Annotated in this window: 56 protein-coding genes, 1 tRNA gene and 3 pseudogenes; 24 read left to right on the top strand and 36 right to left on the bottom strand. The window is 62.6% G+C overall.

Annotated features, from left to right (window positions below; all coding sequences use genetic code 11):
- Positions 1 to 1,006 precede the first annotated feature (1,006 nt).
- From NMG46_RS26945 to NMG46_RS26935, 3 genes are all read left to right on the top strand, one after another.
- Positions 1,007 to 1,258 carry an AlpA family transcriptional regulator gene (locus tag NMG46_RS26945; RefSeq protein WP_091595315.1) on the top strand — a complete coding sequence of 84 codons (252 nt, stop codon included), beginning with the start codon at positions 1,007 to 1,009 and terminating at the stop codon, positions 1,256 to 1,258.
- Positions 1,259 to 1,323: 65 nt separating this feature from the next.
- On the top strand, positions 1,324 to 1,569 hold the full coding sequence (locus tag NMG46_RS26940; protein WP_236387255.1) for a DNA-binding transcriptional regulator: 246 nt from the start codon (positions 1,324 to 1,326) through the stop codon (positions 1,567 to 1,569).
- Positions 1,553 to 2,743: a site-specific integrase gene (locus tag NMG46_RS26935; RefSeq protein WP_091595079.1), complete on the top strand. Its 1,191-nt coding sequence runs from the start codon at positions 1,553 to 1,555 to the stop codon at positions 2,741 to 2,743. Before NMG46_RS26940 ends, NMG46_RS26935 begins: the two co-directional genes overlap by 17 nt.
- 106 nt (positions 2,744 to 2,849) lie before the next feature.
- On the opposite strand, the gene NMG46_RS26930 is transcribed toward NMG46_RS26935, so the two are convergent.
- A tRNA-Ile gene (locus NMG46_RS26930) sits at positions 2,850 to 2,925 on the bottom strand.
- 180 nt (positions 2,926 to 3,105) lie between these two features.
- Between NMG46_RS26930 and NMG46_RS26925 the strand changes: the two genes are divergently transcribed.
- Entirely contained in the window at positions 3,106 to 3,816 is a 711-nt protein-coding gene (locus tag NMG46_RS26925; protein ID WP_254820368.1) for an SIMPL domain-containing protein, read from the top strand.
- A 130-nt stretch (positions 3,817 to 3,946) separates the two neighbouring features.
- On the opposite strand, the gene NMG46_RS26920 is transcribed toward NMG46_RS26925, so the two are convergent.
- From NMG46_RS26920 to NMG46_RS30070, 3 genes are all read right to left on the bottom strand, one after another.
- The gene (locus NMG46_RS26920; RefSeq protein ID WP_254820367.1) at positions 3,947 to 4,306 is read right to left on the bottom strand and encodes a hypothetical protein; all 360 of its coding nucleotides are present in this window, start codon (positions 4,304 to 4,306) and stop codon (positions 3,947 to 3,949) included.
- A gap of 244 nt (positions 4,307 to 4,550) precedes the next feature.
- A complete protein-coding gene (locus NMG46_RS26915; RefSeq protein WP_254820372.1) occupies positions 4,551 to 4,997 on the bottom strand; it encodes a YcgN family cysteine cluster protein in 447 nt (148 codons plus the stop codon).
- 273 nt (positions 4,998 to 5,270) lie between these two features.
- The gene (locus NMG46_RS30070) at positions 5,271 to 5,999 is read right to left on the bottom strand and encodes a hypothetical protein (protein WP_368389324.1); all 729 of its coding nucleotides are present in this window, start codon (positions 5,997 to 5,999) and stop codon (positions 5,271 to 5,273) included.
- 75 nt (positions 6,000 to 6,074) lie between these two features.
- Here NMG46_RS30070 and NMG46_RS30065 point away from each other — a divergent pair, with 75 nt between their 5' ends.
- Positions 6,075 to 7,340, top strand: coding sequence for an OmpA family protein (locus NMG46_RS30065; protein ID WP_352477771.1), 1,266 nt, complete (start codon positions 6,075 to 6,077; stop codon positions 7,338 to 7,340).
- A 237-nt stretch (positions 7,341 to 7,577) separates the two neighbouring features.
- Positions 7,578 to 8,093 carry a TIGR00645 family protein gene (locus NMG46_RS26905; protein ID WP_254820365.1) on the top strand — a complete coding sequence of 172 codons (516 nt, stop codon included), beginning with the start codon at positions 7,578 to 7,580 and terminating at the stop codon, positions 8,091 to 8,093.
- 52 nt (positions 8,094 to 8,145) lie between these two features.
- Here the strand turns inward: NMG46_RS26905 and NMG46_RS26900 are convergent, their stop codons facing one another.
- From NMG46_RS26900 to NMG46_RS26890, 3 genes are all read right to left on the bottom strand, one after another.
- Positions 8,146 to 9,012 (bottom strand): NAD(P)-dependent oxidoreductase, encoded by an 867-nt coding sequence (locus NMG46_RS26900; protein WP_254820364.1) that lies wholly within the window; start codon positions 9,010 to 9,012, stop codon positions 8,146 to 8,148.
- Between the two features lie 114 nt (positions 9,013 to 9,126).
- Positions 9,127 to 9,759, bottom strand: coding sequence for a helix-turn-helix transcriptional regulator (locus NMG46_RS26895; protein WP_254820363.1), 633 nt, complete (start codon positions 9,757 to 9,759; stop codon positions 9,127 to 9,129).
- 7 nt (positions 9,760 to 9,766) lie between these two features.
- Positions 9,767 to 10,636, bottom strand: coding sequence for a S1C family serine protease (locus NMG46_RS26890; RefSeq protein ID WP_254820362.1), 870 nt, complete (start codon positions 10,634 to 10,636; stop codon positions 9,767 to 9,769).
- A 169-nt stretch (positions 10,637 to 10,805) separates the two neighbouring features.
- Between NMG46_RS26890 and NMG46_RS26885 the strand changes: the two genes are divergently transcribed.
- Positions 10,806 to 11,753 (top strand): trypsin-like peptidase domain-containing protein, encoded by a 948-nt coding sequence (locus NMG46_RS26885; protein WP_254820361.1) that lies wholly within the window; start codon positions 10,806 to 10,808, stop codon positions 11,751 to 11,753.
- Between the two features lie 120 nt (positions 11,754 to 11,873).
- Here NMG46_RS26885 and NMG46_RS26880 read toward each other — a convergent pair whose 3' ends face one another.
- From NMG46_RS26880 to NMG46_RS26870, 3 genes are all read right to left on the bottom strand, one after another.
- The gene (locus NMG46_RS26880) at positions 11,874 to 12,101 is read right to left on the bottom strand and encodes an arginase family protein (protein ID WP_254820360.1); all 228 of its coding nucleotides are present in this window, start codon (positions 12,099 to 12,101) and stop codon (positions 11,874 to 11,876) included.
- Positions 12,091 to 12,786: an arginase family protein gene (locus NMG46_RS26875; protein ID WP_254820359.1), complete on the bottom strand. Its 696-nt coding sequence runs from the start codon at positions 12,784 to 12,786 to the stop codon at positions 12,091 to 12,093. The genes NMG46_RS26880 and NMG46_RS26875 overlap by 11 nt, the downstream gene beginning before the upstream one ends.
- 118 nt (positions 12,787 to 12,904) lie before the next feature.
- Positions 12,905 to 13,327, bottom strand: coding sequence for a VOC family protein (locus tag NMG46_RS26870; protein WP_254820358.1), 423 nt, complete (start codon positions 13,325 to 13,327; stop codon positions 12,905 to 12,907).
- 67 nt (positions 13,328 to 13,394) lie between these two features.
- Between NMG46_RS26870 and NMG46_RS26865 the strand changes: the two genes are divergently transcribed.
- Positions 13,395 to 14,021: a TetR/AcrR family transcriptional regulator gene (locus tag NMG46_RS26865; protein ID WP_254820357.1), complete on the top strand. Its 627-nt coding sequence runs from the start codon at positions 13,395 to 13,397 to the stop codon at positions 14,019 to 14,021.
- On the opposite strand, the gene NMG46_RS26860 is transcribed toward NMG46_RS26865, so the two are convergent.
- Positions 13,954 to 14,910 carry a LysR family transcriptional regulator gene (locus NMG46_RS26860; protein WP_254820356.1) on the bottom strand — a complete coding sequence of 319 codons (957 nt, stop codon included), beginning with the start codon at positions 14,908 to 14,910 and terminating at the stop codon, positions 13,954 to 13,956. The two genes, NMG46_RS26865 and NMG46_RS26860, sit on opposite strands and share 68 nt — an antisense overlap.
- A gap of 110 nt (positions 14,911 to 15,020) precedes the next feature.
- Between NMG46_RS26860 and NMG46_RS26855 the strand changes: the two genes are divergently transcribed.
- From NMG46_RS26855 to NMG46_RS26845, 3 genes and pseudogenes are all read left to right on the top strand, one after another.
- Positions 15,021 to 15,665: an FMN-dependent NADH-azoreductase gene (locus NMG46_RS26855; protein ID WP_254820355.1), complete on the top strand. Its 645-nt coding sequence runs from the start codon at positions 15,021 to 15,023 to the stop codon at positions 15,663 to 15,665.
- A gap of 149 nt (positions 15,666 to 15,814) precedes the next feature.
- Positions 15,815 to 15,868: pseudogene (locus NMG46_RS30060) on the top strand (hypothetical protein); the annotation flags it as partial.
- Positions 15,846 to 16,055, top strand: coding sequence for a hypothetical protein (locus tag NMG46_RS26845; protein ID WP_368389323.1), 210 nt, complete (start codon positions 15,846 to 15,848; stop codon positions 16,053 to 16,055). The pseudogene NMG46_RS30060 and the gene NMG46_RS26845, both read left to right, overlap by 23 nt.
- A 5-nt stretch (positions 16,056 to 16,060) precedes the next feature.
- Here NMG46_RS26845 and NMG46_RS26840 read toward each other — a convergent pair whose 3' ends face one another.
- The 7 genes from NMG46_RS26840 to NMG46_RS26810 form a co-directional block, all read right to left on the bottom strand.
- Entirely contained in the window at positions 16,061 to 16,351 is a 291-nt protein-coding gene (locus NMG46_RS26840; RefSeq protein ID WP_023678291.1) for an HlyU family transcriptional regulator, read from the bottom strand.
- Between the two features lie 113 nt (positions 16,352 to 16,464).
- On the bottom strand, positions 16,465 to 17,145 hold the full coding sequence (locus tag NMG46_RS26835) for a PadR family transcriptional regulator (protein ID WP_254820353.1): 681 nt from the start codon (positions 17,143 to 17,145) through the stop codon (positions 16,465 to 16,467).
- A gap of 429 nt (positions 17,146 to 17,574) precedes the next feature.
- Positions 17,575 to 17,955: a thiol-disulfide oxidoreductase DCC family protein gene (locus NMG46_RS26830; protein WP_254820352.1), complete on the bottom strand. Its 381-nt coding sequence runs from the start codon at positions 17,953 to 17,955 to the stop codon at positions 17,575 to 17,577.
- Between the two features lie 105 nt (positions 17,956 to 18,060).
- Entirely contained in the window at positions 18,061 to 18,354 is a 294-nt protein-coding gene (locus NMG46_RS26825) for a GYD domain-containing protein (protein WP_254820351.1), read from the bottom strand.
- A 207-nt stretch (positions 18,355 to 18,561) separates the two neighbouring features.
- The gene (rpoD, locus tag NMG46_RS26820) at positions 18,562 to 20,583 is read right to left on the bottom strand and encodes an RNA polymerase sigma factor RpoD (protein WP_023678297.1); all 2,022 of its coding nucleotides are present in this window, start codon (positions 20,581 to 20,583) and stop codon (positions 18,562 to 18,564) included.
- Between the two features lie 375 nt (positions 20,584 to 20,958).
- Positions 20,959 to 22,920 carry a DNA primase gene (gene dnaG / locus NMG46_RS26815; protein ID WP_254820350.1) on the bottom strand — a complete coding sequence of 654 codons (1,962 nt, stop codon included), beginning with the start codon at positions 22,918 to 22,920 and terminating at the stop codon, positions 20,959 to 20,961.
- A 154-nt stretch (positions 22,921 to 23,074) separates the two neighbouring features.
- Complete coding sequence (locus NMG46_RS26810) at positions 23,075 to 23,461, bottom strand: RcnB family protein (protein WP_254820349.1); 387 nt, start codon at positions 23,459 to 23,461, stop codon at positions 23,075 to 23,077.
- A gap of 377 nt (positions 23,462 to 23,838) precedes the next feature.
- Here NMG46_RS26810 and NMG46_RS26805 point away from each other — a divergent pair, with 377 nt between their 5' ends.
- The 3 genes from NMG46_RS26805 (at position 23,839) to NMG46_RS26795 (ending at position 27,158) form a co-directional block, all read left to right on the top strand.
- On the top strand, positions 23,839 to 25,503 hold the full coding sequence (locus tag NMG46_RS26805; protein ID WP_254820348.1) for a Na/Pi cotransporter family protein: 1,665 nt from the start codon (positions 23,839 to 23,841) through the stop codon (positions 25,501 to 25,503).
- A gap of 135 nt (positions 25,504 to 25,638) precedes the next feature.
- Entirely contained in the window at positions 25,639 to 25,848 is a 210-nt protein-coding gene (locus NMG46_RS26800) for a DUF2061 domain-containing protein (RefSeq protein ID WP_023678301.1), read from the top strand.
- Between the two features lie 128 nt (positions 25,849 to 25,976).
- Positions 25,977 to 27,158 carry an MFS transporter gene (locus tag NMG46_RS26795; protein ID WP_254820371.1) on the top strand — a complete coding sequence of 394 codons (1,182 nt, stop codon included), beginning with the start codon at positions 25,977 to 25,979 and terminating at the stop codon, positions 27,156 to 27,158.
- A 2-nt stretch (positions 27,159 to 27,160) separates the two neighbouring features.
- Here NMG46_RS26795 and NMG46_RS26790 read toward each other — a convergent pair.
- Together NMG46_RS26790 and NMG46_RS26785 are read right to left on the bottom strand one after the other, a co-directional pair.
- A pseudogene (locus tag NMG46_RS26790) lies at positions 27,161 to 27,717 on the bottom strand (GNAT family N-acetyltransferase).
- A gap of 56 nt (positions 27,718 to 27,773) precedes the next feature.
- Positions 27,774 to 28,223: a GatB/YqeY domain-containing protein gene (locus tag NMG46_RS26785; protein WP_254820347.1), complete on the bottom strand. Its 450-nt coding sequence runs from the start codon at positions 28,221 to 28,223 to the stop codon at positions 27,774 to 27,776.
- 326 nt (positions 28,224 to 28,549) lie between these two features.
- On the opposite strand from NMG46_RS26785, the gene carA reads away from it, so the two are divergent.
- Positions 28,550 to 29,758, top strand: a complete 1,209-nt coding sequence (gene carA, locus NMG46_RS26780) for a glutamine-hydrolyzing carbamoyl-phosphate synthase small subunit (protein WP_254820370.1) — start codon at positions 28,550 to 28,552, stop codon at positions 29,756 to 29,758.
- 55 nt (positions 29,759 to 29,813) lie between these two features.
- Here the strand turns inward: carA and NMG46_RS26775 are convergent, their stop codons facing one another.
- From NMG46_RS26775 to mntR, 3 genes are all read right to left on the bottom strand, one after another.
- On the bottom strand, positions 29,814 to 31,082 hold the full coding sequence (locus NMG46_RS26775; protein ID WP_254820346.1) for a TCR/Tet family MFS transporter: 1,269 nt from the start codon (positions 31,080 to 31,082) through the stop codon (positions 29,814 to 29,816).
- Between the two features lie 151 nt (positions 31,083 to 31,233).
- A complete protein-coding gene (locus NMG46_RS26770) occupies positions 31,234 to 32,154 on the bottom strand; it encodes a neutral zinc metallopeptidase (protein WP_254820345.1) in 921 nt (306 codons plus the stop codon).
- Between the two features lie 208 nt (positions 32,155 to 32,362).
- Positions 32,363 to 32,818 carry a manganese-binding transcriptional regulator MntR gene (mntR, locus tag NMG46_RS26765; RefSeq protein ID WP_254820344.1) on the bottom strand — a complete coding sequence of 152 codons (456 nt, stop codon included), beginning with the start codon at positions 32,816 to 32,818 and terminating at the stop codon, positions 32,363 to 32,365.
- Positions 32,819 to 33,053: 235 nt separating this feature from the next.
- On the opposite strand from mntR, the gene NMG46_RS26760 reads away from it, so the two are divergent.
- Both NMG46_RS26760 and NMG46_RS26755 read left to right on the top strand, forming a co-directional pair.
- The gene (locus NMG46_RS26760; protein ID WP_254820343.1) at positions 33,054 to 34,421 is read left to right on the top strand and encodes an Nramp family divalent metal transporter; all 1,368 of its coding nucleotides are present in this window, start codon (positions 33,054 to 33,056) and stop codon (positions 34,419 to 34,421) included.
- 150 nt (positions 34,422 to 34,571) lie between these two features.
- Positions 34,572 to 35,224: pseudogene (locus NMG46_RS26755) on the top strand (dihydrofolate reductase family protein).
- A 52-nt stretch (positions 35,225 to 35,276) separates the two neighbouring features.
- Here NMG46_RS26755 and NMG46_RS26750 read toward each other — a convergent pair.
- On the bottom strand, positions 35,277 to 36,146 hold the full coding sequence (locus NMG46_RS26750; protein ID WP_254820369.1) for a LysR substrate-binding domain-containing protein: 870 nt from the start codon (positions 36,144 to 36,146) through the stop codon (positions 35,277 to 35,279).
- A 92-nt stretch (positions 36,147 to 36,238) separates the two neighbouring features.
- Between NMG46_RS26750 and NMG46_RS26745 the strand changes: the two genes are divergently transcribed.
- Positions 36,239 to 36,838, top strand: coding sequence for a LysE family translocator (locus NMG46_RS26745; protein ID WP_254820342.1), 600 nt, complete (start codon positions 36,239 to 36,241; stop codon positions 36,836 to 36,838).
- A gap of 18 nt (positions 36,839 to 36,856) precedes the next feature.
- On the opposite strand, the gene NMG46_RS26740 is transcribed toward NMG46_RS26745, so the two are convergent.
- On the bottom strand, positions 36,857 to 37,648 hold the full coding sequence (locus NMG46_RS26740; protein ID WP_254820341.1) for an SDR family oxidoreductase: 792 nt from the start codon (positions 37,646 to 37,648) through the stop codon (positions 36,857 to 36,859).
- A gap of 193 nt (positions 37,649 to 37,841) precedes the next feature.
- Here NMG46_RS26740 and NMG46_RS26735 point away from each other — a divergent pair, with 193 nt between their 5' ends.
- The gene (locus tag NMG46_RS26735; protein ID WP_254820340.1) at positions 37,842 to 38,300 is read left to right on the top strand and encodes a MarR family winged helix-turn-helix transcriptional regulator; all 459 of its coding nucleotides are present in this window, start codon (positions 37,842 to 37,844) and stop codon (positions 38,298 to 38,300) included.
- A 37-nt stretch (positions 38,301 to 38,337) separates the two neighbouring features.
- On the opposite strand, the gene NMG46_RS26730 is transcribed toward NMG46_RS26735, so the two are convergent.
- Positions 38,338 to 39,516, bottom strand: coding sequence for an MFS transporter (locus tag NMG46_RS26730; protein ID WP_254820339.1), 1,179 nt, complete (start codon positions 39,514 to 39,516; stop codon positions 38,338 to 38,340).
- Between the two features lie 193 nt (positions 39,517 to 39,709).
- Here NMG46_RS26730 and NMG46_RS26725 point away from each other — a divergent pair, with 193 nt between their 5' ends.
- A complete protein-coding gene (locus tag NMG46_RS26725; protein ID WP_254820338.1) occupies positions 39,710 to 40,066 on the top strand; it encodes a helix-turn-helix transcriptional regulator in 357 nt (118 codons plus the stop codon).
- A gap of 94 nt (positions 40,067 to 40,160) precedes the next feature.
- Positions 40,161 to 40,907 (top strand): metallophosphoesterase, encoded by a 747-nt coding sequence (locus NMG46_RS26720; protein WP_254820337.1) that lies wholly within the window; start codon positions 40,161 to 40,163, stop codon positions 40,905 to 40,907.
- A gap of 57 nt (positions 40,908 to 40,964) precedes the next feature.
- On the opposite strand, the gene NMG46_RS26715 is transcribed toward NMG46_RS26720, so the two are convergent.
- Both NMG46_RS26715 and NMG46_RS26710 read right to left on the bottom strand, forming a co-directional pair.
- Positions 40,965 to 42,977 (bottom strand): DNA/RNA non-specific endonuclease, encoded by a 2,013-nt coding sequence (locus NMG46_RS26715; protein ID WP_254820336.1) that lies wholly within the window; start codon positions 42,975 to 42,977, stop codon positions 40,965 to 40,967.
- Positions 42,925 to 43,392 (bottom strand): hypothetical protein, encoded by a 468-nt coding sequence (locus tag NMG46_RS26710; RefSeq protein WP_254820335.1) that lies wholly within the window; start codon positions 43,390 to 43,392, stop codon positions 42,925 to 42,927. Before NMG46_RS26710 ends, NMG46_RS26715 begins: the two co-directional genes overlap by 53 nt.
- A gap of 262 nt (positions 43,393 to 43,654) precedes the next feature.
- Between NMG46_RS26710 and NMG46_RS26705 the strand changes: the two genes are divergently transcribed.
- Entirely contained in the window at positions 43,655 to 44,536 is an 882-nt protein-coding gene (locus tag NMG46_RS26705; RefSeq protein ID WP_254820334.1) for an SH3 domain-containing protein, read from the top strand.
- Between the two features lie 186 nt (positions 44,537 to 44,722).
- Positions 44,723 to 48,226: a carbamoyl-phosphate synthase large subunit gene (gene carB, locus NMG46_RS26700; protein WP_254820333.1), complete on the top strand. Its 3,504-nt coding sequence runs from the start codon at positions 44,723 to 44,725 to the stop codon at positions 48,224 to 48,226.
- 1 nt (position 48,227) lies between these two features.
- On the opposite strand, the gene NMG46_RS26695 is transcribed toward carB, so the two are convergent.
- The 7 genes from NMG46_RS26695 to NMG46_RS26670 form a co-directional block, all read right to left on the bottom strand.
- Positions 48,228 to 49,391: a branched-chain amino acid ABC transporter substrate-binding protein gene (locus NMG46_RS26695; RefSeq protein ID WP_254820332.1), complete on the bottom strand. Its 1,164-nt coding sequence runs from the start codon at positions 49,389 to 49,391 to the stop codon at positions 48,228 to 48,230.
- Positions 49,378 to 49,509, bottom strand: a complete 132-nt coding sequence (locus tag NMG46_RS29790; RefSeq protein ID WP_302897169.1) for a hypothetical protein — start codon at positions 49,507 to 49,509, stop codon at positions 49,378 to 49,380. Before NMG46_RS29790 ends, NMG46_RS26695 begins: the two co-directional genes overlap by 14 nt.
- 424 nt (positions 49,510 to 49,933) lie before the next feature.
- Positions 49,934 to 50,398: a DUF6644 family protein gene (locus NMG46_RS26690; RefSeq protein WP_254820331.1), complete on the bottom strand. Its 465-nt coding sequence runs from the start codon at positions 50,396 to 50,398 to the stop codon at positions 49,934 to 49,936.
- Positions 50,399 to 50,782 (bottom strand): DUF6152 family protein, encoded by a 384-nt coding sequence (locus tag NMG46_RS26685; protein ID WP_254820330.1) that lies wholly within the window; start codon positions 50,780 to 50,782, stop codon positions 50,399 to 50,401.
- Positions 50,783 to 51,040: 258 nt separating this feature from the next.
- Positions 51,041 to 51,787 carry a DUF899 family protein gene (locus NMG46_RS26680; RefSeq protein ID WP_254820329.1) on the bottom strand — a complete coding sequence of 249 codons (747 nt, stop codon included), beginning with the start codon at positions 51,785 to 51,787 and terminating at the stop codon, positions 51,041 to 51,043.
- Between the two features lie 158 nt (positions 51,788 to 51,945).
- Positions 51,946 to 52,434, bottom strand: a complete 489-nt coding sequence (locus tag NMG46_RS26675; protein ID WP_254820328.1) for an N-acetyltransferase — start codon at positions 52,432 to 52,434, stop codon at positions 51,946 to 51,948.
- Positions 52,427 to 53,203 (bottom strand): transglycosylase SLT domain-containing protein, encoded by a 777-nt coding sequence (locus NMG46_RS26670; protein ID WP_254820327.1) that lies wholly within the window; start codon positions 53,201 to 53,203, stop codon positions 52,427 to 52,429. The genes NMG46_RS26675 and NMG46_RS26670 overlap by 8 nt, the downstream gene beginning before the upstream one ends.
- Before the next feature lie 207 nt (positions 53,204 to 53,410).
- Between NMG46_RS26670 and NMG46_RS26665 the strand changes: the two genes are divergently transcribed.
- Positions 53,411 to 53,983, top strand: a complete 573-nt coding sequence (locus tag NMG46_RS26665) for a methylated-DNA--[protein]-cysteine S-methyltransferase (RefSeq protein WP_254820326.1) — start codon at positions 53,411 to 53,413, stop codon at positions 53,981 to 53,983.
- Positions 53,984 to 54,034: 51 nt separating this feature from the next.
- Here NMG46_RS26665 and NMG46_RS26660 read toward each other — a convergent pair whose 3' ends face one another.
- On the bottom strand, positions 54,035 to 54,361 hold the full coding sequence (locus NMG46_RS26660; protein WP_023719370.1) for a hypothetical protein: 327 nt from the start codon (positions 54,359 to 54,361) through the stop codon (positions 54,035 to 54,037).
- Positions 54,362 to 54,620 lie beyond the last annotated feature (259 nt).

Here is a 54,620-nt window from a genome sequence, read left to right as displayed (position 1 = left end):
TCAGGCTTCTACACGCCGACGCGCAGCCATATAGACTTCCCGCCTCATGTTCGCGGACCGCCACCTTGATCCACCTGGACGTACGGAACACCGATGCGACCGAAGCCATATGCGCCCGGTACAGCATCTCCGTCCAATAGATGTGCCCCATGTACGCCCGCCCGATCGATTCGTCGCGAGCCCTGTATTCGAAATCCGACAAGTCCTTGAAAGTGTACCTGTCTCTCATCAGATCAGGCGCAATGTCGTTGACGATGCGGCCGTAGAGTTCGGAATTCTTCCGAACACTGCGGACTTTTCTTAATGTCCAGATCGAGAGCTGGTGTCGAGGGCGAAACTTGGACCATGCAGCGATCGTCTTTCAAACACATCCTAACAGAGAAGCCGGACGCCATGCGAAGCACGTCGGTGACCGGCTGCTTTCGTATCTTCATTCGCCAAGACCCGACCGCCTACTGTCGGCCCAAACGGGACGTCTGAGTAGTGGCTCGCTGATCGCCACTCCTGGCGCAAAGCTGCCAATCGTTGTGCGGCGCCCTCGTCGACTTCGATCGACGAGCCGAAATTGCCTTGCTCCATCTAAAGTTTGAGCGATGAGTTAAAACCGATATGATTAGAAATATCGGTTTCAGCACCAAAGAGTGGCAACTCTGCGACGGCGGTTTTTCGACGGTCCTCGGGATAACGGCTCCGATTTCGACACTGAGGGAGGGTGCGCAAGAGGGCCAGCGGGATGTCGCAGGTGGTTAGCCCCGGTCGTGCACAATGCAATGTAGCCGTCCACCGACTTGCCCCACGAGTCCGCTTAGAAACGCTCTCCTCCCGTGATCCACAGTCCACACGTTGCTACCAGTTTACGCCGCACGAGCTAGTCAGGCCGCTTCCGCTTAACGAGGCTCTTCTTATTTTAGCCCAACACGATCTGCTCGCAGCGAAATGGCAACTAGGATGCGGCTTTGTGCTTCGACACCAACCCGCCCGGAGTATCAGGACCGAGGCAGCGTCCATGAAGAGTGACGCAATCTCGTATCCCCCACGAGGGCTATCTCGTGAGGAAGCAGCTCGTTACATCGGTGTCGGATCGACGCTTTTTGACGAGATGGTTGCCGATGGGCGTATGCCAAAGCCCAAGCGCATCAATAGCCGCGCTGTCTGGGATCGTGTAGCCTTGGATATCGCTTTCACCTCGTTGCCGGACAAAGACAGCGGCCTTCAAGAGCTGTTGGAACGAAGCAAACGGGGCGTGGAAAAAAGATAGCAACTACGCTCGTTGCGTATACGCTGCAGGCGTAGTACGATGATAGCCCGTGCGGAAGGCATGATGTGAACGAGAATGAGAAACTTGCGCAAGACGTGAAAGCATGGCGGGCAAAGGAAGGGTTTACTGCCGAAGCCGCGGCCAAGGTACTGGGAATACCGAGGCGCACCTTTGAAGGCATAGAGCAAGGAAGAGGGTTTCGTTACCCGGTGCTCCTGCGCGTTGCCATCAAAAGCAAAACCCTTTCGCTACGGGCGAGTCTGAAAGGGTCCCCCGGACTGAAAGGAGCATTTGATGGCTCGGCCATTTAAGGATGCCCGTTACCCTGGGGTATCTTCGCGCCTCAAGAACGGCAAGCTAATCTATCGCTACCGCGCAAAGGGCATGCCTGAAATCCGCCTTCCCGGTAAGCCCGGCGATCCCGAGTTCGAGGCGGCTTACGAGAAGGCCACGCAGGGTCAAGGCAAGAAGGCAGTTATCGTCGATTTGCCCGGTCGGGCACTGCCAAAAACCTTTGGTCATGCCGCGCGCCGGCTTGAAACGACAATGGAGTGGTTGGGCTTTGATGAAGCCACGCAGCAGAAGAATGCGCGACTGATTGAGCGTTTTCTCAACCTGCCGGTCGATCCCAACTACCCACTCACCTGGCGCAATACTCCTGTTGAACATCTCGACGCGGATCGGCTTCGCGCCATCATTGAAGGCATCTTCAGGACGAACCGCACAGTCGCCAAACACACGTTGGTCGCCATCAAGAAGCTTCTATGGGTCGCGACCGATGTCGAAAAATGGATCAAGCCGCAGGATGATCCGTCGCTATCTATCCGCGTGCGGGTGCCCAAATCGACCAAGAACCCAGCTTGGCCAATTGCGATGCGCGAAAAGTTCGAGGAGCGACACCCCATCGGTACAGCCGCGCGCACCTGCTATGCACTGGGGTTCTGGCTTGGAAATCGGCGCGGCGATATCGCTGCTCTTGAGTGGGACGATCTTTTAACCGAAGAGATCGAACTGTTCGACGGCTCGCTGGTGCTAATCGAGGCCTTTGATTTCCGCCAGAAGAAGAACCGCAACCGCCATGGCGGGCGGGAGATGTTCATTCCAGTCGTAGACAAACTAGCAACGGCCTTGGACCTGCTCGATCGCTCGAGAGGCGGCACGGTCTTAAAGAACGCCTATGGCAGGTCATTCTCGGAAAAGAGCCTGACCGGCATGATGCAGCACTGGACGCGGCAGGCGGGAATTCCAAGCGGCTACACGCTTCATGGCCTGCGCCGCACCTTCGGCACCTACCTCGCTGAATGCAACATCCAGGCGCGCGCCATCATGGAGGCGATGGGTCATTCCTCCATGACGGTAACAGATGAGTATGTGCGTGAGGCCAATAAGAAGCGGATCGCGGTTGATATTGCTCGTGCCATCAACGAGCGCGAGGCCAAACGCGACGCCATGAAGCGGCGGGCAAACCTCCGCATCGTCAGATAATCAAATCGAGTCGGAACAAACCGGGACCACGGTCCTGCTTTGGGCCCATAATGGGCCCAAAACGTTTTGGGCCGAGGGCACTTTTTGTGAATAAAAACAATGGTTATGGTGGGCCCGGAGGGACTCGAACCCCCAACCAAGCGGTTATGAGCCGCCGGCTCTAACCATTGAGCTACAGGCCCCACGGCGCTGGATTAGTGTTTTTCCCTGAACCGCACAAGGCTTTCCGAGGGCTTTCCGAGCAGGCGTTCCAAGGGGCTGGCAGAGATCGCCCAAATCAGCCCATATTGATAACCTATTGCACGTCACCCATTGGACACCGCCTACTCGGCTGTCTTGGGATCGCAGATCGAGGAGATTTTATGACCAGACGTATTTTGCCCCTGGCGATTGCCGCCGCAGTCGCATTTCCGGTGATCGCGGCCGCCGCCGATTCACCACCGCCGCCGCGTATCGTCGTCACCGGTGAAGGCGAGGCGGCGATAGCACCCGATCTGGCTCTGCTGACGCTCAGCGTCATGCGCGAAGCCAAGACGGCACGTGCAGCGCTCGATGCCAATAACGACGCCATGGCCGCGGTGATCGCTGCAATGAAATCATCCGGTATCAAGGAGCGCGACCTGCAGACCGCGGGCATCCAGATCAACCCGCGCTATAACTACACCAACAAGCCCGACGGCAGCCAGGAGGCCGAGCTTGTCGCCTACCAGGTGACCAACACGCTGTCGGTGCGCATCCGCGACATCGACAAGACCGGCGACATTCTCGACAAGGCGGTGTCGCTCGGCGTCAACCAGGGCGGCGGCATCTCCTTCTCCAACGACGATCCGGCGGCAGCCGTCACCGAGGCACGCAAGAAGGCCGTCGCCAATGCCATGGCCAAGGCCAAGACGCTGGCCGAAGCAGCCGGCGTCGGCATCGGCCGGGTCCTGGAAATCACCGACCAGAATTTCGCACCACCGCCGATGCCGATCAACGCCAAGGCATTCGATGCCGCCGGCGCGTCGGTCCCGGTGCAAGCCGGCGAGAATTCCTATACCGCACAGGTGACGGTGACTTTCGAATTGAAATGATCATCGCTTGCAGCATGCAAAACCCCGGAGGATCGATCCTCCGGGGTTTTTGAGCCGCGCTTTCCGTCCTGGCGGAAAGGGCTCCGCTACTCTACCGGCTGCAAGTCAACCGGCCGCAGGCCCGAAGACCTTAGCGATAGATGATCGGACAGCCGCGCTCGTTGGCGAATACGATCACGACACGGTCGCCATACTGGCGGCCGGCGACCTTGACCGTGCGGCGGTTGATGTCGATGATGCGGGCGCGGTGCAGGCCCATGCGTTCGGCCTTGTCGATGGCACGCTCCGGCGAACAGGACCGGCGCCAGCCGCCATGACGGCGGTGTTCGCGATAGTAGCCATCATCTTCGTCGCCGGCATAGACGCCGACGCGCGGGTCTTGGTTGTTGCCGAAGCCGAGATAGATGCTGTCAGCATGAGCGGGGATGGCAGCAAGCGTGCCAAGGCCGACAAGAGCCGAAAGAGCCGCCGTCTTGATGGTGTTGAACATTGTCTTCTCTCCTTGTTGAGGGTTTCCACCCGTTTCGTCGAACCGATGGGAGGAGAATGCACCCGCCTGTCTGAATTTTTTGCGAACCGGCCATTCATCTCCAGTTCATGAGGCAGAACCGGAATAGTCTCTCGCTTCTGAAGGCGGTGCTATGGACGGCGGTGCTACATAGGGTGGATAGCATGGTGGATGGACAACGTCCGTTTTGCCGTCGATTCCGGATTCTCGATTTTGCGATAAAATCCTAAGGCTCGTCCGCGAGAATATGGTCGAAATAGTCGTCCGGCTCGGCAAGGTCGGTCTCGCTCGCGCTGACTCGGCCGCGCATCGAGATGCCTGCCTCGTGCACGGTCTCGTCGCTTCCAGACACCAGCCTGTGCCACCAATAGAGATCGCGGCCCTCGGCGACCAGCCGGTAAGCGCAAGTCTTGGGCAGCCAGCTGATGGTGCGCACATTCTGCGGCGTCAGCCCGACACAATCCGGAACACGCGCCAGCCGGTTGGCATAGTCGGAACAGCGGCAGCTTCCAGCGTCGAACAGCCGGCAGCCGACGCTGGTCCAGTAGATTTCTCCGGTGTCCTCGTCTTCGAGTTTGGACAGGCAGCATTTGCCGCAGCCGTCGCAGAGTGATTCCCACTCGGCCGGGGTCATCGCCTCGAGCGTCTTGGTCTTCCAGAACGGCTTGTCCATTGTCGGCATGTGGCCCTCGGACGCCTCAAGGTCAAGCACGGCAACCCTTGCGCCTCGTCCGAACGATACGCCAGGAACATACGAATGACACGAAGTCGCCTTCAAAACGCCGGTCAATCGCCCTGTACCACCGCTAAGACCTACAAACAGGAACCAAACATGATTGCTGAAAGTTTGGGCACGGATGGGACGCCACAAGGAGTGTTTATGATGAAACGCCAACCACGGATTCTGGCAGGCACGGCGCTTGGCCTGTTGATGGCGTCCGCGCCGTTAGGCGCGTTCCCGCTGCAAGGCAATGCTGCATTCGGCCCCGCCCGGAACAGCGCAATGTTTATCCCGGCGCAGTCGAATTGTGCCGAGGGCGAATCGGCCGAAGCTTGCGCTCAAGGCGGAAAGTCGGAGCCGGAACAGAAGCCCGGCAAGAGGCGCGACCGGCAAAAACAATCCGAAGCGGCGCCCGCCGAACAATCGAGCGAGCCCGAGCAGAAGCCGCGCAGGAACAAGCGCGAGCAGCAAAAACAGAGTGAATCCGCGCCTGCCGAACAGCTCGCGCCTTCCGGCGAAGAGCAGCAAGGAAATCAACGAAGGAAGAAGAGGCAGCAGCAGATCGAAGCCGCTCCGGCTGACCAGCAGGCCGCGCCTGCGAACGACGATCAGCAGCAACTCAAACCGCGCAGGAAGAAGCGCGACCAGCAGCAGGAAGCTGCACCTGCTGAACAACCCGCCAGGCAGGTTGCGCCCGCGAACGACGATCAGCAGCAGCTCAAGCCGCGGGGAAAGAAGCGCGACCAGCAACAGCAGGAGGCCGCGCCTGCCGAACAGCCGGCCGAGCAGGCTGCACCCGCGAACGACAACAACGAGCAAGTCAATCCGCGCAAGAGGAAGAACAAGCAAGACCAGCAGATCGAGGCGGCACCGGCCGAACAGGCGCCGCGCAAGAAGGAACGCCCCGCCGGTGAGCCTCTCCCACAGGCCGAGCCACTTCCAACCGAGAAGCAAGCGGCTCCTGCTCAAGGCGAACAGCCCGAGAACCAGGCGAAAAAGCGTGGCAAGAAGCCCGTTGTGGAAGAGCCGGTGACCGGCGAACAGCAGCCCGCAACCGGTGAGCAGCCCACGACGACGGGCGAACAGGCAGCACCCGCCGAGGGTGGGCTCCCTGCTCAGGGCGAAGCCGCCGCCAACCCGAACGAGGCGCCCATACTGGACAGCCAGAAGGATGTCTTGCGCAAGCGCAAGGCCGGCAAGGAGCGCGGCCAAAATGCCGGTAAGCAGCAGGGCAACCAGCCAGCCCAGCAGGGCGAGAACCAGGTGGAAGCCCCGAAGCCTGCTCCGATCGAGGAGGGACCGCCACCTACCGACGACAAGGCAGCCCAGCAGGAGATCAAGCCTGAAAAGATCGTTCCGGTGACCGAGGAAAAAGGCAAGCGCGTCGAGCGTGCGCCCGACATCGAGGATGTTCGCCGCCGTCCGCGCCCGCAGGGCGCCAACGTCGTCAGGGAATTCGGCGACCGCGTCATCCTGCAGTTCAACAACCAGACCTTCGTGGAAAGCAGCGATGCCCCGCGCATGCACCGCGGCGCCAGGAATGTCTATTATGAGGACCTGTCGGGCGATCGCACCCGGGAAATCGTCGAGCGTGACAATGGTGTCCGGATCGTCACTATCCGCAACCGCTACGGCGACGTCATCCAGCGTTCACGCATCGCGCCTGACGGGCGCGAATATGTGCTGAGCTATGTCGACGAGCGCTACTATGACGATGATGCAGACTGGCGCGACCCGGGCGACGACCTGCCGCCGATGCGCCTTGCCATTCCGCAAGAGGAGTACATTCTGGATTCCGAAGAGGTCGAGGATCCGGACGACTATTACACCTTCCTCGAACGGCCGCCGGTGGAGAGGGTCCAGCGCCTCTATTCGGTCGACGAGGTCAAGCGCTCGGCCCGCGTGCGTGACATCGCCCGCCGGATCGACCTCGATACGCTCAACTTCGAGTTCGGTTCGGCTTCGATTTCCGACACCGAGGTCCAGAAGCTGGAGGGTGTTGCCAACGCCATGGAGAAGCTGCTGAAGAAAAACCCGGCCGAGACCTTCCTGATCGAAGGCCATACCGATGCAGTCGGCACGCCGGAAGCGAACCTCGCTCTGTCCGACCGCCGCGCCGAGGCGGTCGCCGAAGCCTTGACCAACGCCTTTGGCATCCCGCCGGAGAACCTGACGACGCAGGGTTATGGCGAGGAGTATCTCAAGGTAAACACGTCGGGACCCAATCGCGAGAACCGGCGCGTCGCCATCCGCCGGATTACCCCCCTAGTGGCGCCGGTGGCCAGCGCCCAATAAACCGCAATGTGAACCGCGCGATTTGATCAACCATTGAGTCGCGCGGTCATCAATCTTGAAACGCGCGGCTACCAATCCCAAATTCTGGACAGGGCGTTCCCTGCCCTGTCCCGACTCCAGCGGGACACGCGAGCCCCGCCGGTCCCCTCCCGGCGGGGTTTCGTTTTTTTAGGACCTTGCAAACCGCCGCAGCCTGCCCGAAATACGGCGCTCCGCAAAGAAGCCCGGAACCGTCACATGAAGCGCATCGAACTTGCCATCGAATCGATCATTCTCGCCTCGCGCTGGCTGCTGGTCGCCTTCTATCTCGGACTGGGCGCGGCACTTGCCATCTATGCCGTGTCCTTCGGCAAGAAGCTGTTCGAGTTCGTTCCCGTCGCCTTCACGCTCGATGACACCGACACCATCCTGAAAATGCTCGGCCTCATCGATGCCGCGCTGGTCGCCTCACTGGTGGTGATGGTGATCATCTCGGGCTACGAAAACTTCGTCAGCCGCTTCGATGAAAATGACGGCAAGGTGCATTGGCTGGGCACGATCGATGTCGGCTCGCTGAAGGTCAAGGTCGCCTCGACAATCGTAGCGATCTCCTCGATCCACCTCTTGCAGGTGTTCCTGAACTCGGTCTCCTACACGACCGACCAGCTGATGTGGCTGACCATCATTCATCTGGCCTTCGTCGCCTCGGCATTCATGCTTGCTTATATCGACCGGCTGATGGGCCTGGGCAAAGCCAAGAAAGCCGGGGAGTGAGCATGCGTCTGTGCCGGTCTTTTGAGGATACTTCTGTAGGTAGATACTTCCGTCAGTAGATAGCTTTGATTTTGGTATCAGTCCGCCCGAACACCTCGTCCGGCACAAAAAAGTCGCCGGCGAGCGGGCCTGTCGCGCCCGGCGCATAGGTCGAGAAATCGCTGACGCCCTCGGCCCGCAGCACTTCTTCGTCGATGTAGAAATTGCCGGTCGCCTCGCGCGACGGCCTGACCAGGATGGCGTATGCCGCATCGGCCATGATGTCGGGCGAACGGCTCATCGCTGCCACCGTCGCTCCGCCCAGCAGGTTGCGCACCGCTGCCGTGTCGATGGTAGAGATCGGCCATAGCGAATTGACCGCGATGCCATCCCTGGCGAACTCGGCGCTCATGCCCAGCGTGCACATCGACATGCCGAACTTCGCCATCGTGTAGGCGACATGGTTCTTGAACCATTTGGCCTTCATGTCGAGCGGCGGTGCCAGGTTCAAAATGTGAGGATTTTCCGCCAACCTTAAATATGGAATGCACGTTTTGGAGACGAGAAAAGTGCCGCGCGTATTGATCTGGTGCATCAGGTCGTAACGTTTCATGTCGGTCTCCAGCGTGCCGGTGAGTTGGATGGCGCTGGCGTTGTTGATACAAATATCGATGCCGCCGAACCTCTCCACGGTTTTGGCGATGGCTTCGGCGACCTGCGCTTCATCACGGATGTCGCACAGCGCTGGCAGTCCCTTGCCGCCGGCCTGCTCGATCTCTTGCGCCGCCGTGTAGATCGTCCCCGGCAGCTTCGGATGCGGCTCGGCGGTCTTGGCCGCGATCGTCACGTTGGCGCCGTCGCGCGCCGCGCGCAACGCAATCGCCAGTCCGATGCCGCGCGACCCGCCGGAGATGAATAGCGTCTTTCCCTTGAGCGACATCGTTGCGTCTCCTTGCAACAAGAAAGACACGATCCTTGCGCGGCTGAGAACCGCCGCGCAAGGCCCAACCCACCGCATGCGGGTTACGCTGCGTAGGCGTTGAGACAATTCGAGCTAGACCAGCACCAAGCCCTGCCGCATGGCGATGGCGATCGCATCGGTGCGGTTGGCGGCACCGAGCTTGGTCAAGATAGCCGCGACGTGGAACTTCGCCGTGTGCACGGAGATGTCCAGCCGTCGCGCGATAACCTTGTTGGGCGCGCCCTCGGCCAGCAGCGCCAGCACCTCGCTTTCGCGCGGCGAAAGTGTTGGCCGGGCGATGTGCCCATCAGTCGGTTCCTCATCGAACCGGTCGCTGTCATGGAAGGTAAAATCGTGCCGATCGGATAGAGCATGGCTGTCGCGCGAAATCCGGTAGCCCGCCGCCGCCAGCCGCGCGGCAGCGGCGATCAGCAACTCGTCCGCTTGCACCGGCAGCACGGCAAACACTGTATCGGCCGGCCGTTCACGGGCCGCTCGCGATAATAGCAGCACGCGAGGCATAGCCGCGTCGAAGAGACCGCCTTGTACTCCATGGTCATCGACGATGGCGACATCCGCCGCCCCGCGCCCGTCGACGTCGCCCGCCAGAACCGGCCGCAGATCATCGGTCGCGGCGAGAGCCGCGGACAGACTTCGTGCGCGCTCGGCGTCAGCGAGCGCGATCAGCACCGTCAACCGTCTGCCAGCGACCTCACCGCTTACCATCTATCCCTCAGCTCAGTGGCTTTTCACCGATGGTCAGGGAAACCTCACGATTCTCGCCGCCGCGCACCACGCCGAGTGTCACCAAGGCACCGGCACTGTCTGGCCCGAGCTTGCGGATCAGCTCGCGCGGGCCATGCACAGCCTCTGCGTTCCACGACACGATGATGTCGCCGAGGCTGAGACCGGCTGCTTTCGCCGGGCCGTTATCGTCCAGGCTCATCACCATGGCGCCCTGTGTATCACCATTGCGGACCGGATGCAGGCCGGCGCCAAGATAGCCGCGCGCCACATGACCCTTCTCGCGCAGCGTCGTGACTGCCCGTTCGATCGTTTCGTAAGGCATGACCAGCGCCCGCCGGCGTGGCCCGAACAGCAGCATGCCGATCAGTCCGCCCTTGGCGTCGAGCACAGGGCCGCCCTCGAAACGGCCGTCGGCATTGACGGCAAGGTTGATGCGCCGGTCGATCGTGCCGCCCCGCATCGAGCGCCAGGCCGGACCGACCTCGCCGACCGTGCCGAAGGTGGCGAGTGACGTACCGTCACTATTGCCCGCGATGATTGCCAGATTGCCCGGCCGCACCGCCTCCGCTTTTACCAGTGACGGGGCGCTCGGCGCGCCGGCCGGTTTCAAAACGGCCGTGCCGGTGGACGGGTCGCGGCCGACCAGTTCGGCCTTGACGGCTTGGCCCGAAGAAAACGTCAGCTCGATCTCCTCGCCGGCCTCGACCGCCTCCTCGGCAGTGACGAAATAGCCGTCCCGCCAGTGGACAGCAGTTGACGTCCGCTGGTGCGTCGCGAAGCTGGCCGTCGCTGGTGCCGCAGCTGCCGCGATGTCGGCAATGGCGTCGGAAAACATGCTCAGATTGAAATCGCTCATGATTTGTCTCCTGGGTTCTTCGTGACCCAGATATCGCCCGGCAGGGTGTTGGCGGATACTCGCCTGACGGCTAGTTGAGCATTTGACTGGCCATCTGGCCAGGTCGCGGCCGGTCCGGCCGCTTCGCACATATAGGCATTGTTCATCTTGTTCCAAACGGAGCCCTCAGGTGGCCTTGCCCGCTCAGCAATTGCAATATGACGATGCCCTTCTCGATGCTTATTCGGCGACGGTCGCCGATGCCGTCGACCGCATCGGGCCCGCCGTCTGCCGCATCGAGCGCATCGGTGGCCCGGGCGGCCATGGTTCCGGCTTCGTCATCGCGCCGGACGGGCTGGTCGTCACCAACTTCCACGTCGTCGGCGATGCGCGCAGCGTGCGCGTATCTATGCCGGACGGCGCCTCCAGGGAAGGCCGCGTGCTCGGCCGCGATCCCGACACTGACATTGCGCTGGTGCGCGCCGACGGTGACTTTGCCGACGTTGCGCCGCTTGGCGATTCCAAGCGTTTGAGGCGCGGCCAGATTGCAATTGCCATCGGCAACCCGCTCGGCTTCGAATGGACCGTCACCACTGGCGTCGTCTCGGCACTCGGCCGTTCGATGCGTGCCTCCACCGGCCGGCTGATCGACGACGTCATCCAGACCGACGCCGCGCTCAATCCCGGCAATTCCGGCGGACCACTGGTGTCGTCGGCCGGCGAGGTGATCGGCGTTAACACCGCGATGATCCATGGTGCGCAAGGCATCGCCTTCGCGGTTGCCTCCAACACGGCCAATTTCGTCATCTCGGAAATCATCCGCTTCGGCCGCGTGCGCCGTGCCTTCATCGGCGTTTCAGCCGACACCACCAACCTGCCGCGCCGCGCAGCCCTTTTGTCGCAAGTATCGAGCCGCACAGCGGTGCGCCTGCGCACCGTCGAAAAGAACAGCCCGGCGGACAAGGCCGGCCTCAGGGAAGGCGACATCATTGCCGCCATCGACGGCCGCCCGGTCACCGGTGTCGACGATCTGGTGCGCATGCTCGACGCCGAGCGCATCGGCCACGAGACGCTGTGCACGGTGGTGCGCCGCTCCGGCATTACTCAGGTCACGGTAATGCCAGTGGCGCGAAGCTGAGTGCTCGACCTTGATCCCGAACCGAAGGTCAGCGCAGCAAAAAGTGGGAACCGGTTTTTCGGACAACATCATGGTCAAACAAGATAGAGCCCATCCCGAACCTATCGGAATGGGCAGGCTCTATCGCGGCGCATAGATCCGGCCAAGCAGCGAAACCAGCAGCGCGGCCAATTCGCCGGTCGGATCGAGATCCGGATCGAAAATGGTCATATCCATTCCGGTGCAGCGCGGATCCGCCACCAGCGCCGTGAGAATGTCGACGAGATCGTCGGGATCGATGCCGGGGCTGCCCGGTGAATCCACTGCCGGCATTACTGTCTGATCGAGCGCATCGACGTCAAAATGCACCCAGTGGGGCCAGCCGGGTTCGCGCCAACGTGCTCCAGGTCTTGTCCAGGACCTTCGCCGCGCCAAGCTCGCGCACGGCAAAGACGTCGATCAACGTCATCGCGGTCGAATGGATGTCCGGCCACGCGAAGTTGGCGTTGCGGTTCTCGCGTTCGCCGATCTGTATCACCTGTTCGTCCGCGACAAGCGGTCTTGCGATGCCGGGCCAGTCGGTCAGCAACGGCTCACCACGTCCGGTTGCGAGCGCAAGGTCCATGCCGGCGGCCGAGCCGAGTGAGGCGTTGACGTCGTAATTGCCCGGATGGCGGAAATCGCTGTGGCCATCAACATGGACCAGCGCAACCGGACCAGATCGCCGTGCTGCGGCCAGCGCGCCAAGCAGGACAGCGCAGTCGCCGCCCACGACCAGCGGGAACTCGCCTCGTCCCAGCGCGCCGGCAACGATTTCGGCGAGTGCGAGATTGAAGCTGCGTATGGCGTTGCCGTTGCGCAGCCGGGTGCCCGGCTGTGGCTCGGTGCTATAGGCGGGCCGATCAAGATCAACCACTTTGGCGGGCGAAAGCATCTCGACCAAGCCGGCTTCGGTAAGAGCCTGCGGCGCGCGCCAGGTCCCCGGAATATGCCCCGGCCGGAGCGGGCGGAGGCCAAGGTTGGAGGGTGCGCGGACAAGGCAGATTTCACGCATGGAGAAGGCCCAGGGTTGATTAACCCCTAAGTATAAACCGCAAGGGCGTGACCGGCCACGCGGCTAACGCCCTCACGTCGCGTCTGCGGACAGTTCCTGCCAGCGGCCGCTGTCTCGCTCAGCCCGCCGCGCCATCGGCGTATTGCGCTAGGAATTCCGGGCTCGGCGGGATCGGCCTGATGACGTCGATCAGCACGCCGTTGGGATCTTTGGTGATAAAGTGGCGCTGGCCGAAGGGTTCGTCGCACAGCGTTCGCAGGATCGGTAGCCCGGCGGCGGTGATCCGCTCATAGACGGCATCCGGATCCCTGACCTCGAAGTTGATCAGCAGGCCAGACGTGCGGCCCCGCCCTTCCTCCGGGATCGTCTCATGATCGCCCTGGACGATGCCGAGGTTGACGCGGCGGTCTTCGGCTGAGCGCAGATGCACGTACCAGTCGGCCTCAAACAGCGGCTTGAAGCCGAAATGCGCAACATAGAAGGCTGCCGTGCCGGCAACGTCGCTCGTCATCAGCACCGGATAATAGCTCGTCGTCCTCATCTTTCCTTCTCCCGGCGAATAACATACAGTCTGCATGTAAATGGGCATTAACATACAGGCTGCATGTATGCAACAACGATCCGCTCGCCGCTCCAACCGCGATCGCACCGAGGCGACACGCGCCGAGCTCATCGCCGCGGCGCGAAAACTGTTCACCGAAAAATCCTATGCCGAGACCAGCACACCCGAGATCGTCGCCGCTACCGGCGTAACGCGCGGCGCGCTCTATCATCACTTTGCCGACAAGCAGGCGCTGTTTGCCGCTGTGGTCGAACAGGAGGCGCAAGCCATCGCGGAAGAGATCGAACGCGCGTCGCCGCCTTCGCTATTTGCCCACGATGCGCTGATTGCCGGCTCGGATGCCTATCTGGCTGCCATGCGTGCCCCCGGCCGCACGCGGCTCTTGCTGCTTGATGGCCCGGCCGTGCTCGGCCGCGCCGCCATGGATGCGATCGACAATCGCCATGGCAACCGTTCGCTGCGCGAGGGCCTTATCGCCGCGATGCGGTCGCACTCCATGAAGAGATTGCCTGTGGAAGCACTGACCGCTTTGCTCGCCGCTGCCTTCGACCGCGCAGCGCTCGCCATTGAAGCTGGAGCCTCGATCGAGGACTATCGCGCCGTTCTCATGGCGCTGATCGACGGCCTGTCTCCGGCTCCTTCGCAGGCATCTCACCCGGCTCGAACTCGTTGAAACAGCCGAGCTGGCGCTTGAACTGGTCGATCAGCCAGGCCGCCGCCGGTTTCGGGCTGCGATCGGCGCGATGCATGGCATAGAGCGGCGAGCGGACTTCGCTGTAAGGCTCGAGATCGAGTTCGACGAGCCGGCCGTTCGCCAGATCATCGGCAATCAGCCATCGCGGCAGCCCGCCCCAGCCCAGCCCCTCGCGCATCAGCACGTGCTTGGTGCGCACATCCGTCAGCCGCCACGTGCGGTAGGCGAAGACGCCATAGTCACGCCCGCGCGTACGCTCGGATTGGTCCGAGACGACCAGTTGGATGTGTTCGCGGACATCCTCTAGCGCCACTGGTCTCGGCAGCAGCGCCAGCGGGTGTTCAGGCGCTGCAGCTGGCACCAGGGAGATGAAGCCGATGCGAAGCAGATTCACGTCCGTCTCACCCAGAAGCCCCCCGATGCCGAGATCGGCCTGTCCGCCGACAACATGATCGAGGATCAGGCCAAGCGAGCCGATATGCAGACGCAGCGTCACTGCCGGGAACTGCGTCTCGAATGCCTTTAGCACCCGAACCAGCACCGGCGACGGTAGTGTCACGTCGACCGACAGCGTAACTTCAGCCTCCAATCCCTGCCGGTATCCGTCGACACGCGAGCGGATGCGTTGCAGCACGCCGACCATGCGTCGCGCATCTTCCAGCGTCGCCTTGCCGACATCGGTCAGTTGCGGTTCACGCGTGCCCTCGCGCTCGAACAGCTTCAGCCCGAGCTGCGCTTCGAGGTTGGCGATAGCGTAGCTGATCACCGATTGCGCGCGATTCAATTTGCGCCCGGCGGCCGAGAAGCTGCCGGTCTCGGCCACCGCAACCAGTATCTGCAGTTGGTCAAGCGTCGGGTTCGGTTGCATCGTTCAATCCACAATTTAGATGGATCATATACAAAATATACCAGTTTTTCAAATGGGTCTGCGCACACATATTTGCCGGGAGATTTTACGTCCAACCCCGGAGACCCGTCATGTCGATCCTTCTTGTCACATCCAGCCCACGCGGCGCCGCCTCGCACTCGACCCGCATCGCCACCGAACTCGCCGAGAAGCTGCTTGCCGCCAATCCCTCGGCCAGGCTTGTCGCCCGCGACCTCGTAGCCAACCCGCTGCCGCATATCGACCCCGACTATTCGACCGGCATATATATGCCGGTCGAAGCACGCAGCCAGCGCCAGGCTGAGGTCGTCGGCGTTTCCGACACGGTGCTGGACGAGCTGTTTGCGGCCGACACCGTCATTCTCGCCACGGGCTTCATCAACTTCAACATCTCCTCGACGCTGAAGTCCTGGGTCGATCACATTGCCCGTTCCGGCAAGAGCTTTGCCTATGGCGAGAACGGCCCCAAGGGCCTCGTCACCGGCAAGAAGGTCTATATCGTGCTGGCTTCGGGCGGCATCTATTCCGAAGGTGCGGCCGTGCAGTTCGATCACGCCATTCCCTACCTGCGCAGCGTACTCGGCTTTCTCGGCATGAACGATGTCGAGGTCATCCGCATCGAAGGAGTCGGGATGGGCGCCGATGCGGTGGCAGCAGCGCTGGCCAAGGCCTCCGCCAAGGTCGACGCCATTGTGGCCGCGACCGGTAATGCCGAGCGCGTGGCCACCGCGGCGTAAAGCGTCAGCATCGTCTGAATTGTACAAGGGCAGGCGCCCGGCGCCTGCCCTTGTTGCCGTTGGCGACAACCTATTGTGGTGGGCCACACAACTGCCATTGGTTATTCGTCAGCCGTGGCAAGAAGGGGCTCATCCAGCCGGCGCTGAAGGTGCGCGGCCCGGAATATTTGCGCATCATCTATGGTCCCGAATATGACGCGCCCAACAATATCGTGCGCCTCCGAGAACGCGGCCTGGCCGGCAAGCGCAGCCTTGGCGCTCAGAGAGTTCGCGCTTGGCCACGAAGCGCTAACGCGATTTGTCGCCAAGCACCCGCTGCGCCGGGTTCACGAGTGTGTCTTCGCCGTGCTGGCGTTGGAAAGCGGGCCAATCGACCCAAGGCTGTCGTAGCCGATCTACCCGAAGATCTTTTCGCCTTGCTCGTCGACCAGTTGGATGCCCTTTTTGATCGAGATGTCGACAGCGTCGTCAAGCCCGGCAAAGCGGTCGGCGCGGATGAATTTGTGCTCCTTCATCACGCCGTCGATCTCCTTCGAAACCACGCCGCAGGTCTGGTACTGGCCCTCCGCCTTGTAGGGCGTGGCGCTGATCAAAAAGCCCTTGTGCTCGATCTGCTTTGCCGGCGCCGCTGTCTTTGGCTCGGCGGCTTCGTTGCCTCCGCCGAAAAGACGCTTCAGAAAAGACATGGGGTATCCTCCAACGGCAATTATCCTGCACCACATAGCGCGGTGCAGGATGATTTTCAGTACCGGTCCTTGGCTGAGCGGGCAAGGGCCGCAGCTGGCTTGGCACTCAGAGGTCAGTCGCGCGACAACGCTTCCAAGGCCTCTGCGGCAGCTTCCAATATGCTGATTGCCTCGACCTGCTTTGCTTCAGGCGCGTCGACGATTTCGCCGAGCGCGGCGCGCAGCCGGTGGCGCACGGCGCGAAACTCGTCGCGCTTTTCCGAGCGGCCGCGGCCGCGCCGGCCACCGTCGCCGTCATCGTTCCAGCCGAACCAGTCGCGCGCCTTTGCCATCTTGCGGCCGAAGCGCTCGAGATGTTCGAGCACGTGGTCGATCATCTCGCGATTTTCGTTGAGGTGCGCCTGCCCAGCCTCGGTGATTGAAAACACCTTCTTGTTGCCGTCCGCCGCAGAAACGGCGTAGCCGGCCTCTTCCAGGAAGGTCAGCGTCGGGTAGACCACGCCGGGGCTCGGGCTGTAGAAGCCGCTGGTGCGCTCCTCCAGCGCCTTGATGATGTCGTAGCCGTGCCGCGGCGCCTCGGCCAGAAGCGACAGCGTGATCAGCTTGAGGTCGCCGTCGGCCAGCATGCGCCCGGCGCGGAACATGTCGCCCGGCCCGCCGCGTCCGCCTCTCATGCCATGCCCGAACGGGCCGAAGCCGCCGCCGCGTCCGCCGAACTTGCCGGCCATATGCATGAAAACGCGCTCGGCGTGTTCGCCAAAACGATGACGCCCGAAATGATTGTCTTTGTGCAATGTTTGCTCCTTGAGTTATGTCTTAAGATATATCTCAATACGTATTCACCGCGGCAGAGTCAAGATATATCTTACGATGTATCTGAAGATAGCGCCAGCAGGATTGGTTTTCGCCGGCAAGGGCGGTTAGGAAGCGCGCGAGGGGCCGAAGGCCACTCCCCAGGCGTCTAACGTGAAGCAACGCCCCGTTCCGGGCAGGTACGCCGAAGACCGGCGAATGGATGCAAAGGCGACGAACCGGATGCTTCGGCGAAATCCCAGACGAATGTGAAAACCTCGCGCAGAAAGCTGCCTCCGACGCTGCTGCTGGTGCTGCCGGGCGGTGCGTCGCATCGTTGGGTGGCTTTGCGAGCCCGCGGCTTGATAGCGGGGCATGCGAAAGGCTCGAAACTTTCTCGGGCCTTTCGGTGCGGGAGGAATGGATACCCGTTACCAGCGGCCTTTGCGCCGGTTCCAGGCATAGAGCAGATCGGCGAAACGATCATAGGCATAGCGCGTCAACGGCAGTGCGGCGGGATTACCGAACAGCGTCCCCAACCAGCCCTCGCCCGGCGTTATCAGCCACACCGCAACTGCAACATCGACGCCGACCAGCAATTTGCCACCGGCGTCGGTCGCATGCAGCCGACGCCGGATATCCTCCAGCCTTATGCCGTAGCGGGCCAACGCCGTCGGTTCGGCATTGATGTCGCGAAATTCGATCCGCCCGGCCTTGACCGCCTCGACCAGCCGCCGCTTCTGCCGGCTGATGCCGGCATCACAGACCGGACAGCGCGTATTATACCAGACGGTCAGCAGAGGCTTGCTCATGTTTCGAAACGGCGCCAGAGGGACGCACCGACTATCCGGCAAACGCCATTGCGCCGGAACGCAACACGACAGCCGCGAAATGGCCGGCTAGGCCTGGAGCGCAACTTACCCGAGCGAGGTGATGATCTCGCGATAGGCATCCTCTGGGAAAGCCTTGAGTGTCCGCGTCCTGACGTTTCCGGCCGTCGCCAGCATCAGCGAGAAGCGAGCCAGGACGGCATCGTCGGGCGCTTCGACCACAGCCACCATGTCGCAATCCCCCATGGTGAGATAAAATGCCTTGAAGGACCCGCCCATGTCGCCCAGCAGTTTCTTGGCGGCATCGAGCCGCTTCGGCGACTCGCGCACATTTTTGGCGCCTTGTTCCGTCCAGTTGATCAGCACGATGTAAGTTGTCATGGCACACCTCCCTCCGGTGCCACGGAGCACGGCGTCCAACCGCCGGGGCGGGCATCCGGGTTTGTCGCCCAGAGAATGCGTCCGTCGCGGAATTATCCTCTCGTAGGGCACGACCCGCAAGAGCGGCGCGTTCAATCGTGATCGCCTGTGCCCAAACGGAAAAGGGCGCCACCGGCGCCCTTGAAACTGCTTATCCGTCACCCGGCCTCAGCTGTCGAGGAAGCTTCTGAGCTTGCGCGACCGGCTCGGGTGCTTGAGCTTGCGCAGCGCCTTGGCTTCAATCTGGCGGATGCGCTCGCGGGTGACCGAGAACTGCTGGCCGACCTCTTCAAGCGTGTGGTCGGTGTTCATGCCGATACCGAAGCGCATTCTGAGCACGCGCTCTTCGCGCGGCGTCAGCGAGGCCAATACGCGCGTCGTCGTCTCGCGCAAATTGGCCTGGATCGCTGCGTCGATCGGCAGGATCGCCATCTTGTCCTCGATGAAATCGCCCAGATGCGAATCCTCCTCGTCGCCGACCGGCGTTTCGAGCGAGATCGGCTCCTTGGCGATCTTCAGCACCTTGCGCACTTTTTCCAGCGGCATGGCGAGCTTTTCCGCCAGTTCTTCCGGCGTCGGCTCACGGCCGATCTCATGCAGCATCTGGCGCGAGGTGCGCACGATCTTGTTGATCGTTTCGATCATGTGCACCGGAATGCGGATGGTGCGCGCCTGGTCGGCGATCGAACGGGTGATCGCCTGCCGGATCCACCACGTCGCGTAGGTCGAGAACTTATAGCCGCGGCGGTATTCGAATTTATCGACCGCCTTCATCAGGCCGATATTGCCTTCCTGGATCAGATCGAGGAACTGCAGGCCGCGATTGGTGTATTTCTTGGCGATGGAGATGACGAGGCGCAGATTGGCCTCGACCATTTCCTTCTTGGCGATCGCGGCTTCGCGCTCGCCCTTCTGCACCTGGTTGACGATCTTGCGGAATTCCTGGATCGAAATCGCCGTCTCGGTGGCGAGGTTCTGGATCTCGGCGCGCAGGTCGCGGATGGCGTCCTTCTCGTTCTTGGTGAATTCCTTCCAGCCGCGCGAAGTCAAATTGCCGATCGAGCGGGTCCAGTTGGGATCGAGCTCCGAGCCCTGATATTCCTTGAGGAATTCCTCGCGGCGCACACCATAGCTTTCGGCCAGCCTGAGCAGCTTGCCTTCGTTCTGCACCAGGCGCTTGTTGATGTCGTAGAGCTGCTCGACCAGCGCCTCGATGCGCGCCGTGTTCAAGGACAGCGACTTCACCGCCTTGATCAGTTGGTCCTTCAATTCCTTCAGCCGGCGGTCCTGACTGGGCGACAGCGTGCCAGCGGCGGCCAGCCGGTTCTCGACCTGCTGGTCCTGCAGCTTGCGCAGTTTCTTGTAGGTGTCGGCAATGACGTCGAGCGTCTCCATCACCTGCGGGCGCAGTTCCGCTTCCATCGCCGCCAGCGACAGGCTCGCCTCGTCATCGTCTTCCTCGTCATCGTCCACCAGGCCCCGGGTGTCGCCGCCGACATTGGTGATGTCGTCCTCGTCCTCGCGCGAACGGCGCGACTTTTCCTCGGTCTTGGCTTCTTCGATACGCTCGACAACCGGCGCCTGCTTGGCCTCCGGCCCGGCATAGGTCGCCTCGAGGTCGATGATCTCGCGCAGCAGGATCTTCGATTCGTTGAGCTCGTCGCGCCAGATGATGATGGCCTGGAAGGTCAGCGGGCTTTCGCAAAGGCCCGCGATCATCGTCTCGCGGCCGGCCTCGATGCGCTTGGCGATCGCGATTTCGCCCTCGCGCGACAGAAGCTCGACTGAGCCCATCTCGCGCAGATACATGCGGACCGGATCGTCGGTGCGGTCGGTCGGCTCTTTCTTGGTCGTGGTGGCGGCGACGGCGGTGCCGGTCTGCTCGGCGAGTTCGTTGGCGTCTTCCTCGGCGTCAGCGGCGGTATCGGCGGCTTCGGGCTCCTCGCCCTGCTCGTCGTCCTCGACCACGTTGATGCCCATGTCGGAAAGCATGGCCATCGTGTCCTCGATCTGCTCGGAGGTCACTTCCTCCGAGGGCAGCACCGAATTCAACTCGTCCATGGTGACATAGCCGCGCTTCTTGGCGGCCTTGATCATCTTCTTGACAGCATCGTCGGAAAGGTCGAGCAGAGGGCCATCGGTCGCGGCCTCGCGTTCGGTCTCGACTTCTTCCTTTTCCTTTGTCGCCATAGTCTTTGTTTTCTCCAAGCGGCTGAGTATCAAAGCCGCGTAAGCTGCCGGTCCGGTCAAATTGGATGCGCTCCTTCCAGAACGCGCTTTTACCGGGCCAGTAACTGCATCTCTCGTTAAGTCCAGATTAACCCTGATATCTGTGGCAAGCAGACTGCCTGTCCAGTGATCAGTACCTTACATCGCTGCATTCCCGTCGATGCCGGGGCGGGTTAACGTTTCGAATCGACCTGATTCCGCCATTCTGCCGGAAGGTCAAGCGCCTCTCGCATGATTCGCATGAAAAAAGCGAATCAATTACCCGACTTAGAGCACCGCACGCTTGATTCAACGCGCAAGCACGTCCTTACATTTCAGTCTTCTGGAGGCTTCGATCTAAACGCGCCCAGCTCTGCCCGACGATACGCCAAACCCTTCGATCAGCGCTTCCGTTGCCTGCACATCACGAAATTGCGCCTGGATTTCGACCAGGTGCCGGTAATTTTCGTCCGTGGGATCGCTGGCGAGCGCTGCTTCCGCCTGCTTCAGCTCCTTATGTAAGGTGCGCGCGCTGCGCTGCAAGTGGAGAGCTTGGCTGAACGCATCACGAGCATCGTCGAGTGCTGCCGTTTCCAGCGCCGGCCATTGCCGCGCACGTTTGATCAGCGCCACCGCGCGCTGCCAGATCTCACCGCAGCCGGCCCGCTCGATCGTCGCGATTACAGCCTCGCGGTTGTTGGCCATATCGTGCGCCATGGCGTCGAGGATGGCCGCATGCAGCCGCTTCAGATCGGAATTGGCGAGATCGAGGAACTCGACATGGGCGAAATTCTCGTCGATCAGCACGGGATGGTTGACGAGGGCCGCAATGATCGTCGCCTCGCGCACCGACATGCCCTCGCCGCCGCGTTTGACCAGCGCCGAGCGGCCGAGGCTTTCGGTGATCGCGGTGCGCCCACCGGCACCGCCGCCACGTGCAAACTGTCCGCCGGGTGCTGAGACCCTGCCCGGGAAGCGCTCACCGGGCCGTCCGTCCTGACGTCCCCGGCGTCCGCGCTGGGCACCGAAGAAGCTCTGCACGCGCTCGCGCATTTCCTGTTGGTAGTGATAGCGAAGGCTCTCGTCGCGGATGCGGCTGGTCAGTTCGCGCAGCGTCTTTTCGAGCTCCGCCCGCCGTTCCGGCGTATCGAAGATGCCGCCGGCGGTCTCGCGCATCCACAAGAGGTCGGCCAGCGGCCGCGCCTCGGAAAGCACGGCGCGGAACGCATCCGGTCCGTCACCCTTGACCAGATCGTCGGGATCCTTGCCCTCCGGCAGCAGGGCGAAGCGCACGGAGCGGCCCGCCTGGACCGCCGGCAGCGCCATGTCGGCGGCGCGCCATGCTGCCTTCAGCCCGGCCTGGTCGCCGTCGAAGCACAGCACCGGCTCGCCGGCCATGCGCCACAGAAGTTCGAGCTGGTTTTCAGTCAATGCGGTGCCGAGCGGCGCCACCACGTTCTCGAAGCCGGCCTGCGCCAGCGCGATCACATCCATGTAGCCCTCTACGGCAATGACCGTGCCGCCCTTGGCCAGCGCTCCCTTTCCGAGCGCTTGGCGCGCACGGGCGAAATTGTAGAGCACGTTGCCCTTGTGGAAGAGCTCCGTATCGGGCGAGTTCATGTATTTGGCCAGCGCATCCGGCGCCAGTGCCCGCCCGCCGAAGGCGATGATCTTGCCCCTGGAATCCGGGATCGGGAACATGATGCGGTCGCGAAACCAATCATAGGAAACCGGCACGTCGTCGCCATGTCGCACCAGCCCGCACGCCTCGATGTCGGCCTTGGGGACACCCTTGGCGGCAAGGTGCTCCTTCAGCGCGTTGCGGCTGTCGGGGGCATAGCCGAGGCGGAAAGACTGCTGCGTCGCCGGTGTCAGCCCCCGGTCGCGCAGGTAGGCGCGGGCCTTTGCCCCTTCCGGTCCCTGCAGCCGTTCCTGGAAGAACACCGTCGCCATCTCCATGACATCGGTCAGGCTGGCGCGTTCCTTTTCGCGCCGTTCCTCATCGGCATCGCGAACCGGCATCGGCACGCCGGCCATGTCGGCGATCTTCTCGACGGCCTCGGGAAAGCTTATCCCATCGAGTTCGGTCAAAAACTTGAAATGGTCGCCCGAAACCGAGCAGCCGAAACAGTGATAACGGCCCTTCTTGTCCTCGCAATGGAAGGACGGGCTCTTCTCGCCATGGAACGGACAGCACGCCCAATAATCGCCACGCGGCGCGTTGGTCTTCTTCCTGTCCCACGCGACGCGCTGGCCGATCACCGAAGAAATCGGTACGCGGTCGCGTATCTCGTCGAGGAAAGCAGGCGGAAAGCGCATGGGGACAGCTCGTTTGGCCTTCATATAATCACACGGGCGAAGCCCGACGACTCGTAATGGCGACCATACCCGGTTTTCACAGGTCAAAAAGAGAAGGCGGCCCGCGGACCGCCTTCTTGATCTAAACCGGCGCAGCGCCGGTCAGCCGTTCCGCTCACTGCGCGGCGATGGCACCGAAGATCAGGCCGGAGAGAACGCTTACCAGCAGATAGTCGTTACCGACCCGGATCCATTCCTGACCGGGACCCGGACGGCGCAGGCCATAGTGGCGATAATCGCGAATCGGCTGATGACGCTTCCAGCTCGAATATCTCTGGCCGTTGCGCCAATGGCTGCGCCTCACGACGATCTTCGTCTTCTTCACTACGACGCGCTTGGTCACGTCGACATGCTTGTTCACATGCCTGCCGGGCTTCTGCCAGTCGACCTGGCTGTAGTTCGACTGCGGCGCGTTTGGTGTGTTCAGGGGTGCAGCCTGGCCCTGCAAGGCGGTTGCAGCCAGCATCGAGAAGGCAATGGCGGAAAGAATGATACGTTTCATGGCGGGTACTCCTTGGTTGTCGATGCCTCGGAATAGAGCCGGAAGGATGAACCGAAACTGAATGCATAGATTACGTTTTCGTAATGATTTCTTACATTTAGAACGACTAATTCAGCGATACCTTTAAAGTGACCGTTCGAGAATGGACGCATGACCTTCCGCAACCCCGCAGGCTATGCAACCATTTTGTCAGCCATCCATTTCCGACACGCCGCGTCGTGTGGCAACACGCGTCCGAACCGGGCAAAATTTATTATTCGGCTAAAATAAGTCGGAGTAGTATCAACCCCTGCAATGTCCACGATTCGCGCCCACTTTTGCCCCTTTGACGTCACCGCGCCCGCGTCGCCGGCACCTGTCGCGTTGCGGGGCCTGGCATGAGTGGCTCGGTCGTCTTGCTGCACCTTGCCGGTGCGGTGGCACTGATGCTGTTTGCCACCCGTCTGGTGAAAACCGGCGTCGAGCGCGCCTACGGCGATGTGCTGCGCCACAAACTGCGCGCCACCATGCGCAATCCGTTCATGGCGGTTCTGGCCGGCTGCGGCCTGGCGGTCGCACTGCAAAGCTCGACCGCCGTCACCTTGCTGGTCGGCTCATTCGCCGGCTCCGGCATCGTCAGCGGCATGTCGGGCCAGCTTGCGGTGCGCGGCGCCGAGATCGGCTCGGCGCTGGTGGTCAAGCTGCTTACCTTTGATCTGTCGCTTCTGGTGCCGGTCTGCCTGGTCGCCGGCACCGTCATGTTCATGGCCACCGAGCGGCGCGACTGGCGCCAGTTCGGCCGCATCCTGGTCGGCATCGGCCTGCTGCTTCTGTCGCTGGAGATGATCGGCCAGGCGTCGGAGCCGCTGCGCCAGAGCACGCTGATGCCGCTCATCGTCGATTACTTCTCCGGCGATCCGGTCACCGCCTATCTTCTGGCAGCATTGGTCACCTGGCTGTTCCATTCCTCGATTGCCGCGGTGCTGCTGATGGTGACGCTCGCCGGCCGCGGTTTCATCCCGCCCGAACTCGGCATTGTGCTGGTGCTCGGCGTCAATCTCGGCTCTTCGATCATCGCGCCGCTTCTAACCCGCAACGCAGAGCCCGGCGTTCGCATCGTGCCGATCGGAAATCTCCTGATGCGCGGCATGGGTTCGCTGATCATGCTGATCCTGTTCCTGACGTTCAAGCCGCCGGTCGCCTTCTTGGGCAGCACCGTGCCCGAGCAGATCGTCAATGCCCACATCGCCTTCAACATCTTGATCCTGATCGCCGGCGTGCCGCTGGCGCGCCTGGTCTATCGCGCCTCGGAAAAGATCGTGGCGCTGGGCACCAAGCCGCAGCCCGCCAACGCGCTCGACGTCGTTGAGCTTTCCGCGCTGAACGAAAGTGCGCTCGACGTGCCGAGCCAGGCATTAGCCAACGCCACCCGCGAGGTGGTGCGGGTCTGCGAAACGGTCGAGATCATGCTGAAACGGATCATCGAGCTCTATGAGAGCGCCGATGCCGACAAGATTGGCGCGCTGGCCGCACTCGACGACCGTGTCGACAGAAAGCACGCGGCAATCAAGCTCTATCTGGCCAGGGTCACCAAGAACCCGCTGAGCGAGGACGAGGCCCTGCGTTGCCAGGAGCTGATCGGCGCCTGCGTCAAGCTGGAGCAGGTCGGCGACATCATTGTGCGCAACATGCTGGTCCACGTGAAGAAGAAATTCGAGCGCGGGCTGGAGTTCACGCCGGAAGGATGGCGTGAGCTTTGCGCCTTCCATGCCTTGGTGCTTGCCAATGCCAGGCTTGCCTTCAACGTGCTGGTGTCCCGCGATCCGGAGACCGCTCGTCAGTTGGTGCTGGAAAAGGACCGGCTGCGCGACCGCGAGAAGGAAACCAGCCAGAGCCATTTCGTGCGGCTGCGCGACGGCACCGCCAAGAGTGTCGAGACCAGTTCCATCCATCTCGACACCATTCGGGACCTCAAGCAGATCAACTCGCTGCTCGCCTCGATGGCCTATCCCGTGCTTGAGGAGCGCGGTCTGCTCACCGGTTCGCGGCTGAAGGCTGGATAGATTGCGTCCACAGGCCAGGTAGCTTCAGAACATCGCCTATGAAAATTGCGGTGGGCCCCGCGCAAAAAATTATCTTTGCGCGTTTTCCCGTCTGTCGGCTAAAGGATCGTCCCATATCTACCGGGAGGAAAGTCGATGGACACCCATTCTCGCAGCTTCGCCAAGGCGCTTTCCTGGCGCGTCACCGGCACCATCGACACGATGATCATCTCGCTCGTCGTGACCGGAAGCATCAAGCTCGCCGCGGCCATCGGCCTGACCGAGGTCGTCACCAAGTCGCTGCTCTATTATCTTCACGAACGGGCGTGGCTGAAAATTCCTTATGGGAGGAAGGCAGCCGCCTAGCTCTTGCCTCCGCGGCGGGCGCCAGACCGGCGATCAAGAAAAGCTAAAGCGGCGTCGCCAATTTCTGGATTGCCCGCTGCCCCCATCCGTGGTTTGAGGCCAGCTTGTCCGAGGATCTCCTTCGCGCCATGCTGCCCCTCATTGCCCTGTTCATAGCTGCCTTCGCCTTCGGCACCACCGAATTCGTCATCGCCGGCGTGCTGCCGCAGGTGGCGGATGGCCTTGGCGTCGCGATTCCGACCGCCGGCTATCTCGTTTCCGGCTATGCCGGCGGCATTGCAGTCGGCGGCCCGCTGCTGGCGCTCGCCACCAAAAGGTTCTCCCGCAAGGCCCTGCTGCTTGGACTGACTGCAGCCTTCACCATCGGCCAGGCCGCCTGCGCGCTGGCGCCCGACTTCGCCTCGATGCTGCTGTTGCGGATAGCGGTGGCCGTGGCGCATGGCGCCTATTTCGGCGTTGCCATGGTGGTGGCCGTCGGCCTTGTGCGCGAAGACCAGCGCGGCATGGCGGTGGCGCTGATCCTGTCCGGCCTCACCGTATCGAACGTCATCGGCGTTCCGGCCGGCACGGCAATCGGCAACATCTGGGGATGGCGTGCAACATTCTGGGTGATGTGCGCGCTCGGTGTGGTGGCCTTCGCGGCAATCGGCGCCCTGCTGCCGCGCAAGACGGGATCGTCGAGCCCGTCAGTGAGCCTTGGAAGCGAGGTCCGCGTGCTCGCACGTCAGCAGGTCTGGACCTCGCTCATTATCATGCTGATGCTGATGATCGGCCAGTTCGGCCTGTTCACCTATATCACGCCGACGCTGCTTGAGGTCACAGGCCTCGACGAGAAATGGATACCTTGGGTGCTCTTGCTCAATGGGGTCGGCGCAACGATCGGCGTCTTCGTCGGCGGGCGGCTCGCCGACTGGAAGCTGATGCCGTCGCTCATCGCCATGCTTTTCCTGCAGGCGGTGATGCTCGCCTTGATCTATGCCGTCAGTTCTTACCCACTGCCGATGGTGATAGCGATCTTCGTCTGGGGCGGCCTCAACTTCGCCATCGGCACGCCGATCCAGACCCGCATACTGACTTGGACCGCGGACGCCTCCAATCTTGCCTCGTCGCTCATTCCGTCGGGCTTCAATGTCGGCATCGCGCTCGCCGCATCCCTCGGCGCGGCCATGCTCAATGCCGGCTATGGCTATCGCAGCCTGCCGGTGGTTGGCGCGGTCGCCATGCTGGTCGCGGTCGCGGTTGCGCTTGCCTCGCATGTCTGGGAATGGCGAAGCCGGGCTGCGCCGCCGCTGCCGGCTGCCGCCGAATAGGGCTACAGATCGATCCGGTAGCGCAGGCTTTCCGCGCCGCCATAGCGGCGTCCTCGAAGAAACGCCCGACGAGCCGGCCGCCATTGGCCAGAACGACCTTCTGCGAGGGCACATTGTGAGGCTTGCAGGTGATTTCGACGAAGGGCAGGCCAACAGCCCTCGCCTCCACCAGCATCAGCCGCAGCGCCTCGGTCGCATAGCCGCGTCCCCGTTTCCACGGCACCACCGCATAGCCGATGTGGCCGAGCACATGCGACGGCAGCGCCGCGGTGCCGTGTTGCCAGCGCAAGCCGATTGAGCCTGCGACTTCCCCGTCCCAGATCCAGCGCCGGAATCCGGGCAGCCGCGGCACCGTCGAACCGTCGGGCAAGGTGATCGGCGGTCCCTTGCCATCGGAATCGTCGAGATCGCCAAGGAAAGTCGCTGGATCCTTTTCGATAGCCGCAAGCTGCTCGCGCGTCGCGTCGAGCAGCCGCACATTGTCCGGCGACCAGCCACGCTCGAGAGCCGCCTTGTAGGACGGCAGGTGTTCAAGCGCCGGTTTGACGAGTTCGATCACGGGCGCGAGCTTTTGGCTGCCGGATTGCGGGCGCGACGGCAAGAGCCTTCGGCAGCTTACTGGAGTAGACTCTTGACGATGCCGCTCGCCTTGGAAAAATCCATCTGACCGGCGTATTTCTCCTTGAGCGCCGCCATCACCTTGCCCATGTCCTTGACGCCGCTGGCGCCGGTCTCGGCAATCGCGGAACGGACGGCGCTTTCCGTCTCAACCTGGCCCAGTTGCGTCGGCAGGAAGTCGCGGATGATGGCCATCTCGTCGCGCTCCTGCGCCGCAAGCTCCGGCCGCTTGCCGTCATCGAACGCCTTGGCCGATTCCTCGCGCTGCTTCACCATCTTGGCCAGGATCTGCAGGATCTCGTCGTCGCTGGCCGGCTCCTTGCCGGCGCCGCGATTGGCGATGTCGCGGTCGTGAATGGCCGCCTGGATCAGCCGCAATGTCGGCAGCCGGCGCTTGTCCTGCGCCTTCATCGCGCTCTTCAGAGATTCGGCGATTTTGCCTCGCATAGTGCTTTCTCCTTCGAATGCGGCGGACAATAGCCGTGCCGAAAGCCCAACGCAAATGCGACACTACCGGCAAATCCCTGATATTGTTCGACGAAATAAATCCGGGCTCGCACTTCCTGACATCATTGACCGCCTTGGCGCCTTCCCCTATGTACTGGGCCTTGCATGAACTGAATTCTAGTGCACGTCGCCCAAAAGTGCGTAGCTGTTTTGGGCAACGACATGCACACGTGAAAACTTAGCGCGCCGAGGCTGTGAGATCGCCGCTTCGCGCTTTTTGTTGCGCCGACTGAGGGCGCACCTTTAGGAGTGCCGCCGTGGCAACGATGACCGCCGCATCGCCCCCCCCTTGGGCCACCGACAAGCCGACTGCCCTGCTGGTGCTGGCCGACGGCACCGTCATCGAGGGTCGCGGTCTGGGCGCCGCCGGCTCCGCCGTCGCCGAGGTCTGCTTCAACACTGCGCTGACCGGCTATCAGGAGATCCTCACCGACCCATCCTATGCCGGCCAGATCGTCACTTTCACCTTTCCGCATATCGGCAATATCGGCACAAACGACGAAGATATCGAGGACCTCAACCCCCTGGCCCGCGTCGGCGCCGTCGGCGCCGTGTTCAAGGCCGACGTCACCAACCCGTCGAATTATCGCGCCGGAACCGGTCTCGACCAGTGGCTGAAGAAGCGCGGCATCGTCGCACTTTCAGGCATCGACACGCGGGCGCTGACCACGCTGATCCGCGAAAAGGGCATGCCAAATGCCGTCATCGCGCACGCGCCCGATGGTATCTTCGACGTCGATGATCTCAAGCGCCGCGCCGCCGCGTGGTCGGGGCTTATCGGGCTTGATCTGGCCAAGGAGGTCACCTCCGGCCAATCCTCGGTCTGGCGCGAGACGCCCTGGGCCTGGAACGAGGGCTTTGGCGAACAGGCTGACCCGTCGATGCACGTCGTTGCCGTCGACTACGGGGTCAAGCGCAACATATTGCGCCTGCTGGCCGGCCTCGGCGCCAAGGTAACCGTGGTGCCGGCAAAAACCGGCGCCGAGGAGATCCTGGCGATGCGGCCCGACGGCATTTTTCTATCCAACGGCCCTGGCGATCCGGAAGCAACCGGCGACTACGCCGTGCCGGTCATTCAGGATCTTTTGAAGACCGATATCCCACTGTTCGGCATCTGCCTCGGCCACCAGATGCTGGCGCTGGCGCTGGGCGGCAAGACTGCAAAAATGCATCAGGGCCACCATGGCGCAAATCATCCGGTCAAGGACCACACCACCGGCAAGGTCGAGATCGTCTCGATGAACCATGGCTTTGCCGTCGACGCCGACTCGTTGCCGAGCGGCGTCGAGGAAACCCATGTCTCGCTGTTCGACGGTTCGAATTGCGGCATTGCGCTCACCGGCAGACCGGTCTTCTCGGTCCAGCATCATCCCGAAGCCTCGCCCGGGCCGCAAGATTCGCACTATCTGTTTCGCCGCTTCGTCAACCTGATCCGCGAAAAGCGCGGCGAGCCGGCACTGGCCGAGCGTGTTTAGCGCATTGCGTAAAAACGGATTTAACTAACGGCGCCGGCCGGGCTCCCGGCGCCGATCAAGCCCCGTCCGTCACCGCTTCCTGCGCGTGCATGCGTTTGACTTCCTTCGGCGTCGGCTTGGCCACCCTGGTGACGAAGACGACGAGCGCCAGCGTGAGGAAAATCGCGCCGAGCAGATACGGGGCACCGCCGAAAGCTACGGGCGCGTTCGGGCCCGTGAACCAGGAAAAGATCGCCGTATAAAGCAGCGGTGTGATGATCGAGGTGATCGAGAAGATCGAGGTCATTGCGCCCTGGAGTTCGCCCTGGGCGGAAGGTGGCACTTTGGCGGCCGCAAGGCTTCTGAGCGGCGGGTCGGCCAACGCCTCGAGACACCCGACGACGATCACTGCATAGATCATCCAGCCTTGTGACGCGAAGGCGTAGCCGAAGGCGCTGAGTGCGGTAAATGCCAGACCGATTACCGCCGTCTTCCACTCGCCAAGCTTAGGGATCACGCGCGGCAGGACAGTCGCCATGACGATCGCCCCGCACAGGCCGAAAGCGCCGAGCGAGAAGCCGATCTGTTGTTCGCTCCAGCCATAGCGATAACTGGAGACGAACGACCAGACCGCAGGATACATCATGTGCCCCAGCGTCATCAGAAAGAAGACAAGTCCGATCCAGCCGATACCTTCGTAGTTGCGCATCTGGACGAGCGTGCCGACCGGGTTGGCGCGTTTCCACTCGAAGCGGCGACGGTGCTTGTTATCAAGTGTTTCCGGCAACAGAAACAGCGCGATCAGAAAGTTTGCGAAGGCAAGCCCGGCAGCGAAATAGAACGGCACACGCGGCCCGAACGTGCCGAGCAACCCGCCCAGAACCGGCCCGATGACGAAGCCGACGCCGAAAGCAATGCCGAGCAGCCCGAAATTCTTCGCACGATTTTCGTCGGTCGAGATATCGGCGATGAATGCCGATGTCGTGGAATAACTGGCGCCGGAAATGCCGGCCAGCACGCGGCCGATGAACAGCATCGGATAGGACCAGGCGATAGCGCAGATCAGATTGTCGATAGCGAACGTCAGCACCGAGGCGAGCAGGATAGGCCGCCGCCCGAACCGGTCGCTCAACCCGCCCATCACCGGTGCGAAAACGAACTGCATCGCCGCATAGACGAAGAACAGCCAGCCGCCCTCGATAGCCGCCTCGCTGATGCCGACGCCGGTCAATTCCCTGAGATAGGCCGGCAGCACCGGCATAATGATGCCGAAGCCGATGACGTCGAGCAGCAGGGTGGTGAAAACAAGCGCAAGGCCCCGCCTGGCGGTTTTGGGGTCTATCATGATGGTTATCTCCTCGGGCCGCCCGAGCGAACGGGGACACACTTTATAGGCGAGCACATCGCTGGGAACAATGAGGGAACGGGCAGAGTGCTTCCATCCTGACATCCCCTGACTGCGATCCAGTCTCTCGGATTACGAGAAAACCGTCGGCTCAGATCGGGTTGTTGAACGTGTCGCAGTCTGAAAGCTTGCCGTTCTGGAAACCTCGCGCCAGCCAGGTCTGCCGCTGCTGCGACGTGCCGTGGTTGAAGCTTTCCGGCACGACGTAGCCCTGCATCTTCTTCTGCAGCGTGTCGTCGCCGATCTGTTTGGCGGCGTTCAGTGCCTCCGCCATGTCGCCCTGTTCCAAGATGCCCTTCTGACCGGTGAAATGTGCCCAGATGCCGGCAAAGCAGTCGGCCTGCAACTCGACCTGCACCGACATGTGGTTGGCGTCGGCTTCGCTCATATTCTGCCGCATCTGGTTGAATTTGGGCAGGATGCCGACGAGGTTCTGCACGTGGTGGCCGACCTCATGCGCGATCACATAGGCCTGTGCGAAATCGCCGGAGGCACCGAACTGCTGATCGAGCTGCTGGAAGAAGGTGGTGTCGAGATAGACCTTGCGATCATTGGGACAGTAGAATGGTCCGGCCGCTGACGAGGCAGAGCCGCAGGCGGAGCGAATCCGGCCGCTGAACAGGACCAGCTTTGGATCCTGATAGGTCAGGCCCTCGGACTGGAAAATACCGGTCCAGGTATCCTCAGTCTCGGCCAGCACGGTCGACACGAACTGCTTCATCTCGTCGGACGCGGGCGCACCGGTGCCGCCGCCCTGGCTGCCACTATTGTCGGTGATCTGGCCGCCGCCACCGGGCTGCAAGCCGCTGTCATCGAGGATCTGGCTCGGGTCGAAGCCGAAATACCACCCTGCCAGGAAAATCAACCCTACGATAATGATGCCCGACATGCCGCCGCCGCCGGCGCGACCGCCGATCGGGATGCGAAACTGCCCCGGTCCACCGCCAAGCCCGCCGCTCTGGCCGCGCTCGTCCTCGACATTGTCACTCTGACGACGGCCCTTCCAGAGCATGGCAACCCCCGTGATGCAATTTTCCGGCCGATCGGGCCGTATCCCGGTTCGATCGGACACGACAACAATTATCTCAACGGTTACGCCAAGTCACAGTATTTTTGGTGCGAACAAGCAATGCTTGCTGACGCTTGTTTGCTCTGGCCGAACATCGCAGGGTCTGTGGCGTTCGCCCTGCTCGTGGGAAGCAAGTCGCGCCACGTGTTTTTCAGCGGGCGGCGATTATTGCCTTGCGAAAGGCTTCGAGCGTCTCGGCGCTGACATGATGCTCGATGCCCTCTGCGTCGATGCGCGCCGTCTCGGCACTGACGCCGAGCGAACGCAGGAAGGCCTCGACCGTCTGGTGGCGAATGCGGCTCTCTTCCGCAACCTTGCGGCCGGCCTCGGTCAGGAACACGCCGCGATAAGGCTTCCGGGAGACCAGCCCGTCGGCGCACAGCCGCGTCAGCATTTTCGCCACCGTCGGCTGAGCGACGCCGAGCCGTGCCGCGATATCGACCTGGCGCGCCTCGTTGCCGTCCTCGATCAGGTCGGCGATGAGCTCGACATAATCCTCGACCAGCGCGCTGCGGCGCGCTTCACGCGTCTGCCTGAAGCCTTCCGAGTGGATTTCTGCATCAGGCAGCGGCTTTTCGCGAGGAACCGGTCTTTTCTTCAGCGCCAATACGCGCTCCTCCCGGCAGTTTGAATCGACATTGCAGTCATAACACGGAACCCTATTTGTTCTGGCCGTTTATTTCCATTCGGTGGCCGGCGCAACCGGCGGTCACTGCGTTCCGGCCGCACGGCCCAGTGGCCACACGAAAAAGCTCCGACAATGAAATATAGCATATTGCATAATGTTCAGCCGTGGCATAGATAAGGAGACAACATCGATCGTTCCAGTGGAAAGCCATTTCATGTCGGAAGCCGAAGCCACCTCAGCCCCCGGGTCCATGTGGCGATTTGCCCGCCCGGAGGACGACGAGCAGCCCAGCCTTCGCGAAGTCAACGCAACGATCGCGGTGCCGCATTCGGGGATCTGGCTTCGCCGGCTGTTCGCCTTCATGGGGCCGGGCTACATGGTTTCGGTCGGCTACATGGATCCGGGCAATTGGGCGACCGACCTCGCCGGCGGAGCCCAATTCGGCTACACGCTGCTGTTCATCATCATGTTGTCGAACCTGATGGCGATCCTGCTGCAGGCGCTCGCCGCCCGGCTCGGCATCGCCACCGGCCGCGACCTTGCGCAGGCGTGCCGCGCCTATTATCCGCGACCGGTCAATTTCATGCTGTGGGTCGCTTGCGAATTGGCCATCATCGCCTGCGACCTGGCCGAGGTCATTGGCACGGCAATCGCCTTGCAACTGCTGTTCGGGATTCCGCTGATCGGCGGTGCCATTATCACCGCGCTCGATGCCTTCCTGCTGCTGCTGCTGATGAACAAGGGCTTCCGTTTCCTCGAGGCCTTCATCATAGCACTTTTGATTGTCATCTTCGGCTGCTTCGCCATTCAGATCTTTGCCGCCGCGCCGCCGGTCGGCTCCATCCTGCACGCCATGTTCGTGCCGTCGTCCGAGATCGTCACCAATCCGGCGATGCTTTACATTGCCATCGGCATCATCGGCGCCACGGTGATGCCGCACAATCTCTATCTGCACTCCTCGATCGTGCAGACCCGCGCCTACGAGCGCACCGATCGCGGCAAGCGCGACGCCATCAAATGGGCGACGACCGACTCGACCATCGCGCTGATACTGGCGCTGTTCGTCAATGCCTCCATCCTGATCGTGTCGGCGGTGGCTTTCCACGGCACCGGCCATCATGACGTGGGTGAGATCGGCCAGGCGTTCGAGCTTCTGTCGCCGCTGCTTGGCCTCGGCATCGCTTCCATCCTGTTTGCGGTGGCGCTGCTTGCCTCCGGCCTGAACTCGACGGTGACGGCGACGCTGGCCGGCCAGATCGTGATGGAAGGCTTCTTGCGGCTGCGCATCCCGCAATGGGCGCGCCGCCTGCTGACGCGCGGCATCGCCATCATCCCGGTGGTGGTCGTCACCGCCCTCTATGGCGAGAAGGGCACCGGCCAGTTGCTGGTCTTCAGCCAGGTGATCCTGTCGATGCAGCTTCCCTTCGCGGTCGTCCCGCTGGTGCAGTTCGTCTCGGACAAGCGCAAAATGGGCAATTTCGCCATTTCCCGCGCCGTTGCCGTGCTGGCCTGGGTGGTTGCCGCCCTCATCCTGGTGCTCAACTTCAAGCTGCTCTACGACACGGTCGTCGGTTTAGGCTGAGCGTCTGCTCCAAACTGACCCAACAACGTCGGCAATCATCCGTCCTTCCAGCCCTGGAAATTTGCCGGCCGCTGTCGGACAAATGTCTGTCTGCCCGTCCTTGGCTCGAAGTCCGGCCATGACGGCACGGATCAGCGAAAGGGAGCTCCAATGAGGAAGATCATCGCCGCAACATTCGTCAGCCTCGACGGCGTCATGCAGGCGCCCGGCGGCCCGCAAGAGGACCCTGTCGGCGGCTTCAAATTTGGCGCTGGACGTTCCACTACTGGGACGACGTGATGGGTGCCGCCATGGGCGAGACGTTTTCAAAACCGTTCGCGCTGCTTCTCGGCCGCAAGACCTACGACATCTTCGCCGCCCATTGGCCCTACCAGAAGAATGACCCGATCGCCGACAGCTTCAACGCCGTCACCAAATATGTGGCTACGCACAGGCCAGATACGCTGTCCTGGCAAAACAGCCAGCCGCTCGGCAGCGATGTCGTGGCGACGTTGCGCCGGATGAAGCAGGAGGACGGCCCCGACCTGCTCATTCAGGGATCGAGCGAGCTGATCCAGACCTTGCTCGCCAATGACCTGATCGACGAGATCAGCCTGCTGATTTTCCCGCTGGTGCTGGGCAAGGGCAAAAAACTGTTCGGCAGCGGCGCGATGCCTGCCGCCTTCAAGCTGACCCGTTCGCAGGCATCGACCACCGGCGTCCTCATGGCGAGCTATGAGCGCTCCGGCGAGATCAAGACCGGGTCCTTTGCCCCGGAACAGCCTTCCGAAGCCGAGATCCAGCGGCGCAAGAACTGGAAGTAGATGCCGCAGGGCGATCAAGGACGGCTGAACACTGGCCGTCCTTTTTGCTGTTTTAAGCCGCCTCTCGTCGCCGTGCCAATCCATCGCGGAGGTGGCCCGCGAATGCCAGTACGGCAGGCGCAACGCTGTGCTTCGGCAAATGCAGATTGATTGCAAAATTCGGCAATGACGGCAAATCCGGATCGTTGGCCAAAATATCGAGGTCCGCAGGTACGGTCGACGCCAACCAGGTGGTGACGGCCAAGTCCGAACGCACTGTCGCCGTCGTCGCGTCGATGCTGCCGTTTTCGAATACGGTGCGCCATGCCAGCCCGTGCTCGTTAAGCGCCTCCAGTACAACCGGACGGAACGCGCAGGTCTCGGCGACCATCGAAACCGGCAAGGGGCGTTTGCTGCGGGCGCCGCCGCCTTTGGCGCCGACCCAGACCAGCCGGTCGACAACAAGGCATTCGCCGGCCGACCGACCGACCGGCTCCTCGATCACCGCGAGCTCTATCGTGCCGGCCGCCAAGGCCGCAGCCAGCTCCGGCGACGAGGCGCAGACAAGCGAGATCTCGACCTGCGGATACGCCTCGGCATAGGCCTTGAGCACCGGTGCAAGCAAGGTGCCGACAAGGTCGTACGGCACGCCAAGCCGCACCTGACCGGCAACTGCATCGCCCGCCATCTCCGCCAGGATCTCGTCATTGAGCGAAAGCAGGCGCTTGCCCTTGCCGAACAGCCGCTCGCCGGAGCGGGTCAGCCGCAATCCGCTCCGATCGCGGTCGAACAGCCTACAGCCGAGAACCTCTTCCAAACGCTTGACCTGCTGGCTGACGGCACCTTGCGTCAAATGCAGCGCGTTGGCCGCCGCCGTCATGCTGGCCCTGTCGGCAACGGTGACAAAGGTTCGGATCAGGACAGTGTCGAGGTTGCGGAGCATCAAGCCATTATATTTGCTAATGCATGTCATAGCAAACATTGCATTTACTGATGAGCAAAACAGCTTACCGTGCAGGCTTCAAAGGAAGCAGCATGTTTGAAACCGTCCTTCCCCTCGTCCTGTTCGCGCTGGTCTCTACCTCAACGCCCGGCATGGCCACGACGTTGTCGACGGCGTCCGGCGCGCAGTTCGGGTTTCGCCGCTCTATCCCGCTGATGGCCGGAAGTGCGGCCGGCCTGGCCACAGTGGCTGCGGCAGGGGCTGCCGGGCTCGCTGGTCTGCTGGCCGCCGCTCCTTCGCTGCAACTGGCAATGAAAATGGCCGGTACCCTCTATCTGGTATGGCTTGCCCTCAAGATCGGCCGCAGCGGTCCGCCCAATCTGGACGTGGCCATGGCAAAGCCGAACAGCTTTTTGGGCGGCGCCGGCCTGCAATGGATGAACCCAAAGGGCTGGGCCATGGGGCTGGGAGCGGCGGCATCTTTTGCCGCGCTCGCCAAAGGGCCGCTGCAGCTCGCCTTGCTGCTCGGCACCGTCTTCGGCCTTGCAGCGGCTCTATCCCTGGCAGCATGGTGCGTGGCGGGCACGCTGCTCGCCCGGTTGCTGCGAACCGAGCGGCAGTGGCGCATGCTCAACGCCGTGCTTGGCCTGCTGCTGGCCGCCTCGATCATTCCGATGTGGCGGACAGCGTAAGGTTGGTCTTTAGCTATGTCAGGCAGTGTAACGCGCCGCCGGCTTGCCGGCCAGAAGACTGCCGAAGAAGCCTTGCCGAACGCCAAGAAAGGCATCCACCCCGGCAACATCGGCAAGACCCGGTGCCGTGAACGCTTCACCCTTTGCCAGGCCAACCAGCGCTGCATCGACCAGATCGTCGGCCGTCATCACGATCTCTTGCGGCACATTGGCAATATCGCTTCCCGCAACTTCCCAGAATTCTGTCCGCGTGGCCCCCGGCAAGACCACCTGCACGGCGACCTTCGTGCCCGCGACTTCCCGCTGCAAGGCCTCGGTGAAGTTGACGACGTAGGCTTTGGTGCCGCTGTAGATGCCGCCGAACGAGGTATCGAAGGCAAGCACCGAGGCGATGTTGACGATGGCGCCGCGGTTGCGCGACAGCAGCCCCGGCAGCACCGCGCGCGTCAGCCGAGTCAGCGCCACGACATTGACCTTGATCATGCGCTCGGCGACATCGGCTTCAGCCGTTGCCACCACCTGCGCGCCGCCGAGGCCGGCATTGTTGACCAGCAGCGTCACGCTGTCGTCGGTTGATATCGCCTGCTCGACCCGTCGCAGATCGCCGTCGTCGGCCAAGTCGGCGCCGATGACGCTGACCTTTATGCCATACGCGTAGCGGAGCCTCTCCGCCAATTCCTCCAACCGATCGGCGCGCCGCGCCACCAGCACCAGATCATAACCTTGGCCGGCGAGCCGGTCGGCATAGATCGCACCGATGCCGGACGAGGCGCCGGTGACGACCGCAGTACCTTTGTCCTGATTGCTCATTGTCTTGTTCCTTCTGGTTCGATTCCAAATGCCGGTGCCGCAGGGCAACCCCTGCTTCGACTGGCACACGAATTATTGGCATATGCCACCATTGAAACATAGGCATATGCCACCATCTTGTCAATCCGGGGAGCAAGGACTATTTCTGGTTTGCATCGAGGGGCCCTTCCGGTCCCTCATCGGAAATCCGCCAATGTCCCAAACCACCCTGCCCGGCCTGGCGCTTTGCAACAACGCCATGCTGCGCCGCGCGACGCGGAAACTCGGCCAGTTCTATGACGATGTGCTGGCCCCATCGGGTCTGAAGGCCACGCAGCAGGGCCTGCTCTACCAGATCCACATCGGCAACGAACCGACGATGGGTGCCATTGCCGCGGCCCTCGTCATGGACCTGTCGGCCCTCGGTCATACGCTGAAGCCGCTGATCAGGGATGGTTATATCGAGACCTTCTCCGACCCTGCCGACCGCCGCATCAGGCGCGTCAGGCTGACATCGCAGGGCCGGATCAAGCTCGAAGAAGCTCTGAAGCTGTGGCAAGTCGCTCAGCAGCGCTTCGAGGAGATGTTTGGAAAAGAGCAGGCCGCAAGCCTGCGAGCGGCGCTGGACGAAATCGCCGCGCTTGATTTTGACGTACCGCCGGCCGCGAGTTGAATTATCAGCGGCCGGCAGCCAAGCTCCGCTAACAGCCCTATTCGGCCGGCATCGCCACCGGTCGCGCCGCCAGGTGGCCCGCCAGCACTACGCCCAGACCGATGATCGGGAATGCCGCCGCGACCACGCCGAGGTCGGCCGGTGCGCCATAGCGCAGCACCGCGGCGCCGACCACGGCACCCAGTGCGACGCCGAGATAGAGCGCCGAAGCGTTCAGCGACAGCACGATGGGCGCGGCATCGGGCGCCAGCTTGATGATACGGCTGGCCTGTGCCGGCGGGAACGCCCAGCCGACGATGCCCCACGGCACCATCATGGCCATGAGCGCCGGCCCGGCGATCTCGCGCGGCAGGAACATCGGGATCAGCGAAAACGTGACCAGCATGGCGGCACTCAGCGCCAGCGACCAGCAGACGGTGCGCGTCGCGCCGAAACGGTCGGCGGCCTGACCGCCGCCGATATTGCCGATGACCGCGCCAACGCCGAAAGCGAGCAGCATTCCGGGAAGCGCGATCGGGTTCAGACCGCCACCTTCGATGGCGAGCGGCGCGACAAAGGCAAAGACGGTGAAGGCGCCGATCAGGGCCAGGATGGTCGTCACCAGGATAGGCATGACGCCGGGGCGAAGTGCCGCGGCCAACCGCATCCGGAGCGGCAGCCTAGTGCCGACGATGCCGCGCGGCAGCCGGTACCACAGGATCGCGCCGGCGAGCGCGCCAAGGCCGGCAATGGCAAAGAAGGTGCCGCGCCAGCCGGCAACCGTCGCAACGAGCGCGCCGAGCGGTGCGCCGACCGCGACCGCAACCGTAGTGCCGCCGACGACCACGGCGATGGCGCGGGCGCGGTGATGATCGTCGACAAGCGCAACGGCCGTTCCCTGTGCGGTCGCCGCAAACAGGCCTGACGACAGCGCCATGACGATGCGCGCGATCAACAGCAATTCGAAGGAGGAGCTCAGCGCCGCGGCGACGTTGCCCAACACGAAGAACACCAGCGTCCACAGGATGACGCGGCGACGGTCCCATTCGCCGGTCAGCGTTGCCAGGATCGGCGTGCCGATCGCATAGGCGAGCGCAAACGCGGTGATCAGTGTGCCGGCGAGGGGAACGGAGATGGCGGCATCCTTTGCAATATCGGGCAAAAGGCTGGAGATGACGAAACCTTCGGTCGAAATCGTGAACGATCCGAGCGCAAGCCAGATGAGGCGCTTATCCATGGCAATTTCCTTAGTTCAAAGGTTATTGAACAATTGGACATAACAGGGCATGATGTCAATAAAGCCGCTGCAAAATAGCCGAACCATCCTGACAGCCCGGTGGCAGGACGGGCCGACGGGACGAAACTATGTGTCCATTGGCCACGAGAGGAGATGCGTTGAAATCGGCTCCGAATGTGCTTAATTCCTGGGCATGACCTTGCCCCATCCCACCGCCGACCAGATCAGCCTGGCGAACGTGCTTGCCGTGCTCGGCGACCCGACGCGACTGGCCATAGTGCGCTATCTCGCCAGCAAAGAGGGCGTGCCGCTGAATTGCAGCCGGTTCCTCGACTTCGCCTCGAAAACCAATCTGAGTTACCATTTGGCCAAGCTGCGTGAGGCCGGCGTCACCCGCACCGAGGCGGTTGGCACCAGCCGATTGATCACGCTGCGCCGTGACGATCTCGACCGCCGCTTTCCGGGCCTGCTCGACAGCGTTATTGCCGCGGCCGGCGATGACGCATCGTTGCCGGCGGTCGGCGGCCACGAGATCGAAGTCCGCGCCTGACCAGCGCGAAGCTGGGTTCCGCTCTCGCCCGCTTCGCGAGACGAGCAAAGTAGCTTCACCTGCCCTCCAGCCATTCCAATTAACGGAGCCTGCCATGCGCATTGCCGTCCTCGCCGACATCCACGGCAATGTCCTGGCGCTCGACGCCGTGCTCGACGATCTGCGGCAGCGCGGCGGCGCCGACCTAATCGTCGATCTCGGCGATTGCGTTTCCGGCCCGCTGTGGCCGCGCGAGACCATGGACCGGCTCGAGGCGCTCGACCTGCCGACGGTACGCGGCAATCACGACCGCCGCGTTGCCCGCGACACTGCCGACGAGACCATGTGGCCGTCCGACCGCTACGCGCAGGAACGGCTGACGGCAGCCCAGCGTGAGGCGCTGTTCGCGCTGCCCGTCATGCTGGAGGTGGCGCCCGGCGTGATCGCCTTCCATGCCCGGCCCGACCACGACGAAAAATACCTGACTGACGCGATCGTCGAGGGCCGGCTGGTGCGCGCGCCGCTGGCCGCAATCGAGCGGCGCCTCGGCGCGGTCGATCCCGCCTGCCGCATCATGCTTTGCGGCCACAGCCACCGCAGCGAGCTGATCCGCATTCCCGGCGGTCCGGTCATTTTCAATCCGGGCAGCATCGGCTGCCCGGCCTATGACGATTCGACCCCACCGGCGCATGTCTCGGAGCAAGGCTCGCCACACGCCCGCTATGGCATCGTCGACTTGCACCCCGATCGTTTCGAATCCATCGCCGTCGACTATGACCATGACGCGGCGGCGCGTCAGGCCGAGCAGGCGGGGCGGCCCGAATGGGCTCACGCGCTGCGCACCGGCTTCATGCCGGACTGAGCTTGCTCATGCCGGGCTGAACGGATGACCGCCTTCGAGCGGCAGAAGCCGCAATCTTCAGTTGTCGGACGCGGATCGCTTCGATCGCCTGGCAGGACGTCTGGCGCCGGCCGCCGAAGCCTTGGGCGCCGAAGCCTTGGGCGTCGAAGTCTTGGGCGATGAAGCCTTTGGCCGTGACGTACTGGGCGTTAGATGCCTTGGGTTGAAAGTCTGTGCTGGAGCCGATTCGGAACCGGCCCGAATGTCGGCGTCGCGCACCTGCTGGCCAAAGTTCAGACCGGTCAGCTGTTCGATCTCGGCCACCGTCGAAAGAAACTCCGATACCCTGGCAATTTCAAGCGGGTCGTCGAATGCCTCGGCACGCTCGCCGAACGCTTCGGGCATCACTTCCAAAACCGGCTTCTGGTCGGCCAGCAGCGCGATGGCGCGCAGGCCACCTTGATCGGACCACAGCGCGATCTTCCAGAACTTCAGCGGAACATGGCTGTCGAAGCGGTAGGGAGGATCGTCCTCGCGGAACACTGGCCCGGCAAACACCGTGACCCGGCCTCGCGTCGTATAAGCGTTGCGCAGCACATAGGTTTCCACCGCGCGCCATCTCAGCTTCCCCTTGGAGCCGGGATGGTCAAGCGAGCTTCCCTGATTGAAGAAGCCGACTTGCGGCGCAGCATTGGTATAAAAGAACGTGTCGCGTTCTGCCGCGACCGCCTCCTGATCGACGCCCCATGCGGGGTCCCCGCGAAGCGTAATATGGCCCTTCTGGAACATTCGAGCTATTCGTTCCTTGGATTTTGCGACGGGAAATCCGGGCACATTCTGGCTCGAATAGAATTCCTGGGTCATCTGCTCGCCAAGGTCGATGCGGCGATCGGGCCGGAAAGCATCGCTGGCTTCCGACCCGGAAATCGACTCCACCCCCAGGTTGACAAGCGACGGGTTGTCGATGACCGTCTTGTCCTCACGATTGACCGCCTTGGTGCGGGATCCATCGATATTGCAGGCGGTGACGAAGGCAAGCCTGCGATCGGCGTTCATCAAGATCGAAAAATGATGGTAGCGCAATTCGTGTGGGTCCTCGCCGGGTTTGGCAAGAAGGTTTTTGGCCAACCGGTAGGGTGAATTGGCAACCGTCGGCATTGGCAGGACAAAGCCCGGTATGAAGCCGGGTTCATACCCTCCACGATCATCGAAATCCTCTGTTTTCCAACCCGCGGCCTCGGCGATGGCCATGACCTTGGCGGGTTTGCTTGCTGGACCTTTGCCGTCGTTTCGTCTTGCATCGCCTCCGTCGCGGTCGATCAACGGCGCGCGGACATTTATCTCGACGGGAAAAGTCCACGTGACCGAGCCATCGGCATTATGTCTCGTCGCTGGCGCGCCGCGATCCGGTTCAGGCCGCTGCACCGGCTTGTCCGGCACGTCTCCGCGAATGTCGGCGTTCAGCCGAACTGTCTCATCCATCATGCGCGGCGTGCCGGACCAAATCGCCAGAGCTTCCGAAACCGCCGATGCCGACGAGCCCGGCAGCCTGGACTTTCTAGCGCCCAGATCGTCAACGATGGCGCTGATCCGTATGCCTTCGTTGATCTCGCGCGCAAGCGCATAGCCAGCTATGCCCGTCACCTCGTGGAACGGGCCGGCCCAATGGTGCAGGGCAATGGGCTCCCATTCGTTGTTGAAGACCGGTGAACCGGACGAACCCTGTTCGGTATCGGCAACATAGTGCAGCACTTGAACCGTTTCGTCGCGGGCCACCAGCCGGTTTTCACGCAGGACCAGTTCCTTGAAGCGGCCATCGGGATGCTGGACGATGTTGGCGATTTCGCCGAGCATATGCTTGTCGCGCGCGTCCGACAGCGAGATAAAACCGAACTCCCCCAGTTCCTTTGGGCCGGAACGCCGCTCGCCGACCCCGATCAGCGTGTAATCCAGACCTTCTATGCTATCGGTCACGAAACAGGATTCAGGATCGAACAGGAACGTCGTCGGCGTGCGCACGGCATTTGCACCGTCCTGCTCATAATCGAACTGGACCTGGAAGCGCCGGGAATCCGCCGGCGACGAAATCACATGGTTGTTTGTGAGGAACAGCCTTGGCCCGACCAGAACCCGATCCTTGCGGATTGCCGTTTAGAAAGGCAACGCGGCCGACCGCATCGGCGGCACGGCGCCCACGCTCCAGAAATGCGACCCCGATGAAATCGAGCGTTGGGCCGAGAATTGCCTCCGGTCCTGGCTGTTTGGCGGCCACCTTTCTTTCCCCGGCAGATCTCATGTCGATTGCTGCCGATATCATCTCCGCCTCGGTGCGGCTGAGCGACGCCTTTACCTGCAACCTGTCGAGGCGCCTGGAGAGGGTCTGTTCGGCGGCCAGCGGATTGCCGTTGGCGATGTGACCAAGTGAAGCCCCAATTTCGGCGCGCGTTTTCTTGATACGCTGGCGAACTATGTTTTCCACTTGCGCGAATATTTCAAGGTCGACCATATTGCCCTCCTCAACCTTACTTGAGAGAGTGCATATTTACATGAAACGTGCAATATTTTGCCGGCTGTTAGTTCACGGAAGTGGCCTGGTCCGATTCATCGCGCGGCCCCTTTTCGGGCTTACACAGCGCCGTCTCGTCGCCTATAAAAACCGGCTGGCGTGCGATGGCGCTTTCGTGCCTGGCCGCGCCTTCGGCAATTGAACCTACCGCCCATGGCAGATGATTAGGCGCACAGTAACACTCCCGACGACGCTGCTTGCGATGGTTGCCGCTCCGCTGATGCTGGCGGAGCTGCCGGCCAACGGCCAGGAGCCGGAGCTCATCATCTCGATTGTGACGGGTCTCGCTCCCGATGACCTCCTGAACGTGCGCGCCACGGCATCGGCCATGGGCAAGATCGAGGCACGGCTGCCGAGTGGTTCGAGCGTGAAAAATCTCGGCTGCGGCGAGGTCAGCGGCTACAAGTGGTGCAAGGTCGAAGACATTGACGACCCGAAGCTGAGCGGATGGGCACCCGCACGCTACCTCGACCCTATCAATCCCCGGCAAGTGACACCCCAGGCAGCGGCCGATACGGAGAGCCCTGCCTCTCAACCGCTGCCCGATCTGACAACGCGCCTTGGCGCAACTGCTCCCGAAACGTCGCTGAACACCGCTGACGCAATCGGCAGGGTGGCTATCGAGGACGCTTACCGCCTGGCCCTGGCCGCTGGCAATCCCTCGACTGGACAGGTTGATGGATCGGCGCCCGCGGCAGTAGATCCCGTCCAGAATTTCGGCGCGACCAACGCGGCGCCTCCGGCCGACGCACAGACCGTTGCACGGCTGCAGCCGCCGGGGACACCATTCCCGGGTGCCGGCAACGTCATTCCTTGCGCGCGCTATCTCGGCCAGCCGATGACCAACTGCAAGGCAGGCGTCGCGCGCACCGGCGACAAAACCGACGTGACCGTGACCTGGCCCGATGGCGGCACGCGCATCATCAGCTTCCAGGCCGGCAAGCCGGCCGGTTCGAATGGGCCGGGCGAATTCCGCTTCACGCGCGAAGGCAGCCTCAACATAATCCGCGTCGGCGTTGCCGAGCGCTTCGAGATTACGGATCAGTTCGCGCTGGGGGATAGTGGTAGGGGAATCAGGCAGTAGGGCAGTAGGGCAATATGTTTAAAGGGCGCTCGAACCTACTGCCCTACTGCCTCATTTTCGGGGTTACATCCGGCAAAACTCTTCCCTATAAGGCCCTCCTAGCCTGATACCAGAATCGCGAGCACAACCGGCCGGGTCTTCCCGTCCGGTTTTTCGTGCAAGCCGCCTGCCGAACGGACCTTCGATATGCCAAGACGCACCGACATCAAGTCGATCCTGATCATCGGGGCCGGCCCCATCGTCATCGGCCAGGCCTGCGAGTTCGACTATTCCGGTACCCAGGCCTGCAAGGCGCTAAAGGAAGAGGGTTTTCGCGTCATCCTGGTCAATTCCAACCCGGCCACCATCATGACCGACCCGGAGCTGGCCGATGCCACCTATATCGAGCCGATCACGCCGGAAGTGGTTGCCAAGATCATCGCCAAGGAGCGGCCCGACGCGCTGCTGCCGACCATGGGCGGCCAGACCGCCCTCAACACCGCTCTGTCGCTGCGCCGCATGGGCGTGCTCGACCGCTACAATGTCGAGATGATCGGCGCCGACGCCACCGCAATCGACAAGGCGGAGGACCGTGCACTGTTTCGCGAGGCAATGAGCAAGATCGGCCTGGAAACGCCGAAGTCGATGCTGGCCAACGCCACCGACGTCAAGAATGCCGACCGCAAGACGCACGAGGCCGAACGCGCCGCGCTGAAAGCCGAGAAGCCGGAAAACCTCGACGCCGCGCTCGACGCGCTGGAAACCCGCTGGAATCTCGGCGAAGGTGACCGCAAGCAGCGCTATATCAGCCATGCCATGGCGATTGCAGCACAAGCGCTCGACCATGTCGGCCTGCCCGCAATTATCCGCCCCTCCTTCACCATGGGCGGCACCGGCGGCGGCATTGCCTACAACCGGGCTGAATTCTTCGAGATCGTGCAGTCCGGCCTCGATGCCTCGCCGACCACCGAAGTGCTGATCGAGGAAAGCGTGCTCGGCTGGAAGGAGTACGAGATGGAGGTCGTCCGCGACAGGGCGGACAATTGCATCATCGTCTGCTCGATCGAGAACATCGACCCCATGGGTGTGCATACCGGCGATTCGATCACCGTCGCCCCTGCCCTGACCTTGACCGACAAAGAATACCAGATGATGCGCAACGCCTCGATAGCGGTGCTGCGTGAGATTGGCGTCGAGACCGGCGGCTCCAACGTACAGTTCGCCGTCAATCCGGCGGACGGCCGTCTGGTGGTCATCGAGATGAACCCGCGCGTCTCGCGCTCGTCCGCGCTGGCCTCCAAGGCGACAGGCTTCCCGATCGCCAAGATCGCCGCCAAGCTCGCCGTCGGCTACACGCTGGACGAGCTCGAGAACGACATCACCGGCGGCGCGACGCCGGCGTCGTTCGAGCCGAGCATCGATTATGTCGTCACCAAGATCCCGCGCTTTGCCTTCGAGAAATTCCCCGGCGCCGAGCCGGTGCTGACCACCTCGATGAAGTCGGTCGGCGAGGTCATGGCCATCGGCCGCACTTTTCAGGAATCGCTGCAGAAGGCGCTGCGCGGGCTGGAAACCGGACTGACCGGTCTGGACGAGATCGAGATCCCCGGCATCGGCCACGGCAGCGCGCCCGCCAGCCATGTCGACGACCGCAACGCCATTCGCGCCGCACTCGGCACGCCGACACCCGACCGGCTGCGCATGGTGGCGCAGGCGATCCGCATGGGCACCTCGCTGGAAGACGTGCACGCAATGTGCAAGATCGATCCGTGGTTCCTTGAGCAGATCGCTGGCATCCTCGCCATGGAGGATCGCATCCGTGAGCACGGCATTCCCGAGGACGCCGCCAATCTGCGCATGCTGAAGGCGATGGGTTTCTCCGACGCCCGCCTCGCCTCCCTGGTCAGGAAAGACGTCGAAGAAGTCCAGAAGATTAGGCGTACGCTCGACGTTCATCCGGTCTACAAGCGCATCGACACCTGCGCCGCCGAGTTCGCCTCGCCCACCGCCTACATGTATTCGACCTATGAAGTGCCGTTCGCCGGCAGTCTCGCCAATGAGGCGCAGGTCTCGTCGCGCAAAAAGGTCGTCATCCTCGGCGGCGGCCCCAACCGCATCGGCCAGGGCATCGAGTTCGACTATTGCTGCTGCCATGCCGCGTTTGCGCTGCGCGACGCCGGCTTCGAGGCGATCATGATCAACTGCAACCCGGAGACCGTCTCGACCGACTACGACACCTCCGACCGGCTCTATTTCGAGCCGCTGACGCCGGAGGACGTGCTGGAGATCCTGCGCACCGAACAGGCCTCGGGCGAGCTGGTCGGCGTCATCGTCCAGTTCGGCGGCCAGACGCCGCTGAAGCTGGCGGATGCGCTGGAGAAGGCCGGCATCCCGATCCTCGGCACTTCGCCCGACATGATCGATCTCGCCGAGGACCGCGACCGCTTCCAGAAGCTGCTGCACAAGCTCGGCCTCAGCCAGCCGAAGAACGGCATCGCCTATTCGGTCGAGCAGGCCCGCCTCGTCGCCGGCGAGCTCGGCTTCCCGCTGGTCGTGCGCCCGTCCTATGTGCTCGGCGGCCGCGCCATGCAGATCATCCACGACGAGAGCATGCTGCAGACCTATCTGCTCGACACCGTGCCCGGCCTGGTGCCGGAAGACATCAAGCAGAAATACCCCAACGACAAAACAGGCCAGATCAACACGCTGCTCGGCAAGAACCCGCTTCTGTTCGATACCTATCTGTCGGGCGCCATCGAGGTCGACGTCGATTGCCTCTGTGACGGCAAGTCGACCTACGTCTCCGGCATATTGGAACACATCGAGGAAGCCGGCATCCATTCGGGCGACAGTGCCTGCTCGCTGCCGGTGCACTCGCTGCCCTCGGAGCTTGTCGACGAGCTGGAGCGCCAGACGGCGGCACTCGCCCGCGCGCTCAATGTCGGCGGCCTGATGAACGTGCAATATGCGATCAAGGACGGCACGGTCTATGTGCTGGAGGTCAACCCGCGTGCGTCGCGCACCGTGCCCTTCGTCGCCAAGACCATCGGCCGGCCGATCGCCAAGATCGCCGCCCGCATCATGGCCGGCGAGAGCCTGGAAGACGCCTTCGCCCATTACGGCGCCATGCCCGACCCCCGCAATCCCGGCCACATCGCAGTCAAGGAAGCAGTCTTCCCCTTCGCCCGCTTCCCCGGCGTCGATATATTGCTCGGCCCGGAAATGCGCTCGACCGGAGAGGTCATGGGCCTCGACCGCGACTTCGCGCTCGCCTTCGCCAAGAGCCAGCTGGGCGCGGGTGTCGACCTCCCCCGCGCGGGCACGCTGTTCGTCTCGGTGCGCGACGAGGACAAGAAAGGCATTCTGCCGGCGGTCAAGCGCCTGGCCGGCCAGGGTTTCAAAGTGCTGGCCACCTCCGGCACCGCCCGCTTCCTCGCCGAGAACGGCGTCGCGGCGGAGAAGATCAACAAGGTGCTGGAAGGCCGCCCGCATATCGAGGACGCCATCCGCAACCGCCAGGTACAGATCGTCTTCAACACCACGGACGGCCAGAAAGCGGTGTCGGACTCGAAGTCGCTGCGCCGGGCGACGCTGATGCAGAAAGTGCCGTATTATACGACACTGTCGGGGGCGGCGGCAGTGGCCGAGGCGATTGCGGCGCTGAGGGCGGGGAGTTTGGAGGTTCGGCCGTTGCAGGAGTATTTTGCGTAAGCTATGGGGATTGGAAATCCATCATGAGTGTGCCGTCTCCCCGCCTTTTCCAGACGTACATTGTTACGTCACGCTGATTTCGATCTCCCTTCGCGTCGAAGGTCAGGTTCCCCAACACGGTCGGAATTGGCTGGCCGGATTTTATAGAAGCCGCAACAGCCCTTGGCGCCTGACCACCTGCCATTTCGATACCCTTGGCCGCCACTTGGACTGCCGCATAGGACTTCAGCGTGTAGTCTGCCGGCTCGAATCCTTGAGAACGAAAGCGCGCGACAACGTCGGCTGCGGCAGGATTGCTCCGGTCCTCGAGCGAAAATGCTATTAGCACGCCTTCCAATGCGGGCCCCGCTTTCCCGGGCAGATCGTGAACTAGAGCTCCATCTCCGGAGATGAACTGAACCTTCAGCCCAGCTTCCTTGGTTTGGCGAACGAGCGGACCAAAATCGTCAGCAAGCCCCGCGAAGAAGAGAACTTCGATCTTCATCGATTTAAGTTTGCTGATGAGGTCTGCAAAATCGCCTTGGCCGGATTTGATCTTTTTGGCCAGCTTTTCAGGATGCCCCTTCGCTCGCAGCGCTTTTCTTGCCTTGTTCGCTAAGCCATCACCATAGGGCGTACCATCGCTAACGATGGCAAGATTTTGTGCTGAGAAATGATCGGCCATATACTCGCCGGCAAACCTCCCCTGAACATCGTCACGACCGACCGTGCGAATGACATTCCAAAGTTTGAATTCGGTAAGAGCGGGATTTGACGACGCGGGGCTGACCATCAAAGTGTTGTTCTTGGCATAGATCATCGCGGCAGGGACAGAACTGCCTGAGTTGAAATGGCCGATAACAAAGCGAACCCCCTCTTTTGCCAATCTCTTGGCGAGGGCTATCGCGGTGGCTGGTGTATACTGATCATCGAGCACGGTGAGTACTATCTTGCATCCTCGTACCCCGCCCTTGGCATTAATGTCGTCTACTGCAAGTTGAGCGCCCCGCCGCATCTCCTCACCGTCGTACGCCCAATCGCCGGTCATAGGACCGACCACTGCCATGGGAATATCGGCGCATTTTGCAGTGGCGGGTTGAGGCAAAGCCATAAAAGCGACGAACATCGCCAGCGGCAGCCTGATCCATAAAAATGTCTGGTATTTTCGTAGGCTAATCCACAACATCGACGACGGCCTCCTTCACGATTTTGTTCTTTGTTCTCTCCAACTTGCTTGCAGCCTTGCGCATCCTGGTTACAGCTTCCTTCGCCTTGTCGCCGTCAATTGTGTCGCGTTTGATCACTTCATTTTCGACAAGTTGAAGCGACGAATTTTTTCGGCAGCTTGTTCATGACTCGCCCTCCCTATCCCCAGATGGATTTGGGGATGACTTTACTTTAAAGACAAGCGGAAATTATCCTGGAAGGGCAGAAGTTGACGCTTCACGCCACCGCCACGCACTCGATCTGGATATCAAACTCCATCGGCCACGAGGCCACCGGCACAAAACTCCGCGCCGGCGAGTTCGTCGAAAAATACTTCGCATAGACGCGGTTGATGGTTTGTAGAAGCCGGAATTGACGGCATAGATGCGCACCATGACTATGTTTTCCAACGAGGTGCCGGCCGCTTCGAGGCAATGTTTCAGCGCCTTTCAGCCACGCCTCGGTCTGCGTTTCGAGCCACGAACCATCTCGCACGTTGCGAACGCCAGCGCCTCGCTCGCCTCAGCCGAGAAACCCAATAAACCGCCCCGCAAACAGCACGGACGTCCACAGCACCAGCGAAAGCACAGCCAGCACGGCCATGGCCCCACCGCCCGGCTCGTCACCGCCTTTTGCACGGCGCATGAAGACGAGGAAGTTTGCGCCCGCGAGCAGGATGAGCGTCATCTTGGCGAGGAAGATCGGCATCGCCGCATACTCGCTCGCCCTGACTGAAAACAGGAGCGACCCCGTGACCAGCGCACCGGCGAACGCGGTCAATGCGATGCGGCGCAGCAGCACGATGAATGCCGCCTGCGGCAGGGAGCGGAAGGCGCCCAGGATCCTGAGGTCCATGAGCCAGACGCTGGTCAGCAGCGAGCCGATCGACATGATGTGCAGCGCGTTGACGATTGGATAGGCGACGAAGGAGGCCTTCAGTCCCCGCACCAAGGCGAGTTGCTCGATGCCGGCGAAAAACCCGTCCATTCAGGCCGGCGGCACGCGGTCGGGATATACGTCATAGGTCTTGCCGCCGACGATGACGCGCACTGCCTTCATGCGCTTTTCGCTCTCGTCGCGCGAGCGGTGGCCGATCGCGGTCACCTCGTCGCCGACCTTGGCGACCTCCTCGGTGAAGCCGGCGGCGATCGTGCGCGACGGTGGCGCCATCTCCACCCGCCAGGCCTCTCCCTTCGCGTCGACGTCAAGCGTGGCGTGCGGGTTGCCGATATAGATGGCTGTGATCCTGCCCTTGAGTTCGAAGAACCCGTCCTGCGTCCACGACCAGCCGTGATGGGCATAGGCTGCGGTGCCGGCGGCAAGCATCACCGCCGCTGCCAGCGTGGCGCCCCGAATGAAAGGTGACAGCATCGCTCGTCTCCTCGGTTCCGGCATTAGAGGGTAGGTCAGCGCGCCGCAGCGTCAAATCACATAGGGTCTGCGCCGCCCCTCATTGTCCTGCCGGGCATTTCTCCCCGTATAGTGACGGGGAGAAAGGTTGCCGTCGCCACGGATTTCGCCAATCTCCAGAGTTGAAGAAAGTGAGCTGAGTTTGCCGCCAGCCCCCTTCTCCCGTCCCTCTACGAGGAGAAGATGCCGGCAGGCAGATGAGGGCGGCGCCGAGCGACGCTAGTGGCAGCAAGCCTCTCTGTACTGCAGCTGCTCCTGCCAGCTCTGCGCCCTGCCCTCCGGGGTAAAATCCATCAGGTTCCACAGGATCTCGCAGGTGCCTATGGCGCGCGGGTCCTGGCCGGGTTCGGGCGGCGCGAAGCCGAGTTCGGAGCTCCAGAAGTGGCGGATGCCGTCGCCGTCGCGGTGGAACACCGACAGCACGGGGAGCTGCGCGCCATCCTCGGCCTCGGCGTGATAGTCGCGCTTGAAGCTGTTGCCGGCCGACGAGACCAGCCGCATATTTTTCCAGCCGCGGTCGCGGCCGAGCGTCAGCAGGTTTTCCAGCGCGGTCTTGGCTACGACAGCGAAATTGTAGCCGGCGGCCTCGAGGTGGCCAATGGCGCCGTCGAACTGGTCGAGCAGCGCCGTGCAGGACGGGCAAGGCTGGTCCGGTCTGGGCAGCTTCGCCGTGCCGCCGCTCGTCGCCACGTCGCGCGTCTCCTGCGGGTGGCGCGGAAACATCATCGAATAGACGATCAGCGTGTCCTTGCCCGGCGCAAACAGTTCCGAAAGCTTGATCCTGGCGGGCTTGCCGTCCGGCCCCAGCCCGTCGAAGACATAGTCCTGTGGCACCAGCCCGCCCGGCGGCAGCGCGCGCCGCGCGACGGCGACATCCTCCATGGCGCGGCGCAGCTCGATCTCCTGCTGCAGCAGCTTTTCGCGGGCGGTGCGGTATTCCTGGGACTCGTTGGGAAAGGTGATCATCGTCATCTCCATCTGCCGTGCTTTTTGGCGGCGCGCCGTTCGTGGCAACGCGCCTGCCTCCCAAGGACGCATCGCGCGAAACGGTTCCGACATTTTGCGCAGGCGCCGTGGCGACAAGAACCCGGGCTGCCGCCTTCAAAAAGGACGAACGGCGCTCCTCACCCCGCCCAATCCACCTCGATCATCCCCAGCCACTGATAGAGCCTGACCGCGGCCGCGTTCTCGACGGTATTGGTCTTGAGATCAACATGCGCCGCACCCCTTGCCTGAAACACCGTAAACGCGTAGCGCATCAGCGCCTCGGCTATGCCCTTGCCGCGCGCCTCGGGATGAACGGCAAGATCCTTGACGAACCCCGTCGCCCAGCAGAGCGCCGCGCCCGCCAACCGCCCCTTGCCGTCGATGACCAGGAAACACAAAGCGGGATCGAATTCCGCGTCGCCCGAAATGCGTGGCCACCATTCGTCGAACGGCCCATCGGCGCCGTCGTCGAACACCGCGGTCAAAAGTGCATGCAAAGCGAGCGCATCGACGGCTTCGAAGCCGCGCATGAAAAAACCTTCCGGCCAGCGCGGCGCCAGAAGCCTGTCGTCGAGGATCTTGCGCAGTCTTATGTCGTTCGGCGCCGGTGGGCGCGGCTCAGGCATCGGGCTGCATGCGGCGGCGCAGGCTGTCGCTGCCGAGGCCGGTTTCGCCCAGCATCCCCTTGCGTTTGGCGTCATAGTAGTAGCCGCTCTGGTAGAGCCGGTCGGCGCGCTTGGGATTGCCGCCCGACACCAGCCAGGCGCCGCGCAGATATTTCACCGCATATTTCAGGTTGGTCTCGGCGTCGAACAGGCCGCTCGCCGGCCCGTCATAGCCCATGCCGCGCGCCGTCGCGTGCTTGATCTGCATCAGCCCCCAATGCCCGTGATTGTAGGCTTTCGGGTTGAAGGTGCTCTCGCGGTTGACGACGCTGCGCACCAGATCGACCGGCACCTCGTACAGCGCGGAATATTTCTCGATCAGCCGCTCGATCTCGCTGCGGGCGCCGGCGTTCGACTGGCCCTCCGCCGGGTCGGTCGCGGCCAGAACGGCCGGGTTTTGCGGCACCGTGTAGGAAACCGGCTGAATGCCGGGCATGGCGGCAGTCTGGCCGGTGACCGGCATGGCGACGGCAGCCACCGCGGTGGCTGGCTGGGCATTGGCGGTCATGACGGCGGGAGCAGTTGCCGCCAGCGGCGTCGGCCCGGCAAAGGCGGCGGCCGGCGCGACCGGCAGTGCTGCTGTCTGGGCGGCGCCGGACGGTTCCGGCAGCACCGAAACAGTGTCGGGCAGCGCCAGCGTGAAGCCGGCATCGGTAGTGGCCGTATTTCCCGTGAAGGCAGGCGCCGGGGTCGCCGGCGAAGTCGAGGTGCAGCCGCTGAGAGCGGCCACGGCCAACACCGCCGCTAGGACGCGAAAGAGGAATTTTGCTGGCAAGCGGCGCTCGGGTCCGGTTCGTCGGGTGTTAAGAAGTCCTTACACCAGCATCTTTCCCCGGGCAATCCGCGCTAGAAGGTGGTTTTCGGGTGGCGGTCCGGGCCGGGAAATGCGATATTGTTCTGGATTTGTACTTCGAAGGATTCCGGAAAGGAGCACGCCATGGACGCCTCTCATGCCACCGCCGGCCACGCGGTCTTCGAAACCGTGCTCGGCTACATGGGTATCGCCTGGAGCGAAGCCGGGCTGACCCGGCTCTGCCTGCCGCAGCGCAACCGCGACGCGGTAGAGCGCCGGCTGCTGCGCCATGCCTCCGACGTCGAACAAGCCGTGAAGCCCGAGCCGCAATGGGTTGCCGAGCTGATCGCGTCGATCAAGGCCTATGCCGCCGGCGAGGATATCGATTTCTCCGGCGTGCCGGTCGATCTCAGCGGCGTCGACGAGTTCCGCCTGGCGATCTATGACGCGGCGCGAAAGCTCGCCTTCGGCGAAACCACCACCTATGGCGAACTGGCCAAACGCGCCGGCCATGCCGGGCTGGCGCGTGAGACGGGCGCGGCACTCGGCGCCAACCCGGTGCCTCTGGTCATTCCCTGTCACCGCATCCTTGCCGCCGGCGGCAAGATCGGCGGCTTTTCCGCCCCCGGCGGCTCGGCCACCAAGGAAAAGATGCTGGCAATGGAAGGCGTACGCGTCGGCCCGCCGCCGCCAGCGCAGGTGTCGTTCGGGTTTTAGCTGTGCTGATATTCAGGTGAGGCCGGCACCCCGCGCACCATCTCGACCAGCCTAATCCGGAAGCAGGCGCCGGCGGAAGCGGCGGTCGATCTCCACCCGCTTGCACTTGTAGACGGTGCACGAATTCGTATCGGCACTCGGCACCGAGGCCCGCGCCCTGACCTCGCCGATGTCGCAGAATTGCTGGCTCCGCACATAGCGGTCGTAGAGCGCCAGGCCCGGCACGCGCGCCGATCTGTAGCGCAGGATGACCGCCCCCTCGCGCGCGATCGTCGCCTGCACCTTGCCGCAGCTCATGCGGGTCGGGTCGTAGCGCGAGACCGCCTGCGCCTCGGCGGCCACCAGCGTCAGGCAAGCGGCAAGCAGAACGATTTTCATGTCCCTCTCCCCAAAACCCGGTCGCGCCCGAAGCCGGCGCGATCCTCCCGCGTCAGGCGCGCAACGACGACGCTCTCACGCGATTGGGGCGGCCGTTGGGCAGCGTTGCCGCCGCGCCATTTTCCGCCCCGTCTGTCGGTAGCAAATCAAGTTGTCCGGTTTGGTAGCACATCATTTGTCCGCTTCAGTTTTGCGTCGAAGCGGTTCACGCGGCTTGCCCGGTGCGGCAGGTCTCTTGGATTGTGGCGCCGTCGGGCGT

Origin of the sequence: Mesorhizobium sp. LMG 17147 (assembly GCF_024297145.1) — a bacterium.
In the GTDB taxonomy this organism is placed as follows: Bacteria; Pseudomonadota; Alphaproteobacteria; order Rhizobiales; family Rhizobiaceae; genus Mesorhizobium.
The sequence above is the reverse complement of the archived record's forward strand: the minus strand, read 5'-3'. Positions and strand labels throughout refer to the sequence as shown.

Excerpts from the sequence above, each read along its gene's own strand:
- NMG46_RS26945 (WP_091595315.1), top strand. The coding sequence starts at position 1,007 with ATGAAGAGTGACGCAATCTCGTATCCCCCACGAGGGCTATCTCGTGAG.
- NMG46_RS26935 (WP_091595079.1), top strand. The coding sequence starts at position 1,553 with ATGGCTCGGCCATTTAAGGATGCCCGTTACCCTGGGGTATCTTCGCGC.
- NMG46_RS26925 (WP_254820368.1), top strand. The coding sequence starts at position 3,106 with ATGACCAGACGTATTTTGCCCCTGGCGATTGCCGCCGCAGTCGCATTT.
- NMG46_RS26920 (WP_254820367.1), bottom strand. The coding sequence starts at position 4,306 with ATGTTCAACACCATCAAGACGGCGGCTCTTTCGGCTCTTGTCGGCCTT.
- NMG46_RS26915 (WP_254820372.1), bottom strand. The coding sequence starts at position 4,997 with ATGGACAAGCCGTTCTGGAAGACCAAGACGCTCGAGGCGATGACCCCG.
- NMG46_RS26905 (WP_254820365.1), top strand. The coding sequence starts at position 7,578 with ATGAAGCGCATCGAACTTGCCATCGAATCGATCATTCTCGCCTCGCGC.
- NMG46_RS26900 (WP_254820364.1), bottom strand. The coding sequence starts at position 9,012 with ATGTCGCTCAAGGGAAAGACGCTATTCATCTCCGGCGGGTCGCGCGGC.
- NMG46_RS26895 (WP_254820363.1), bottom strand. The coding sequence starts at position 9,759 with ATGGTAAGCGGTGAGGTCGCTGGCAGACGGTTGACGGTGCTGATCGCG.
- NMG46_RS26890 (WP_254820362.1), bottom strand. The coding sequence starts at position 10,636 with ATGAGCGATTTCAATCTGAGCATGTTTTCCGACGCCATTGCCGACATC.
- NMG46_RS26875 (WP_254820359.1), bottom strand. The coding sequence starts at position 12,786 with ATGCGTGAAATCTGCCTTGTCCGCGCACCCTCCAACCTTGGCCTCCGC.
- NMG46_RS26870 (WP_254820358.1), bottom strand. The coding sequence starts at position 13,327 with ATGAGGACGACGAGCTATTATCCGGTGCTGATGACGAGCGACGTTGCC.
- NMG46_RS26865 (WP_254820357.1), top strand. The coding sequence starts at position 13,395 with ATGCAACAACGATCCGCTCGCCGCTCCAACCGCGATCGCACCGAGGCG.
- NMG46_RS26860 (WP_254820356.1), bottom strand. The coding sequence starts at position 14,910 with ATGCAACCGAACCCGACGCTTGACCAACTGCAGATACTGGTTGCGGTG.
- NMG46_RS26855 (WP_254820355.1), top strand. The coding sequence starts at position 15,021 with ATGTCGATCCTTCTTGTCACATCCAGCCCACGCGGCGCCGCCTCGCAC.
- NMG46_RS26845 (WP_368389323.1), top strand. The coding sequence starts at position 15,846 with ATGGTCCCGAATATGACGCGCCCAACAATATCGTGCGCCTCCGAGAAC.
- NMG46_RS26840 (WP_023678291.1), bottom strand. The coding sequence starts at position 16,351 with ATGTCTTTTCTGAAGCGTCTTTTCGGCGGAGGCAACGAAGCCGCCGAG.
- NMG46_RS26830 (WP_254820352.1), bottom strand. The coding sequence starts at position 17,955 with ATGAGCAAGCCTCTGCTGACCGTCTGGTATAATACGCGCTGTCCGGTC.
- NMG46_RS26825 (WP_254820351.1), bottom strand. The coding sequence starts at position 18,354 with ATGACAACTTACATCGTGCTGATCAACTGGACGGAACAAGGCGCCAAA.
- rpoD (WP_023678297.1), bottom strand. The coding sequence starts at position 20,583 with ATGGCGACAAAGGAAAAGGAAGAAGTCGAGACCGAACGCGAGGCCGCG.
- dnaG (WP_254820350.1), bottom strand. The coding sequence starts at position 22,920 with ATGCGCTTTCCGCCTGCTTTCCTCGACGAGATACGCGACCGCGTACCG.
- NMG46_RS26810 (WP_254820349.1), bottom strand. The coding sequence starts at position 23,461 with ATGAAACGTATCATTCTTTCCGCCATTGCCTTCTCGATGCTGGCTGCA.
- NMG46_RS26805 (WP_254820348.1), top strand. The coding sequence starts at position 23,839 with ATGAGTGGCTCGGTCGTCTTGCTGCACCTTGCCGGTGCGGTGGCACTG.
- NMG46_RS26800 (WP_023678301.1), top strand. The coding sequence starts at position 25,639 with ATGGACACCCATTCTCGCAGCTTCGCCAAGGCGCTTTCCTGGCGCGTC.
- NMG46_RS26795 (WP_254820371.1), top strand. The coding sequence starts at position 25,977 with ATGCTGCCCCTCATTGCCCTGTTCATAGCTGCCTTCGCCTTCGGCACC.
- NMG46_RS26785 (WP_254820347.1), bottom strand. The coding sequence starts at position 28,223 with ATGCGAGGCAAAATCGCCGAATCTCTGAAGAGCGCGATGAAGGCGCAG.
- carA (WP_254820370.1), top strand. The coding sequence starts at position 28,550 with ATGACCGCCGCATCGCCCCCCCCTTGGGCCACCGACAAGCCGACTGCC.
- NMG46_RS26775 (WP_254820346.1), bottom strand. The coding sequence starts at position 31,082 with ATGATAGACCCCAAAACCGCCAGGCGGGGCCTTGCGCTTGTTTTCACC.
- NMG46_RS26770 (WP_254820345.1), bottom strand. The coding sequence starts at position 32,154 with ATGCTCTGGAAGGGCCGTCGTCAGAGTGACAATGTCGAGGACGAGCGC.
- NMG46_RS26760 (WP_254820343.1), top strand. The coding sequence starts at position 33,054 with ATGTCGGAAGCCGAAGCCACCTCAGCCCCCGGGTCCATGTGGCGATTT.
- NMG46_RS26750 (WP_254820369.1), bottom strand. The coding sequence starts at position 36,146 with ATGCTCCGCAACCTCGACACTGTCCTGATCCGAACCTTTGTCACCGTT.
- NMG46_RS26745 (WP_254820342.1), top strand. The coding sequence starts at position 36,239 with ATGTTTGAAACCGTCCTTCCCCTCGTCCTGTTCGCGCTGGTCTCTACC.
- NMG46_RS26740 (WP_254820341.1), bottom strand. The coding sequence starts at position 37,648 with ATGAGCAATCAGGACAAAGGTACTGCGGTCGTCACCGGCGCCTCGTCC.
- NMG46_RS26735 (WP_254820340.1), top strand. The coding sequence starts at position 37,842 with ATGTCCCAAACCACCCTGCCCGGCCTGGCGCTTTGCAACAACGCCATG.
- NMG46_RS26730 (WP_254820339.1), bottom strand. The coding sequence starts at position 39,516 with ATGGATAAGCGCCTCATCTGGCTTGCGCTCGGATCGTTCACGATTTCG.
- NMG46_RS26725 (WP_254820338.1), top strand. The coding sequence starts at position 39,710 with ATGACCTTGCCCCATCCCACCGCCGACCAGATCAGCCTGGCGAACGTG.
- NMG46_RS26720 (WP_254820337.1), top strand. The coding sequence starts at position 40,161 with ATGCGCATTGCCGTCCTCGCCGACATCCACGGCAATGTCCTGGCGCTC.
- NMG46_RS26710 (WP_254820335.1), bottom strand. The coding sequence starts at position 43,392 with ATGGTCGACCTTGAAATATTCGCGCAAGTGGAAAACATAGTTCGCCAG.
- NMG46_RS26705 (WP_254820334.1), top strand. The coding sequence starts at position 43,655 with ATGGTTGCCGCTCCGCTGATGCTGGCGGAGCTGCCGGCCAACGGCCAG.
- carB (WP_254820333.1), top strand. The coding sequence starts at position 44,723 with ATGCCAAGACGCACCGACATCAAGTCGATCCTGATCATCGGGGCCGGC.
- NMG46_RS26695 (WP_254820332.1), bottom strand. The coding sequence starts at position 49,391 with ATGTTGTGGATTAGCCTACGAAAATACCAGACATTTTTATGGATCAGG.
- NMG46_RS26690 (WP_254820331.1), bottom strand. The coding sequence starts at position 50,398 with ATGGACGGGTTTTTCGCCGGCATCGAGCAACTCGCCTTGGTGCGGGGA.
- NMG46_RS26685 (WP_254820330.1), bottom strand. The coding sequence starts at position 50,782 with ATGCTGTCACCTTTCATTCGGGGCGCCACGCTGGCAGCGGCGGTGATG.
- NMG46_RS26680 (WP_254820329.1), bottom strand. The coding sequence starts at position 51,787 with ATGATCACCTTTCCCAACGAGTCCCAGGAATACCGCACCGCCCGCGAA.
- NMG46_RS26675 (WP_254820328.1), bottom strand. The coding sequence starts at position 52,434 with ATGCCTGAGCCGCGCCCACCGGCGCCGAACGACATAAGACTGCGCAAG.
- NMG46_RS26665 (WP_254820326.1), top strand. The coding sequence starts at position 53,411 with ATGGACGCCTCTCATGCCACCGCCGGCCACGCGGTCTTCGAAACCGTG.
- NMG46_RS26660 (WP_023719370.1), bottom strand. The coding sequence starts at position 54,361 with ATGAAAATCGTTCTGCTTGCCGCTTGCCTGACGCTGGTGGCCGCCGAG.